51 protein-coding genes, 4 tRNA genes and 3 pseudogenes (2 of these 58 running past the window's edge) are annotated in these 56740 nt (G+C 60.4%); 25 read left to right on the top strand and 33 right to left on the bottom strand.

Going from position 1 to position 56740, the window contains the following annotated elements; all coding sequences use genetic code 11:
• The 3 genes from flgG to AB4N91_RS04915 form a co-directional block, all read right to left on the bottom strand.
• A protein-coding gene (gene flgG / locus AB4N91_RS04925) for a flagellar basal-body rod protein FlgG (protein ID WP_010457017.1) crosses the window boundary here: on the bottom strand, nucleotides 1–617 show its 5' portion. Its footprint begins 169 nt before the window's first position; the window shows 617 of its 786 coding nt (coding positions 1–617); it begins with the start codon at nucleotides 615–617; its stop codon lies off the left edge, out of view.
• 45 nt (nucleotides 618–662) lie between these two features.
• Entirely contained in the window at nucleotides 663–1403 is a 741-nt protein-coding gene (locus AB4N91_RS04920; protein ID WP_010457018.1) for a flagellar basal body rod protein FlgF, read from the bottom strand.
• A 264-nt stretch (nucleotides 1404–1667) separates the two neighbouring features.
• Nucleotides 1668–3230: a sigma-54-dependent phenylalanine hydroxylase transcriptional regulator PhhR gene (locus AB4N91_RS04915; RefSeq protein WP_010457020.1), complete on the bottom strand. Its 1563-nt coding sequence runs from the start codon at nucleotides 3228–3230 to the stop codon at nucleotides 1668–1670.
• Between the two features lie 383 nt (nucleotides 3231–3613).
• Between AB4N91_RS04915 and phhA the strand changes: the two genes are divergently transcribed.
• The 3 genes from phhA to AB4N91_RS04900 all read left to right on the top strand — a co-directional run bounded on the left by phhA (nucleotide 3614) and on the right by AB4N91_RS04900 (nucleotide 6056).
• Entirely contained in the window at nucleotides 3614–4402 is a 789-nt protein-coding gene (gene phhA / locus AB4N91_RS04910; RefSeq protein WP_010457022.1) for a phenylalanine 4-monooxygenase, read from the top strand.
• Nucleotides 4403–4506: 104 nt separating this feature from the next.
• Nucleotides 4507–4863, top strand: coding sequence for a 4a-hydroxytetrahydrobiopterin dehydratase (locus tag AB4N91_RS04905; RefSeq protein ID WP_010457024.1), 357 nt, complete (start codon nucleotides 4507–4509; stop codon nucleotides 4861–4863).
• Nucleotides 4863–6056: an amino acid aminotransferase gene (locus AB4N91_RS04900; protein ID WP_083375972.1), complete on the top strand. Its 1194-nt coding sequence runs from the start codon at nucleotides 4863–4865 to the stop codon at nucleotides 6054–6056. The genes AB4N91_RS04905 and AB4N91_RS04900 overlap by 1 nt, the downstream gene beginning before the upstream one ends.
• Before the next feature lie 246 nt (nucleotides 6057–6302).
• On the opposite strand, the pseudogene AB4N91_RS04895 reads toward AB4N91_RS04900, so the two are convergent.
• Nucleotides 6303–7305, bottom strand: a pseudogene (locus AB4N91_RS04895) (LysR family transcriptional regulator).
• 90 nt (nucleotides 7306–7395) lie between these two features.
• On the opposite strand from AB4N91_RS04895, the gene AB4N91_RS04890 reads away from it, so the two are divergent.
• The 4 genes from AB4N91_RS04890 (at nucleotide 7396) to AB4N91_RS04875 (ending at nucleotide 11463) form a co-directional block, all read left to right on the top strand.
• Nucleotides 7396–8022 carry an alanyl-tRNA editing protein gene (locus tag AB4N91_RS04890; protein WP_010457029.1) on the top strand — a complete coding sequence of 209 codons (627 nt, stop codon included), beginning with the start codon at nucleotides 7396–7398 and terminating at the stop codon, nucleotides 8020–8022.
• A 92-nt stretch (nucleotides 8023–8114) separates the two neighbouring features.
• A complete protein-coding gene (locus AB4N91_RS04885; protein WP_010457032.1) occupies nucleotides 8115–8885 on the top strand; it encodes a 2OG-Fe(II) oxygenase in 771 nt (256 codons plus the stop codon).
• 1 nt (nucleotide 8886) lies between these two features.
• Nucleotides 8887–9525 (top strand): LysE family translocator, encoded by a 639-nt coding sequence (locus AB4N91_RS04880; RefSeq protein ID WP_077748608.1) that lies wholly within the window; start codon nucleotides 8887–8889, stop codon nucleotides 9523–9525.
• A gap of 198 nt (nucleotides 9526–9723) precedes the next feature.
• Nucleotides 9724–11463, top strand: coding sequence for a dipeptidase (locus AB4N91_RS04875; protein ID WP_154912269.1), 1740 nt, complete (start codon nucleotides 9724–9726; stop codon nucleotides 11461–11463).
• A 147-nt stretch (nucleotides 11464–11610) separates the two neighbouring features.
• On the opposite strand, the gene AB4N91_RS04870 is transcribed toward AB4N91_RS04875, so the two are convergent.
• The 4 genes from AB4N91_RS04870 to AB4N91_RS04855 form a co-directional block, all read right to left on the bottom strand.
• Nucleotides 11611–11686, bottom strand: a tRNA-Gly gene (locus AB4N91_RS04870).
• Between the two features lie 3 nt (nucleotides 11687–11689).
• Nucleotides 11690–11765 (bottom strand) — tRNA-Glu (locus AB4N91_RS04865).
• Between the two features lie 105 nt (nucleotides 11766–11870).
• Nucleotides 11871–11946, bottom strand: a tRNA-Gly gene (locus AB4N91_RS04860).
• A 3-nt stretch (nucleotides 11947–11949) separates the two neighbouring features.
• Nucleotides 11950–12025: transfer RNA gene (locus AB4N91_RS04855), tRNA-Glu, on the bottom strand.
• Nucleotides 12026–12403: 378 nt separating this feature from the next.
• On the opposite strand from AB4N91_RS04855, the gene AB4N91_RS04850 reads away from it, so the two are divergent.
• Nucleotides 12404–13174, top strand: coding sequence for a hypothetical protein (locus AB4N91_RS04850; protein WP_010457037.1), 771 nt, complete (start codon nucleotides 12404–12406; stop codon nucleotides 13172–13174).
• 974 nt (nucleotides 13175–14148) lie between these two features.
• On the opposite strand, the gene AB4N91_RS04845 is transcribed toward AB4N91_RS04850, so the two are convergent.
• From AB4N91_RS04845 to AB4N91_RS04830, 4 genes and pseudogenes are all read right to left on the bottom strand, one after another.
• Entirely contained in the window at nucleotides 14149–14853 is a 705-nt protein-coding gene (locus AB4N91_RS04845; protein WP_370694696.1) for a methyl-accepting chemotaxis protein, read from the bottom strand.
• A gap of 204 nt (nucleotides 14854–15057) precedes the next feature.
• Nucleotides 15058–15207 (bottom strand): annotated as a pseudogene (locus AB4N91_RS04840) (HAMP domain-containing protein); the annotation flags it as partial.
• Between the two features lie 1014 nt (nucleotides 15208–16221).
• Nucleotides 16222–17613 carry an aminotransferase-like domain-containing protein gene (locus AB4N91_RS04835; protein WP_083375960.1) on the bottom strand — a complete coding sequence of 464 codons (1392 nt, stop codon included), beginning with the start codon at nucleotides 17611–17613 and terminating at the stop codon, nucleotides 16222–16224.
• Between the two features lie 186 nt (nucleotides 17614–17799).
• A complete protein-coding gene (locus AB4N91_RS04830) occupies nucleotides 17800–18561 on the bottom strand; it encodes an SDR family oxidoreductase (RefSeq protein ID WP_077749218.1) in 762 nt (253 codons plus the stop codon).
• Between the two features lie 236 nt (nucleotides 18562–18797).
• Between AB4N91_RS04830 and AB4N91_RS04825 the strand changes: the two genes are divergently transcribed.
• Nucleotides 18798–19802 carry an NADP-dependent oxidoreductase gene (locus AB4N91_RS04825; RefSeq protein ID WP_010457045.1) on the top strand — a complete coding sequence of 335 codons (1005 nt, stop codon included), beginning with the start codon at nucleotides 18798–18800 and terminating at the stop codon, nucleotides 19800–19802.
• A 78-nt stretch (nucleotides 19803–19880) separates the two neighbouring features.
• Here AB4N91_RS04825 and pyrF read toward each other — a convergent pair whose 3' ends face one another.
• Nucleotides 19881–20579: an orotidine-5'-phosphate decarboxylase gene (gene pyrF, locus AB4N91_RS04820; RefSeq protein WP_167362277.1), complete on the bottom strand. Its 699-nt coding sequence runs from the start codon at nucleotides 20577–20579 to the stop codon at nucleotides 19881–19883.
• A gap of 293 nt (nucleotides 20580–20872) precedes the next feature.
• Here pyrF and AB4N91_RS04815 point away from each other — a divergent pair, with 293 nt between their 5' ends.
• The 3 genes and pseudogenes from AB4N91_RS04815 (at nucleotide 20873) to xopAW (ending at nucleotide 23764) form a co-directional block, all read left to right on the top strand.
• On the top strand, nucleotides 20873–21631 hold the full coding sequence (locus AB4N91_RS04815; RefSeq protein WP_077749216.1) for a response regulator: 759 nt from the start codon (nucleotides 20873–20875) through the stop codon (nucleotides 21629–21631).
• Nucleotides 21631–22679: pseudogene (locus AB4N91_RS04810) on the top strand (sensor histidine kinase). Before AB4N91_RS04815 ends, AB4N91_RS04810 begins: the two are co-directional and overlap by 1 nt.
• Nucleotides 22680–22912: 233 nt before the next feature.
• Nucleotides 22913–23764: an EF-hand domain-containing protein gene (gene xopAW / locus AB4N91_RS04805; protein WP_154912267.1), complete on the top strand. Its 852-nt coding sequence runs from the start codon at nucleotides 22913–22915 to the stop codon at nucleotides 23762–23764.
• 109 nt (nucleotides 23765–23873) lie between these two features.
• Here the strand turns inward: xopAW and AB4N91_RS04800 are convergent, their stop codons facing one another.
• The 10 genes from AB4N91_RS04800 to AB4N91_RS04755 form a co-directional block, all read right to left on the bottom strand.
• On the bottom strand, nucleotides 23874–24929 hold the full coding sequence (locus AB4N91_RS04800; protein ID WP_077749214.1) for an AI-2E family transporter: 1056 nt from the start codon (nucleotides 24927–24929) through the stop codon (nucleotides 23874–23876).
• A 68-nt stretch (nucleotides 24930–24997) separates the two neighbouring features.
• Entirely contained in the window at nucleotides 24998–25804 is an 807-nt protein-coding gene (locus tag AB4N91_RS04795; protein ID WP_042932656.1) for a DUF4892 domain-containing protein, read from the bottom strand.
• An 8-nt stretch (nucleotides 25805–25812) separates the two neighbouring features.
• Nucleotides 25813–26472: a glutathione S-transferase family protein gene (locus tag AB4N91_RS04790; protein ID WP_077749213.1), complete on the bottom strand. Its 660-nt coding sequence runs from the start codon at nucleotides 26470–26472 to the stop codon at nucleotides 25813–25815.
• Nucleotides 26473–26522: 50 nt separating this feature from the next.
• Complete coding sequence (locus tag AB4N91_RS04785; protein WP_010457064.1) at nucleotides 26523–27377, bottom strand: alpha/beta hydrolase; 855 nt, start codon at nucleotides 27375–27377, stop codon at nucleotides 26523–26525.
• On the bottom strand, nucleotides 27374–28180 hold the full coding sequence (locus AB4N91_RS04780; protein WP_010457066.1) for an alpha/beta fold hydrolase: 807 nt from the start codon (nucleotides 28178–28180) through the stop codon (nucleotides 27374–27376). Before AB4N91_RS04780 ends, AB4N91_RS04785 begins: the two co-directional genes overlap by 4 nt.
• Nucleotides 28181–28466: 286 nt before the next feature.
• Entirely contained in the window at nucleotides 28467–28910 is a 444-nt protein-coding gene (locus tag AB4N91_RS04775) for a hotdog fold thioesterase (protein WP_094471174.1), read from the bottom strand.
• A 31-nt stretch (nucleotides 28911–28941) separates the two neighbouring features.
• Nucleotides 28942–30609 (bottom strand): AMP-binding protein, encoded by a 1668-nt coding sequence (locus AB4N91_RS04770; protein WP_460112151.1) that lies wholly within the window; start codon nucleotides 30607–30609, stop codon nucleotides 28942–28944.
• Between the two features lie 192 nt (nucleotides 30610–30801).
• Nucleotides 30802–31257 carry a phosphohistidine phosphatase SixA gene (gene sixA / locus AB4N91_RS04765; protein WP_427701281.1) on the bottom strand — a complete coding sequence of 152 codons (456 nt, stop codon included), beginning with the start codon at nucleotides 31255–31257 and terminating at the stop codon, nucleotides 30802–30804.
• Nucleotides 31254–31601, bottom strand: coding sequence for a DUF4389 domain-containing protein (locus AB4N91_RS04760; protein WP_010457073.1), 348 nt, complete (start codon nucleotides 31599–31601; stop codon nucleotides 31254–31256). Before AB4N91_RS04760 ends, sixA begins: the two co-directional genes overlap by 4 nt.
• 32 nt (nucleotides 31602–31633) lie before the next feature.
• Nucleotides 31634–32659, bottom strand: coding sequence for an NAD(P)H-dependent glycerol-3-phosphate dehydrogenase (locus AB4N91_RS04755; protein ID WP_010457075.1), 1026 nt, complete (start codon nucleotides 32657–32659; stop codon nucleotides 31634–31636).
• A 196-nt stretch (nucleotides 32660–32855) separates the two neighbouring features.
• Here AB4N91_RS04755 and AB4N91_RS04750 point away from each other — a divergent pair, with 196 nt between their 5' ends.
• The 6 genes from AB4N91_RS04750 (at nucleotide 32856) to AB4N91_RS04725 (ending at nucleotide 40374) form a co-directional block, all read left to right on the top strand.
• Nucleotides 32856–34979, top strand: coding sequence for a TonB-dependent receptor plug domain-containing protein (locus AB4N91_RS04750; protein WP_460112150.1), 2124 nt, complete (start codon nucleotides 32856–32858; stop codon nucleotides 34977–34979).
• The gene (locus AB4N91_RS04745; protein ID WP_010457078.1) at nucleotides 34980–35912 is read left to right on the top strand and encodes an ABC transporter substrate-binding protein; all 933 of its coding nucleotides are present in this window, start codon (nucleotides 34980–34982) and stop codon (nucleotides 35910–35912) included.
• Nucleotides 35909–37810 (top strand): ATP-binding protein, encoded by a 1902-nt coding sequence (locus AB4N91_RS04740; protein WP_010457080.1) that lies wholly within the window; start codon nucleotides 35909–35911, stop codon nucleotides 37808–37810. The genes AB4N91_RS04745 and AB4N91_RS04740 overlap by 4 nt, the downstream gene beginning before the upstream one ends.
• Before the next feature lie 248 nt (nucleotides 37811–38058).
• Nucleotides 38059–38574 (top strand): 3-hydroxyacyl-[acyl-carrier-protein] dehydratase FabA, encoded by a 516-nt coding sequence (gene fabA, locus AB4N91_RS04735; protein ID WP_008148022.1) that lies wholly within the window; start codon nucleotides 38059–38061, stop codon nucleotides 38572–38574.
• Nucleotides 38575–38585: 11 nt separating this feature from the next.
• Nucleotides 38586–39806, top strand: coding sequence for a beta-ketoacyl-ACP synthase I (gene fabB / locus AB4N91_RS04730; protein ID WP_010457084.1), 1221 nt, complete (start codon nucleotides 38586–38588; stop codon nucleotides 39804–39806).
• A gap of 379 nt (nucleotides 39807–40185) precedes the next feature.
• On the top strand, nucleotides 40186–40374 hold the full coding sequence (locus AB4N91_RS04725) for a hypothetical protein (RefSeq protein WP_460112149.1): 189 nt from the start codon (nucleotides 40186–40188) through the stop codon (nucleotides 40372–40374).
• A gap of 70 nt (nucleotides 40375–40444) precedes the next feature.
• Here AB4N91_RS04725 and AB4N91_RS04720 read toward each other — a convergent pair whose 3' ends face one another.
• The 7 genes from AB4N91_RS04720 to AB4N91_RS04690 form a co-directional block, all read right to left on the bottom strand.
• Nucleotides 40445–40987 (bottom strand): DUF2058 domain-containing protein, encoded by a 543-nt coding sequence (locus AB4N91_RS04720; RefSeq protein ID WP_010457087.1) that lies wholly within the window; start codon nucleotides 40985–40987, stop codon nucleotides 40445–40447.
• A 28-nt stretch (nucleotides 40988–41015) separates the two neighbouring features.
• The gene (mazG, locus tag AB4N91_RS04715) at nucleotides 41016–41849 is read right to left on the bottom strand and encodes a nucleoside triphosphate pyrophosphohydrolase (protein ID WP_010457090.1); all 834 of its coding nucleotides are present in this window, start codon (nucleotides 41847–41849) and stop codon (nucleotides 41016–41018) included.
• Nucleotides 41850–41981: 132 nt separating this feature from the next.
• Complete coding sequence (gene relA, locus AB4N91_RS04710; RefSeq protein WP_460112148.1) at nucleotides 41982–44225, bottom strand: GTP diphosphokinase; 2244 nt, start codon at nucleotides 44223–44225, stop codon at nucleotides 41982–41984.
• Nucleotides 44226–44347: 122 nt separating this feature from the next.
• Nucleotides 44348–45700: a 23S rRNA (uracil(1939)-C(5))-methyltransferase RlmD gene (rlmD, locus tag AB4N91_RS04705; RefSeq protein WP_083375949.1), complete on the bottom strand. Its 1353-nt coding sequence runs from the start codon at nucleotides 45698–45700 to the stop codon at nucleotides 44348–44350.
• Entirely contained in the window at nucleotides 45700–46602 is a 903-nt protein-coding gene (cysM, locus tag AB4N91_RS04700; protein ID WP_042932649.1) for a cysteine synthase CysM, read from the bottom strand. The genes rlmD and cysM overlap by 1 nt, the downstream gene beginning before the upstream one ends.
• A 141-nt stretch (nucleotides 46603–46743) precedes the next feature.
• On the bottom strand, nucleotides 46744–48168 hold the full coding sequence (locus tag AB4N91_RS04695; RefSeq protein WP_172791466.1) for a sensor histidine kinase: 1425 nt from the start codon (nucleotides 48166–48168) through the stop codon (nucleotides 46744–46746).
• Complete coding sequence (locus AB4N91_RS04690) at nucleotides 48155–48877, bottom strand: response regulator transcription factor (protein WP_460112147.1); 723 nt, start codon at nucleotides 48875–48877, stop codon at nucleotides 48155–48157. The genes AB4N91_RS04695 and AB4N91_RS04690 overlap by 14 nt, the downstream gene beginning before the upstream one ends.
• Nucleotides 48878–49091: 214 nt before the next feature.
• On the opposite strand from AB4N91_RS04690, the gene AB4N91_RS04685 reads away from it, so the two are divergent.
• On the top strand, nucleotides 49092–51845 hold the full coding sequence (locus tag AB4N91_RS04685; protein WP_200666821.1) for a response regulator: 2754 nt from the start codon (nucleotides 49092–49094) through the stop codon (nucleotides 51843–51845).
• 154 nt (nucleotides 51846–51999) lie between these two features.
• Nucleotides 52000–52989: a 2-hydroxyacid dehydrogenase gene (locus AB4N91_RS04680; protein WP_102595526.1), complete on the top strand. Its 990-nt coding sequence runs from the start codon at nucleotides 52000–52002 to the stop codon at nucleotides 52987–52989.
• A 5-nt stretch (nucleotides 52990–52994) separates the two neighbouring features.
• Here the strand turns inward: AB4N91_RS04680 and AB4N91_RS04675 are convergent, their stop codons facing one another.
• A complete protein-coding gene (locus tag AB4N91_RS04675; protein WP_083375945.1) occupies nucleotides 52995–53396 on the bottom strand; it encodes a hypothetical protein in 402 nt (133 codons plus the stop codon).
• A gap of 134 nt (nucleotides 53397–53530) precedes the next feature.
• On the opposite strand from AB4N91_RS04675, the gene AB4N91_RS04670 reads away from it, so the two are divergent.
• Together AB4N91_RS04670 and AB4N91_RS04665 are read left to right on the top strand one after the other, a co-directional pair.
• Nucleotides 53531–53965, top strand: coding sequence for a hypothetical protein (locus AB4N91_RS04670; protein ID WP_010457109.1), 435 nt, complete (start codon nucleotides 53531–53533; stop codon nucleotides 53963–53965).
• Nucleotides 53965–54369 (top strand): META domain-containing protein, encoded by a 405-nt coding sequence (locus AB4N91_RS04665; protein ID WP_077749203.1) that lies wholly within the window; start codon nucleotides 53965–53967, stop codon nucleotides 54367–54369. Before AB4N91_RS04670 ends, AB4N91_RS04665 begins: the two co-directional genes overlap by 1 nt.
• A 73-nt stretch (nucleotides 54370–54442) precedes the next feature.
• Here the strand turns inward: AB4N91_RS04665 and AB4N91_RS04660 are convergent, their stop codons facing one another.
• Nucleotides 54443–54910, bottom strand: coding sequence for a TlpA disulfide reductase family protein (locus tag AB4N91_RS04660; RefSeq protein WP_077749202.1), 468 nt, complete (start codon nucleotides 54908–54910; stop codon nucleotides 54443–54445).
• 114 nt (nucleotides 54911–55024) lie between these two features.
• Between AB4N91_RS04660 and arsC the strand changes: the two genes are divergently transcribed.
• The 3 genes from arsC to AB4N91_RS04645 are packed head-to-tail and all read left to right on the top strand — an operon-like array spanning nucleotide 55025 to nucleotide 56398.
• A complete protein-coding gene (gene arsC / locus AB4N91_RS04655; RefSeq protein WP_010457115.1) occupies nucleotides 55025–55378 on the top strand; it encodes an arsenate reductase (glutaredoxin) in 354 nt (117 codons plus the stop codon).
• Nucleotides 55375–55971 (top strand): NAD(P)H:quinone oxidoreductase, encoded by a 597-nt coding sequence (wrbA, locus tag AB4N91_RS04650; RefSeq protein ID WP_010457117.1) that lies wholly within the window; start codon nucleotides 55375–55377, stop codon nucleotides 55969–55971. Before arsC ends, wrbA begins: the two co-directional genes overlap by 4 nt.
• A 1-nt stretch (nucleotide 55972) precedes the next feature.
• A complete protein-coding gene (locus tag AB4N91_RS04645; RefSeq protein ID WP_010457118.1) occupies nucleotides 55973–56398 on the top strand; it encodes a DUF2069 domain-containing protein in 426 nt (141 codons plus the stop codon).
• A gap of 90 nt (nucleotides 56399–56488) precedes the next feature.
• On the opposite strand, the gene AB4N91_RS04640 is transcribed toward AB4N91_RS04645, so the two are convergent.
• Nucleotides 56489–56740, bottom strand: the 3' end of a protein-coding gene (locus tag AB4N91_RS04640) for a DNA-3-methyladenine glycosylase I (protein WP_077749200.1). 423 nt of this gene lie beyond the right edge of the window; 252 of the gene's 675 nt are visible here — the last part of the coding sequence; the start codon falls outside the window, past its right edge; the stop codon is at nucleotides 56489–56491.

The following is a 56740-nucleotide window of genomic DNA, read 5'->3' as shown; positions in this document are numbered from 1 at the left end:
GGGGTGCCGACTTGCGGCGCGCCGCTGGCAGCGGTTTCCAGGAACAGGTTGTTACCCACGGCTTGCAGGCCGGCCGGGTTGATGAAATCGGCGGTTTGCAGGTTGCCGATCACCTGGCTGGCCGGGTTACCCGGAACGGTGACCGACACGGTGCCGTCGCGACCGACCGTGAAGGTCTGCGCGTCGTTCGGAATGACGATGGCCGGTTCCAGGGCGAAGCCGCTGGCATTGACGATCTGGCCGTTGGAATCGAGGTGGAACGTGCCGTCACGGGTGTAGGACGTGGTGCCGTCCGGCTGCAGAATCTGGAAGAAACCACGACCATCGACGGCCAGGTCCAGCGGCTGCTCAGTGGTTTGCAGGCTGCCGGCGGTGAAGTTTTTCTGGGTGCCGACGATGCGCACACCGGTACCCACTTGCAGACCCGACGGCAGTTCGCTGTCCTGGGTCGACTGGGCGCCTGGCTGGCGCTTGATCTGATAGAGCAAGTCCTGGAACTCGGCACGGTCACGTTTGAAACCCGTGGTCGACACGTTGGCCAGGTTGTTGGAAATGGTCGTCAGGTTGGTGTCCTGGGCGGACAGACCTGTTTTGGCAACCCATAGAGCCGGAAGCATTCGATTCTCCTCGTGCGCCTGTTTTACGGCGCGACGTTCTGATAATTAGCTGATCTGCAAGACCCGAGCCATGGCCTGGTCATCGTCTTTGGCGGTGTTCATCATCTTGATGTGCAGCTCGAACTGCTTCGACAAAGCCAGCACCGAGGTCATCTCTTCCACGGCGTTGACGTTGCTCGACTCAAGGAACCCGGACACCAGTTTGACGCCTGCATCGGCTTGCGCCGGCTTGCCGTCCTTGGTGTGGATCGAACCATCCAGGCCTTTGGTCATGTTCTTCAGGTCAGGGTTGACCAGCTTGATACGGTCGACTTCAGCCATCACACGCGGGCCTTCGCCCATCGCACGGATGCTGATGGTGCCGTCTTCGCCGACTTCGATCTGCTGCTCGGGCGGCACGGCGATCGGTCCGCCATTGCCCATCACCGGCATACCGTTGCCGGCACGCAGCACGCCCAGGGCGTCCACGTTCAGGCTGCCGGTGCGCACGTAGCTTTCAGCGCCATCGGGGGTCTGCACGGCGATCCAGCCGTTGCCTTGCACCGCGACATCGAGGTCGCGACCGGTTTCAACCAGCGAACCTGGTGAGAAGTCGGTGGCCGGACGCTCGGTCATGGCAAACGCACGCGCCGGAAAGCTGTCACCAAACACCGGCATCGAACGGGCCTGTTCCAGGTCCTTCTGAAAACCGTTGGTGGAGATGTTTGCCAGGTTGTTGGCATGAGCCTTCTGCGCCAGTGCATTCTGGCTGGCGCCGGTCATTGCCACATAAAGGTACTTGTCCACACTCTTTCCTCTGCATGCCGGACGTTTGCCGCCCACCGCTGTACTGTTGAGCGATAAGCAATTTACAGACCAACTTTTTTCTGGCGGTGCGAGGCCCGGCAAACAAAGGACTTGAGGGGTTTTGCGGGGATTGGGGAAATGTATCGGAGACGAAAAACCGGCGGTGTTATGCCGGTTGGTGGCAAGTGCTGGCCTTTGCAGCCAACAGGATCCCCTGCGGCGAGGGAGCTTGCTCCCTCGCCACAAAGTTGTCATTGCTTCAGCTTAAGCGTCGGGGTCTTTGCCGACTTCATACTCACGCAACTTGTTGGCAATGGTCGTATGCGAAACCCCCAACCGCTTGCCCAGCTGCCGACTGCTCGGATGCTCGGAATACAACCGCTCCAGCACCGCTTTCTCAAAGCGCCCGACGATCGCATCCAGCCCGCCTTCGAGGGAGAAATCGCCAAGCGGCTGACGCACGCCGTAATCCGGCAAGCGAATGTGCTCGGCCTTCACGGTCCCGCCTTCGCACAACGAAACCGCCTGGAACAACACGTTTTCCAATTGCCGGACGTTGCCCGGCCAATGGTAATGACTGAGCCGCTCCATCGCCGCTGGCGCCAGCTTCGGCAGCGGGCAACCGATCTGACGACTGGCCTGGTCGAGGAAGTGCTCCACCAACGGCGTCAAACCATCGAGGCATTCACGCAGCGGCGGAATGTGCAGTGAGAGCACGTTCAAGCGGTGATACAAATCCTGGCGAAACTCGCCCCGCGCGCATAACTCGGACAAGTCCACCTGCGTCGCGCAGATCACCCGCACATCCAGATAGACCTCTTCATCACTGCCCACACGACGGAAGCAACCGTCCTGCAAGAAGCGCAGCAATTTCACCTGCAAGCGCGGGCTCATTTCCCCGACGCCATCGAGAAACAACGTACCGCCCGCCGTCAGCTCCAGCAGCCCAAGCTTGCCTTCGGCACGCGCGCCTTCGAAGGCGCCGGGGCCGTAACCGAACAGCTCGGTCTCCGCCATCGATTCCGGCAGGCCGGCGCAGTTGAGCGCCATCAAGGGTGACTGGCCGCGTGGGCTGGCGAGGTGGCAGGCGCGGGCCAGCAATTCTTTACCCGTGCCGGTTTCGCCTTCTATCAACAGCGGTGCATCCAGTGGCGCCATGCGCCGCGCTTCGCGGACCACCGCGGCCATGACCTTCGAGCTTTGGAAGATGCTGTCGAACCCGCGCAGTTCCTGCTTGCGGACGTTGTAGATGCGCTCCCCCACCCGATCAGCGCGGTGCAGCGTCAGAACTGCACCGGCCATGGCTTCGCTGTCGTCATGCTCGGATTGCAGCGGTGCGATGTCGGCGAGGAACACATCGCCCTTGACCTTGACCCGCAGCCCGTTGATGCGCGACTTGTTGGCACGCACCAGTTCCGGCAAATCAAAATCCTCGGCGTAACGCGACAGCGGAATCCCCGGCACCTCATCCACCCGCACCCCGAGCAACTGCGCCGCTGCACGGTTGGCCGCCACGATGGAGCCGCCCATGTCGATCGACAACACCGGAAACTCCAGGGCGCCGAGCAAGGCATTGAGCTCCATGTGCCGACGCTCGCTGGGCATCAGCCCTACACGCTTGACGCCGAAGACACCGGCAATCGACTCGAATTTCGGACGCAACGCCTGGAACTGAATATTGATCAGGTTCGGGCAGTGCAGGTAGATCGCATTGCCATGCTCACCGCCGACCTCGCCGCGAGCGACGTTGATTCCGTACTCGACCAACAAGTTGAGAATGTCGCGCAGGATGCCGATGCGGTTCTGGCAGTGGACTTTGATACGCATATAAAGGCCCAAGAAAAACGGTCAATAGGTTGGATGCCCGAGGTACAACCCTGTGGGAGCGAGCCTGCTCGCGAATGCGTCGGTGCACTCGGCATTGATGTGTCAGGCAGAACGCTTTCGCGAGCAGGCTCTCTCCCACAGGGTATTTTTTTGCTGGCACGCTCAGATAGCCGTCAAGATTATGTGACAGGCGCAACGCTTTTCAAACCCGAAAAACTCAATACCTGCGCCACTGCGATCCATTCGTAACGAAATCTTTACGAAAACTGGAGAACTTTCCTACGCACGGCACGATTCACCTACTGCAACGCGGCACGCCTTGGAGTATTTCTAAGTCCATAGCAGCACATAACAAGAATGAAATCCCCTAGCAGGAGAGCAGCATGAAGCAGACGCAGTACGTGGCTCGCGAGCCCGATGCGCAAGGTTTTATCGACTACCCCGCTGAAGAACATGCGGTGTGGAACACGCTGATTACTCGCCAACTGAAAGTGATCGAGGGGCGTGCGTGCCAGGAATATCTGGACGGTATCGAAAAACTCGGTCTGCCCCACGACCGCATTCCGCAACTCGGTGAAATCAACAAAGTCCTCGGTGAAACCACCGGTTGGCAAGTAGCCCGAGTGCCGGCGCTGATCCCCTTCCAGACTTTTTTCGAATTGCTGGCCAACAAGCAGTTTCCAGTGGCGACCTTTATTCGGACCCGCGAAGAGCTGGATTACCTGCAAGAGCCGGATATTTTCCACGAGATCTTTGGCCACTGTCCGCTGCTGACCAACCCTTGGTTCGCGGAATTCACCCACACCTACGGCAAGCTTGGCCTACAGGCCACCAAGGAAGAACGCGTGTACCTCGCGCGTCTCTACTGGATGACCATCGAGTTCGGCCTGGTCGATACACCAGAAGGCCTGCGCATTTACGGCGGCGGTATTCTCTCCTCGCCGAAAGAAACCGTTTACTGCCTGTCGGACGAACCTGAGCATCAGGCGTTTGATCCGCTGGAATGCATGCGCACGCCTTACCGCATCGACATCCTGCAGCCGCTGTACTTTGTCCTGCCGAACCTCAAGCGTCTGTTTGATGTGGCTCATGAAGACATCATGGCCATGGTCAAGCAAGGCATGCAGCTCGGTTTGCACGCGCCTAAATTTCCACCCAAAAAAGCCGCGTGATCCGCGGCTTTTAGAATCAAGTGAGCCTGTCAGGACACGACGCTTTGCTATAGCGTGGTGAAACTGACGGCCGATTTCCAATCATTCGATTTCAGGAACCCATCATGTCCACATTGAATCAAGCCCATTGCGAAGCCTGCCGCGCCGATGCCCCTCAGGTCAGCGACGAAGAATTGCCGATCCTGATCAAGCAGATCCCGGACTGGAACATCGAAGTGCGCGACAGCGTGATGCAACTGGAAAAAGTGTTCCTGTTCAAGAATTTCAAGCACGCCCTTGCATTCACCAACGCAGTCGGTGAAATCTCCGAGGCCGAAGGCCACCACCCTGGCCTGCTCACCGAGTGGGGCAAAGTCACCGTGACCTGGTGGAGCCACTCCATCAAGGGTCTGCACCGCAACGACTTCATCATGGCCGCGCGCACTGATGAAGTGGCCAAGAACGCCGAGGGCCGCAAATAATGCATTTCGACGCCATCGGTCGAGTACCCGGCGACCCGATTCTCGGCTTGATGGAAGCCTATGCGCAGGACCCGAACCCGCGCAAATTCGACCTTGGCGTGGGCGTCTATAAAGATGCCCAGGGCCTGACGCCGATTCCCCAGTCCGTGAAGCTGGCCGAGCAGCGCCTGGTGGATCGCCAGACCACCAAAACCTACATCGGTGGTCACGGCGAACCGGCGTTCGGCAAGGCGATCAACGAGCTGGTACTTGGCGCCGACTCCCCGCTGATCGCCGAACAACGGGCCGGCGCCACCCAGACACCGGGCGGCACCGGCGCGCTGCGCCTGAGCGCCGACTTCATCGCCCAGTGCCTGCCGGGCCGTGGCGTGTGGCTGAGCAACCCGACCTGGCCGATCCACGAAACCATCTTCGCGGCGGCCGGGGTCAAGGTCAGTCATTACCCCTACGTCGGCAGCGACAACCGCCTCGACGTTGAAGCCATGCTGGCAGTGCTCAAAGACGCGCCGAAGGGCGATGTGGTGTTGCTGCACGCCTGCTGCCACAACCCGACCGGTTTCGATCTGTCCCATGACGATTGGCGCCGCGTGCTGGACGTGGTGCGCAGCCGCGATCTGGTGCCGTTGATTGATTTCGCCTACCAGGGCTTCGGCGATGGCCTGGAACAGGATGCGTGGTCGACCCGGCTGTTCGCGGCCGAGTTGCCGGAGGTGCTGATCACCAGTTCCTGCTCGAAAAACTTCGGGCTGTACCGCGATCGCACGGGTGCGCTGATTGTCTGTGCGAAAACCGCTGAGAAGCTGGTGGATATCCGCAGCCAACTGGCAAACATCGCCCGCAATCTGTGGTCGACGCCGCCGGATCATGGCGCTGCCGTGGTCGCGACGATTCTTGGCGATCCCGAGTTGAAAAGCCTCTGGGCCGACGAAGTGGAAGCCATGCGTTTGCGCATCGCCCAATTGCGCAGCGGCCTGATGGAAGCGCTTGAACCCCATGGTTTGCGTGAGCGTTTTGCGCATATCGGTGTGCAACGCGGGATGTTTTCCTACACCGGCTTGTCGCCGGAGCAAGTGAAACAGCTTCGTGATCATCACAGCGTGTACATGGTCGGCACCGGCCGTGCGAACGTGGCCGGGATCGATGCAACCCGCCTTGATCTGCTGGCCGAGGCCATCGCCGAAGTCTGCAAGTAACCTCAAGCCCTGCACACTTCCACCTGTGGGAGCGGCGGTGCGGCGATCCGACTTGCTCGCGAAAGCGCTGTGTCAGGCGACATAGATGTCGACTGAGACTCCCTCTTCGCGAGCAGGCTCGTTCTCACATTTGTTTGGTGCTGACCCTTCCAACAAACCAATCGCTGAAGTTGCGCCCGGCCGCGTCAGCGGCGAGAGGTCTGCAACCTCACCAGAGTGGGAGCGAGCCTGCTCGCGAAGGGCCAGTCAGAGCAATCCATCACTCTCGGGCAACTCATACTCCGCCGCAACCTTCCCAGCCCTCCCCGGCTTGCTCAGGGTCGGCTCCTTCTCCAGGCACTCCACCAGATAATCAATAAGCACCCGCAATTTCGGCGGCAAATAGCGCGTCGGCGAATGCAGCAACCAGGCGCCGCCATGGTAGGACGCGAGGAAGGTCCAGTCCGGCAGCACCTGCACAATCAACCCTTGCTCCAGCGCATAACGCGCCGTGAAATACGGCAGACTGCCAATCCCGATGTGCTGCAACACCGCCCCCAGCCGCACGCCTGTGTGATTCGCCGCATACCGACCGCGCACACCGACCGCGCACACCGACCGTCACAGCCTTGCTGCCTTTCTTGAATTTCCAGCGCGCATCGCTCGGGGTTTCACCCAGGTAGATACAGCTGTGGTTGAGCAAGTCGTGGGGATGCGTCGGCGTGCCATGTTCGGCGAGGTATTGCGGTGTAGCGCAGAGCAAATGGTCGATGGTGAGCAATTGCCGCCCGACCAACCCTGCGGGCGGTCGATCGGTAATCCGAATCGCCAGATCAACGTTGTCGTCGATCAGATCCACCTGCCTATCCTCAAGCAACAACTCCACATCCACTTTGGGATAACGGCGCAGAAATTCCGGCATATGCGGGTGAATCACAAATCGACCGACCGCCTTGGGCACGCTGACCCGAACCAGCCCTTCCGCTTCATGGGTGAACTGCCCGCTGATTTCCATCACGGACTTGGCCGCACTGACCATTTCCTGGCAACGCTTGAACACCTCTTCGCCACCGTCGCTCAAGCGCAGCTTGCGCGTGGTTCGCTGCAGCAGACGCGTGGCCAACGCTTTTTCCAGACGCGAAATACTGCGACTCACCGCCGAGGGTGAAGAACCCATCTGACGAGCCGCTTCGGAAAAGCTGCCGGTCTCGACAACCTTGACGAAAATCGCCATTTCACCCAGTAACGGCAGTGGAAGATTTATGCTCACAGCGCAACAGTCCTTTGATGTTTGAACGGATTATCACGCAATTCCACGATTCATATAATAAAAAGAGAAACTTTAATGAGGACATGGAATATGACGCTTCGCCTCTTTTTCCATAGTGATGACCTCAAGGCCAATGTGGAAGTCCTGGATTGCACGCCCCAGGAAAACGAGTTTGCGGTGGTGCTGCGCGCCACGTTGTTTCACCCCCAGGGTGGCGGCCAGCCTTTCGATACCGGCTGGATCGGCGAAAGCCAGGTGCTGCGCGTGGTCCAGGACCCGGACCGAATCATTCATTTTGTCGACCGGCCAATAAAACCCGGCATGACCCAGATCAGGATTGACGAGCAACGCCGCCGGTTCAATTCGCGCATGCATTCGGCCGGCCACCTGATCGGCCATTTTGTCCAGGCACTGGGCTGGATGCCGGTCAAGGCTCATCACTGGCCGGGCGAAGGACGCGTGCAATTCAAACCATTGGAGTCGGCAAAAGAGATGGATGCCGAGATGATTCAGCACGGCATCGAGCAATGGGTCGCCCATGACCTGCCGCGCCTGACATCGATGCGCGAAGGCGCCCGGGAAATTGGTTTCGGTGAGCTGCCCGCCTACGGCTGCGGCGGCACCCATGTACGTAGCCTGAAGGATTTGGGCACGGTCACGATCGCTTCCCTTTCACTGAAAAAGGGAATGCTGTCAGTCCACTACAGCGTGGATTGAGCTTTCGGCGATGTCGTCCCCGGCATCGCCCGACGCCCGGGGGAGCCCGCATTCGCGGGTTCTGTTGACAATCTAATAGATGGACCTAAGACATGATGCTTGACGTCGAGCGTCTCGATGAGACGTGCATAAAAAAACTGGCCAATGAAGAAGTCCTCGCCATCCGCGTCAAAGGCCTGCTGCCCCAGCCGCTGGCGATTCAGATTGGCGACAAGATCCTCGCCCCGGGTTTTGAAGGCTATATCAATGCGCCGAGCATCGGTCGCATCGGCATGGCGTTTTATGAGGCGGAAAATCAGCCGCTGCTGATCGAAGATTATTTCGAGCATGCCTCGCGCAACATCGCGGAATTACGCAAACGTTGCGCGCCCTACTCGTCCCCGGTCGACACCTTGCGCTGCATGCTCGATGAGTCCTGGCCGGCGGGTGCGCACCTGGAAAATCTCTACGGCCGCAAGATGTATGTCGGCCTGTCCCGCGTGGTGAAACCAGGGGTGTGCTTCCTGGCCCATCACGACATTTTCGCCAAGGATGCCCCCGACAGTTACCAGGCCAGAAGCCTGGAAGCGCAGTTCGCCTGCAACGTTTACCTGAACATGCCCTCCGAGGGTGGCGCCTTGCAGATGTGGGACCACGATATTTCTCCGGATCAATTCGACGAGATGCGTGGCGACAGCTACGGCATCGACCCGGCCTTGCTCGGCACGCCGGCCCTGGAGATTCGTCCTGAGCCGGGTGATTTCATCATGTTCAATTCGCGCTGCATGCACTCGGTAACACCCGGCGTGGCGGATCCGCGATTGAGCCTTTCGTTCTTTGTCGGCTATCGCGGCAATGCTTCACCCCTTACTTTCTGGAGTTGAAATGCTTTCGAATTACCTGGGCGAGTTCCTTGCGCTGGCGACTATTCACTTTCTGGCTGTGGTCGCACCTGGACCGGACTTCGCTGTCACCATCCGTCAAAGTGTGCGTTTCGGCCGGTTGGTCGGGATCTGCACGGCCCTGGGCATCGGTGCGGGGATTTCCGTGCACGTGCTCTACACCCTGCTCGGGGTCGGCGCGTTGATGCATACGACGCCCTGGTTACTGACGGTGGCCAAGGTGGTGGGCGGCGTTTACATTTTGTACCTCGGTGTCAGCCTGCTACGCAGTAAACCCAAATCCGCGCTTGAGGGGGACAAAGTCGCCAACGAGCCCGTCGTCGAACAAACACTGTTGAAGGCGTTCACCACCGGCTTTTTGACCAACGCGACCAACCCCAAGGCAACGCTGTTTTTCCTGGCAATTTTCACCACGCTCATCAGCGCTACGACACCCTTGAAGATCCAGGCGCTGTATGGGGCCTGGATGTGTTTTGTGAACGCGCTGTGGTTCGTGATCGTCGCGCTGTTCTTTTCCAGCGCCCGGGTGCGATTGCTGTTCATGCGCATGGGGCATTGGTTCGAACGCACCATGGGGGTGATTCTGATCCTGTTCGCCGGGCGTTTGATTCTCTCGATGTAAGAGCGCCTCAAACGCAAAAGGCCCGCTCAGTCTGACTGACGGGCCTTTTTCGTTTCTGCGCCGCTTTTGCATTTCTGTGCGACAGATCCCACATCAGGGACTCCCGTAACACTCCGTTACAGTGTTAGCTTGGAACCGTTTCTGTCTCATCGATCAGAAACTTCTCACTCCACTGCCTGCAAAGGAATGCCAACAGCAATGAATTTCTCACTCAAGCACCTGGCTGCGTCAACCCTGATACTGGCCAGCCTTTCGTCGTTCACCCTGACAGCGCAGGCCAACATCACCCCGCAACAGAGTGCGGCGATCCTCAAGACGTTCAGTGACACCTCCGTAACGGATTTCAGTCAATTCCTGGGAGGCCTGGCCAAGAGCGACCTCGGCAAAACCGACAATCTCGGCTCCGCCATCGGCGCCTTCCTCGACAACAAGACCCTCACTCCAGACCAGCAGAACGAAATCCATCGCCTGCTTGGTCTCTACGCACGGGTGAAATACGGTGCCGCCGCCACCGAGACCCTGCGCGAGCTGGTGGCTATTCCGACCTTCCGCGTCGAGGGCGTTGATCAACACGACAATCCCGAATTCATCAAGATCGCCGACAAGATCAAGGGCCTCGCCCAGGCGTTCAACCTGAACTTCCGCAACATTGACAACCGCGTCTATGAAATATCCCTTGAGGGCAGCGGCGACGAAGTCGTGGGCATTCATGCGCATGCCGATGTGGTGCCCGTAACGCCGGAGAACTGGGTTCTGAAAGACGGCACCAAACTTGATCCGTTCAAGGTCACCCTGATCGGCGACCGCATGTATGGCCGGGGCACCGAAGATGACAAGAACGGTATCGTGGTAGCGCTTTATGCGATGAAGGTCATCAAGGAAGAGAAGCTGCCGCTGGCGCGCAATTTCAAGCTGCTGGTCGATACCACCGAAGAAACCACCGGCGACGCCATCCCTTATTACTTCGAACACAACCCGACACCCAACTACAACCTGGCGCTGGATGGCGGCTACCCGGTAGTGATTGCGGAGAAAGGCTACGGCACCGTGATGGCGAACTTTGCCAAACGCAAGGCTGAGGGCAAGGGCGCCGAGATCATCTCGATGACCGGTGGCATGGCCACCAACCAGATCCCGTCGACATCGGTCGTCACCCTTTTGAGTGAGAAGCCTGTCGAGTTGGCCGCCAGCCTGCAGAAGGCCGGCGCCGAATATGCCAAAAGCAATGGCGGCAACTTCGACGTCACTGCCAAAGTTGATGGCAAGGATGTCAAATTGACGGTCACCGGCGTTTCCGCCCACTCCTCCGAACCCGAATCCGGCATCAACCCGGTGTCGAGAATGCTGGGCTTCATCAATAGCCTCGACGGCAAGGTTGCGCTCAAGCACAACCACATCACCGACGCCGCCCGCTACGCTGCCGACAACTGGGGGCTGGATTACCTGGGAGGCAAATTGGGGGTCGGTTTTTCCGATGCTTTCATGGGACCGCTGACCGCATCCCTTACCTATGTCGGGATGGACGATAAAGCCTTCAAGCTCGCGGTCAACCTGCGCGTGCCGAAGGGCAAGTCGCCGGAAACGCTCAAGACTGAAATCGCCGATAAGCTTGATGCCTGGAGCAAGAAAACCCACATCGCGGTGGCCTTCGACTACTCGATCGCCGAGCCGATGTACCGCAACCCTGAAGGTGAATGGGTCAAGGCCTTGCTCGCCGTGGCCAGCGAAAACCTGGGCATGGAACACAAGTACGGCACCTCTGCGGGCGCCACTTCGGTCCATGAACTGCCCAATGGCGTGCAATTCGGCCTGGCCAGGCCCGAGGTCAAGTACACCGGCCACACCGACAACGAGTTCAAGACGGTCGACCAGTTCCTGCTGGACCTGCAGATCGTGACGGAAATGATGGGGCGGATCGGGCAGTTGCCGAAACTCTGATCGCCTTTTCGGACCCGCTGTTGTGGCGGGTCCGACGCGTTGATCATCTTGATGCCGGCACCGACAAAAAAGGACCGTCGGTCCTTTTTATAAATGACACACAAACAAAAACGCCGCTCATTGCTGAGCGGCGTTTTTTGTTGAATATGGAGCGGGAAACGAGACTCGAACTCGCGACCCCGACCTTGGCAAGGTCGTGCTCTACCAACTGAGCTATTCCCGCAAATGGCGTCCCCTAGGGGACTCGAACCCCTGTTACCGCCGTGAAAGGGCGGTGTCCTAGGCCACTAGACGAAGGGGACACGCTAACTGAAACACATGGTGTGTATTTCAGTGCCCAAATCCGCATCCGAAGATGTCGGCTCTGGCTTCACTCAGCCCTGCCCGAAAGCAACGCTGCTTAAAATTGGAGCGGGAAACGAGACTCGAACTCGCGACCCCGACCTTGGCAAGGTCGTGCTCTACCAACTGAGCTATTCCCGCATATGGCGTCCCCTAGGGGACTCGAACCCCTGTTACCGCCGTGAAAGGGCGGTGTCCTAGGCCACTAGACGAAGGGGACACACGTACAACATTCACTCCCTACCGCGTTTCGCTGTGTGCTTTACGCTGTAAGTGGCGCGCATTCTATGGATGGATTGAGGGGTCGTCAACCCCCAGATATAAATTTATTTAAATCAATGACTTCGCCCCGCTTTCAGCCGGGATTCCGGCTTTTGCGCCTGCTGACCTTTGGCGACTATATTCTGATAACCACCAAGACGTTATAGTCCGTCGCTGAAGATGATGGCAATCTGAACCACGATTGCCAGTATTTATATAAGTCGAACCCCGGCCGATATAAAGATAGCCACAACCGATTCAACTCGTCGAGCGGTCCTATGCGCCCAAATGCCAAGCCACTACACTCGATCGCGAACCCTATAAAGAGGTCTTACCGGTGACACCACTCATGATCACCCTGCTAGTCGTAGCCGGGATCGCACTATTGATCGCCATTGGCTACATGAACCATGTGGTGGAAAACAACAAGCTGGAAAAGGCCCGTACCAAGGTTGAACTCAACGACCGCCTGCGTCGCTGCGGCGAAATCACCGAGACCTTCCCCGGTCAGCTGATGACACCTGGCCTCAAGCTGCTGCTGACCCGCTTGGAACTCAATGTCTGCAAGCGTTTGCTCAACCTGGAAAAAACCAGTTCCAACCTCAGGGCCCGGATTACCGAACTCGAAGCCCTGGTCGCGCAAGGCGAATCGATCCCGGTCAACAACCCGCCGGCACCGATCCAGACCGAGGCCAAGGCCAAGGACGTGCGTTTCCTGCTCGAAGCCCTGCACGGCCAAATCACCCGCGCCGCACAGGATGGCTTCCTGCCGACCAACGAAGCCAAGCGCTGGATCCGCGAAGTGCGCCACATTCTGGTCCTGCTGCACATCGAGTTCTTCAATAACCTGGGCCAGCAATGCCTGCAACAAAACCAGCCAGGCCAGGCCCGCCTCGCCTTCGAGCGCGGTGTGCAATACCTGCGTAAACAGCAGGAACCACAGATCTACGCCGAACAGCTCGAATACCTGGAAAAACTCCTGGCGCGGGCCAACGCCATGGTGATGGACAACATCGCGGCCGTTGAAAGCGAGACCAACCAGTTGAACGCCGGCCTCAAAGAAGTTGAAGCGGATGCGGACTGGAAGAAAAAAGTGATCTACGACTGATCGGAAGAATCAAGGAAGCCACCGCGAGGTGGCTTTTTTTTGGACGGGGTTTGGCGGGTGAGTACTGCCGGTCAAGATGGGTTGGCGGCGAGGCCCTCATCGCTGGCAGGCCAGCTCCCACAGGGTCAGGTGTTCACCTGCAAGTCATTGGTCGGCTGTCAGGCCGCCTTCGCGGGCAAGCCTCGCTCCTACAAGAATTCAGCGTACAGCTTTTGATTTTCACCACTCATCAGGCCGAGCGTTAGCTCGCCTGCAGCTTGGCCGTCATCGCTGGCAGGCCAGCTCCTACAGGGTTAGGTGTTCACCTGCAAGTCATTGGTCGGCTGTCAGGCTGCCTTCGCGGGCAAGCCTCGCTCCTACAAGGGGTTCGCTGTACACGCTTCGCTCTTCACCACTCATCAGGCCGAGCGTTAGCTCGCCTGCAGCTTGGCCGTCATCGCTGGCAAGCCAGCTCCCACAGGTTAGGTGTTCACCTGCAAGTCAGTGGTCGGCTGTCAGGCCGCCTTCGCGGGCAAGCCTCGCTCCTACAAGAATTCAGCGTACAGCTTTTGATTCTCACCACTCATCAGGCCGAGCGTTAGCTCGCCTGCAGCTCTTGATCTTGATCCACCCGCCCCTTTCGGGAGGCTGAGTGGAGGTGTTCATCCGGGGAGTGGCGCGTAGCGCCGTTCGACGCAGTCGAACACGCTGCATGTAGGTCGTCGCGAAGCAGACCGGAGGGCAGTGTCCCCGGATGGATACCGGAGCGAAGGAACGCCGAGCCTTGGCGAGGGGCCGGACGCTTGGGGCGAGACTTTTTGGTTCCTTTTGTGGCGTTTGACAAAAGGGACTCGCCGTAAGGGCGAAACCGCCAGCCGCCGTTACCGCAGAAATGGATATGTACCCGGTCAACCACAACATGGTCGGCCCGAAGGCCGCCATCGCGAGCAGGCTCACTCCCACATTAGATCTGTGCACATACGCAGGGAGACAAATCAGAGCCGGAAGTGTCCGACCATCCCCTTCAACTCAACCCCCAACTGCGCCAATTCAATGCTCGACGCCGCATTCCCCCGCATCGCCAACGAAGACTGATCCGCACTCGCACGAATACTCGTCACACTGCGATTAATCTCCTCGGCCACCGAACTCTGCTCCTCGGCGGCCGCCGCAATCTGCTGGTTCATCTGCTGAATCAACGACACCGCCGCCGCAATACTTCCCAGCGCACTCTCAGTCTGCAACGCGTCACTCACCGCCAGCTTCACCAGCTCACCACTGTTCTGAATCTGCTGCACCGACGACTGCGCCGCCGAACGCAAGGCGCTCACCAGACGCTCAATCTCCTCGGTCGATTGCTGAGTGCGCTTGGCCAACGCCCGAACCTCATCCGCCACAACCGCAAACCCCCTGCCCTGCTCGCCGGCCCGTGCTGCCTCGATCGCCGCATTGAGCGCCAACAGGTTGGTTTGCTCGGCGACACTCTTGATCACACTGAGCACCGTGCCGATGTTCTGGATTTCTGCACTCAGGCTTTCGATGCTCGAACTGGCCGACGTCGCCGAATCCGCCAGCTGCTCGATCCGCGCCATGCTTTGGCGCACCACCTGCTGGCCACTTTCCACCTTACCGTCCGCCGTTTGCGCAGCCTGAGCGGCTTCCTCCGCGTTACGCGCCACATCGTGCACCGTCGCCGTCATCTGATTCATCGCCGTGGCGACCTGCTCGGTTTCTTCCTTCTGGCTGCTGACCTCCAGGTTGGTCTGCTCGGTCACCGCCGACAAGGATTGCGCCGAGCTCGCCAACTGCTCGATACCGGCCTGCAAACCGCTGACGATGGTGCTCAGCCCCGCCCCCATCTGTTGCATGGCCTGCATCAACTGGCCGATTTCGTCACGGCGCGTCACTTCAACTGTCGCACTCAAATCACCTGCGGCGATCTGCTGCGCAACACGAATCACACTGCGCAGCGGCGCCACGATCAATCGGGTAATGACCCACGCCGCGATCAACCCGACCAGCAACGCCAGGGCCGAGGAGCCGATGATCAGCATCGAGTTCTTTTTCAATTCGGCCTGCATCGACTGGTCTTCGGCGACATACGCCTGATCGACCCGCTCCACCACCTGCGCAGCACGCTGGTGCAGTTGCTCATAGACGGTTTTTTCCTGGGCTAACAGACCGGTGTATTCGGTCAGTTTCTCGCTGAAACTGGTGATGTGACCCGCCACTTCATTGAGGACAGTCTGATAGCCCTCATCCTTGACTGTGGTTTTCAACTGCTCGGCCTGAACCTGCGCCTGATCGGCCTGCTCGATCTTGCCCTGAGCTGCGCTGTCATCGCCCTTGCGGCTCTGATCCAGACGCACACGTGCTTCGTTCATGGCCTGCAGCATCAACCGCGACACCTGGCTGACCTGATTGGCTTGCTCGATGAACTGCCCACCGTCCTTGCCTTCGGACTCCTTCAAGGTATAGGCGCCATCGTCGGCAAGCCCGGCTTGCAGGACATCCAGATTATTGGCCACGCTGGACACCGACCAACTGGCCATTTCCAGGGCCAGGTCCTTGGCCTGACTCAGCGAGACGAATTCGTCGAAGGCCTTGCGATAAGCCGCCAGGGACTGCTCGACGTCATTCATCACTGGCACGTTGGCCGCTGAAGCAGCCTTGAGCTGCGTCGCCAAGGCGATCAGGCCATCAACCCCCTGGCGCAGGGCATCCGCAGTTTTCGGGTTGCCGTGCAAGGCGTATTCCTGCTCAAGCAGTCGCACCTTGAGCAAACCGCTGTTGAGCGACGACATCTGCTTGAGCCCGTCGAAGCGCTGACTGATGGTTTGCAGGGACCAAACGCCGATGGCTGCCACCAGGGCCGTCAACAGCAGCACCAAGACAAACCCGACACCCATTTTTTTTGCCATACCGAGGTTGGCAAAACGTCCTTGCACGGCCGAAATCATTGCACTTAGTCCCCTGACATAGTCTGTTGACGCAGATTCGCAATGGGCATGGGCCAGCACAAGTCTCTGGCGTCGGAATAATGGCAAAAAGCTACGTCCACGTCGTTTTCAGAACGCTTTAGGTCGATTCGCAGCGGTCGCCTGAAAAAAAGCCCGGGCACGAGGATCACAGGCATAAGCGACGTTGATGCGCTGCCAATCTTTCGCCTGGCCGTCAGGACTGAAGGCCGTGGCAGAAGACAGCAGCACACCGCAGCGCCGGGCCTGTTTGCGCACCTGAGCGTAGTCGGACATCCGCGATCGCGCCCAGATAAACAGGCCACCAGCCGGCTTGCCGAAAACCTCCCACTCGGCGTCTTCGAGCACTTGCAAGGCCGCCTCTCTGTCCGTATTCAAACGCTGGCGCTGACGCTGTACCAGTTTGCGGTACGCGCCGCTGGCCAACAGGCAAGTCAGCACCGACTCGCAGAACCTTGAGGCGCCCATGCTGCTGATCATCTTGACCTCGGCCAATCGCGATATGACCCCTTCGCTGGCCACGACAAAGCCGACCCGCAATGAACTGCTGAGGGTTTTCGAGTAACTGCCAACGTAGATCACGTTGTCATCCCCCCCCAATGCAGCGAGGCGCGTGCCGGGGCCGTAATGCAAATCCGCATAGACGTCATCTTCAATCACCAGCACGCCATGGGTCTTGGTCAATTGCAAAACCTGCTGCGCCATCGCAGGCGTCAGGCAACTGCCCGTCGGGTTGTGGTAGAAACTGTTGATGAATAGCGCGCGGGGCCGGTGCTTTAACAATAGTAATTGCAGTTGCTCCGTGTCGGGCCCGCGCGGGGTACGAGGCACCTCGATCATCGTCACACCGTGCAGCCTGAGCAGGTCAAACAACAGTGGATACCCCGGACTTTCCACCACCACGCAATCTCCCGGCTTGAGCAAGGTGCGCACGATCAGGTCGAGCCCCTGACTGGCACCTGCGGTGGTCAGGATACGGTTTTCATCCACTTCGATACCGAGCCGTCCAAGGCGTTTGAGAATTTGCAGACGCAAGGCAGGCAGGCCTCGGGAAGTGCTGTAGTTGAACAACCCGGCCATGTCGGTACGGCTGACCTGACGAATCGCGTAGCTCAGGTCGTCAGTCTCGCGCCAGCTCTCCGGCAACCCGCCACAGCCCAGCTTAAGTTCGCCCGAGCAGCCGCCCTGTTTCAGTTCCGCCCCTTCGAACCAGAGGCAATCCTGTTGCCCCTGGGCGACCAGCGTTGGCGTGGCGACAATGAAACCGGCGCCATGACGCGGCGCCAGCACACCTTGAGTCACCAGCCGCTCACAGGCTTCGACGACGCTGGACTGACTGAGCAGATTGACCCGCGCGATGTGCCGCGCAGAAGGTAAACGCGTCCCTGGCTGCACCTCGCTCTGACGGAGCCAGACGGCCAACCCATCGACGATTTGCTGTACGACCGGCACCAATGCCTGTCGATCGATTCTCAATTCCATGAGCAAGCAAACTCCTGTCCATTTGCGGGGAGCAGTTAATCACAGGTGCGCAGGATCGGATGTGCGACAACGCCGCCAAAACCCTCGGTTCTAACCATTTGAAACACATTGTCCGCCGCCCTTCGCGACACCATGAAAAAGCCCGCACGTGTGCGGGCCTTTTCCTACGAGGCAGGTCTTGATGGGTCAGAACGCCGTGACACCACCGTCCACTGCCAGCGAGTGACCGGTGGTGAACGCCGCGCCGTCGCTGCACAGATACAGCACGGCACTGGCGATTTCCTCGACCTTGCCGATGCGGCCGACCGGGTGCATGGCGTTGGCGAACTCGCCCTTCTTCGGGTCCGCTTCATAGGCGCGACGGAACATGTCGGTGTCGATCACCGCCGGGCATACCGCGTTTACGCGAATCTTTTTCTTGGCGTATTCGATCGCCGCCGACTTGGTCAGGCCGATCACCGCGTGTTTCGACGCCGCGTAAATGCTCATCTTCGGCGCCGCACCAAGGCCCGCCACCGAAGCGGTGTTGACGATCGCGCCGCCACCCTGGGCCAGCAGCAACGGCAACTGGTACTTCATGCACAGCCAGACGCCTTTGACGTTGACGCCCATGATCGCGTCGAACTCATCAAGGGTGCCTTCAGCCAGTTTGCCTTTCTCGATCTCGATGCCGGCATTGTTGAAGGCGTAGTCCAGACGGCCGTAGGTATTCACCACTTCGTCCATCAGATTTTTTACATCGCTTTCCAGCGTGACGTTGCAACGCACGAAGGTCGCTTCGCCGCCCGCTGTACGAATCAGTGCCACAGTGCCTTCGCCCCCGGCCGTGTCCATGTCGGCCACCACCACTTTCAACCCTTCAGCGGCGAATGCCTGGGCCGTCGCGCGGCCAATACCGTTGGCAGCGCCGGTCACCACGGCGACCTGGCCGGAAAACGTCATGCTCATTGTTATGCCCTCAAAGAGAAGAATGCGGGGGATCGTGTGTTTCCAGTCTAGCCACAGGGGCATGGGACACGGCAGCACTATCAGAAGCCCGGTTGAGTGACCATGAGTGGCAGTGATAGAACTGCGGCATCGACTATCACTGCACTGGATCGACGTGCATTCGCCGCATCAGCCAAACTTGCGGCATCGATCATGAAGGTCTATCAACAAGGCTTCATTCATCTTGAGTGCCTGTCATGACTACCCAGACCAATCGCCAGTTCCTGCTCGCCAAACGTCCGGTGGGCGCGGCTACCCGCGAGACCTTTACCTATCAAGAAGTGCCAGTCGGCGAACCGGCTGCGGGTCAGATCCTGGTCAAAAACGAATACCTGTCCCTGGACCCGGCCATGCGTGGCTGGATGAACGAGGGCAAGTCCTACATTCCGCCGGTCGGTATCGGCGAAGTCATGCGCGCATTGGGTGTAGGCAAAGTCGTTGCCTCGAACAATCCTGGATTTGCGGTCGGGGACTACGTCAACGGAGCCTTGGGCGTACAGGATTATTTCCTCGGCGAGCCACGAGGTTTCTACAAAGTCGATCCGAAACTGGCACCGCTGCCCCGTTACCTGTCCGCGCTGGGCATGACCGGGATGACCGCCTACTTCGCGTTGCTTGATGTCGGCGCACCGAAGGAAGGGGACACCGTGGTGCTCTCCGGCGCGGCCGGTGCGGTGGGCAGCATTGCCGGGCAGATCGCCAAGATCAAAGGCTGCCGCGTGATCGGCATCGCGGGCGGCGCGGACAAGTGCAAATTCCTGATCGACGAACTGGGGTTTGACGGCGTCATCGACTACAAGAACGAAGACGTGCATGCCGGCCTTAAGCGTGAATGTCCAAAAGGTGTCGACGTGTATTTCGATAACGTCGGCGGCGATATTCTCGACGCGGTGCTGGGTCGCCTGGCCATGAAAGCGCGCGTGGTGATTTGTGGCGCCATCAGCCAGTACAACAACAAGGAAGCGGTCAAGGGCCCGGCCAACTACCTGTCGTTGCTGGTCAACCGCGCGCGAATGGAAGGCTTCGTGGTGATGGACTACGCTGCTCAGTTCGCCGCCGCCGGGCAGGAAATGGCCGGCTGGATGGCCAAGGGGCAGCTCAAGAGCAAGGAAGACATTGTTGAAGGACTGGAGACCTTCCCGGAGACGCTGATGAAATTGTTCAGCGGCGAGAATTTCGGGAAGTTGGTGTTGAAGGTTTAACCCAACAGTTGAATTCACCCCAAAACTAATGTGGGAGTGAGCCTGCTCACTCCCACATTTTTGATCTTCGGTGTTTGATCAGGCGATTTCGGCGACAACTTCGGCCAACGCCTTCGCTGGATCCGCCGCCTGGCTGATCGGACGGCCAATGACCAGGTAATCGGAACCGGCATCCAGCGCCTGACGCGGGGTCAGGATACGGCGCTGATCGTCCTGGGCGCTGCCCGCCGGGCGAATCCCCGGGGTCACCAGTTGCAGCGTCGGGTGCGCCGATTTCAGGGCGCGGGCTTCCAGGGCCGAGCACACCAGACCGTCCATTCCGGCTTTTTCTGCCAGTGCCGCCAGACGCAGCACCTGTTCCTGCGGCTCGATGTCCAGGCCGATACCCGCCAGATCCTCACGTTCCATGCTGGTCAGCACGGTCACGCCGATCAACAGCGGTTTGGGGCCGGTACGCTGATCCAGCACTTCACGGCAGGCGGCCATCATGCGCAGACCGCCGGAGCAATGAACGTTGACCATCCACACGCCCATTTCCGCCGCGGCTTTAACCGCCATCGCGGTGGTGTTCGGGATGTCGTGGAACTTGAGGTCCAGGAACACTTCAAAGCCCTTGTCACGCAAGGTGCCGACGATTTCCGAGGCGCAGCTGGTGAACAGCTCCTTACCGACTTTGACCCGGCACAGTTTAGGATCCAACTGGTCGGCCAGCTTCAGTGCGGCGTCACGGGTGGGGAAATCCAGGGCGACGATGATAGGAGTCTGGCAGACGGACATGTGCGGGCTCTCAGGCAGGACGAAATCGGCGCGCATTGTAGCGGAACCAGCGCCACTGCGGGACCCGATGATCGGTAAATCGTCCCGAAGACTCCAGCAAGACTAGTCCCTGCGCCGATTGTGTCGAGTTCGATACACACACGACACGCCCACTACACCCTTCCTCGCTACCCTCGGCAGCCGCAACACGTCCTTACAGCACTTCCCGCCTCCGGGCCGGACGCCTATGCTGGAACCACAACCTCGCAGCCCATCTTTGTGGTTGGCAGCCTACCTGGCAGATGAACGCACGCATGCACAGCACCCCAGCACCTCTGAACGACGATCAAAAAGCACCCGCTGACGACAAACGCTGGAGCATTCGCGCCCTGATCGTCGACGATGACGTCCCGATCCGCGAACTGATGATCGACTACCTGGCCCGGTTCAACATTCACGCCAGCGGCGTCACCGATGGCGCTGCCATGCGCCTGGCGTTGCAAGCGGAGCATTTCGACGTGGTGGTGCTCGACCTGATGCTGCCCGGTGAAGACGGGTTGTCCCTGTGCCGCTGGCTGCGCGCCGAATCGGACATTCCGATCCTGATGCTCACCGCACGCTGCGAACCCACCGACCGGATCATCGGCCTGGAACTGGGCGCCGACGACTACATGGCCAAGCCCTTCGAACCAAGGGAACTGGTCGCGCGGATTCAGACCATTCTGCGTCGGGTGCGCGACGATCGCACCGAACAGCGTGCGAATATTCGCTTCGACAACTGGCGCCTGAACAGCGTGCTGCGGCAATTGATCGCCGCCGACGGCCTGGTGGTGCCGCTGTCCAACGCCGAATTCCGCCTGCTGTGGGTGTTCATTGAGCGTCCGCGCCGGGTGCTCAGCCGTGAACAACTGCTGGACGCTGCCCGTGGTCGTTCCATCGAAGCGTTTGATCGCAGCATCGACTTGCTGGTCTCTCGCCTGCGCCAGAAGCTCGGTGATGACCCGAAAGCCCCGCAGTTGATCAAGACCGTTCGCGGTGAGGGTTATCTGTTCGACGCACGAGACATCGGCTGATGCGGGCGCGCTTCGATACGCTGTTCGGCCGCCTGTTTGGCGTGCTGCTGCTGGCGATCATCCTGGCGCACCTGTTGGCGTTTGCCTGGTTCCACCATTACGGTCCTCCCCGCCTCCACCGCCGCCGGGATTTTCCGAAGGCATGGGCGGACAGCGCCCGCCGATGGACCCGCGCTTTGAAAACCGGCCACCGCGGCCTTGGTTCGGCGGCCCCTTGGTGCCGCTGACGTTCCAGTTTGTCACGCTGATCATTGCCGCCTGGTACGGCGCCAAACTGCTCAGCCGGCCGATCCAGCGGCTGAGCGACGCCGCCGAACGCTTGAGCGAAAACCTCGACAGCGCGCCGCTGGATGAATCCGGCCCAAGGGAAGCTCGACAAGCGGCCTACACCTTCAATTTGATGCAGAAACGCATTATCGAACAGGTGCAGCAGCGCTCACGGATGCTCGGCGCGGTGTCCCACGACCTGCGCACGCCGCTCTCTCGCCTCAAGCTGCGGCTGGAGCAGATCGAAGACCACAAGCTGCAGGGCCAGATGCGCCAGGACTTGGACGACATGATCAGCATGCTCGATGCCACCCTCACCTATTTGCACGAGCAGCGCACCAGTGAAGCCGGGCAATGGATGGACGTGCAGGCGCTGGTGGAATCCTTGAGCGAAAACGCTCAGGACCAGGGGGCAGATGTTCAGGCCAGCGGCCACTGCGCGCCGCTGCAAGTGCAGCCCATGGCGTTGCGCTCGTGCATCAATAATCTGCTGGACAACGCCCTGCGCTATGCCGGGCACGCGCGGATCACGCTCGAAGACAACCGTGAGCAACTGGTGATCCGCGTCATCGACCACGGCCCGGGTATTGCGGCGGACAAACGTGAAGCGGTGTTCGAGCCGTTCTTTCGGCTGGAAGGTTCGCGTAATCGCAATTCGGGCGGCGTCGGGCTCGGTATGACCATCGCTCGCGAGGCGGCGGAACGACTGGGTGGGCAGTTGAGTCTGGAAGAAACACCCGGCGGCGGTCTCACCGCCGTCATCCGCCTGCCCCGCGCCTGAACCACACACCAATCCCTGCAGGAGTGAGCCTGCTCGCGAAGCGGTCGATCATTCAACATTGATGTCGACTGACCCGCCGCTTTCGCGAGCAGGCTCACGCCTACATGATCCGAGCCTGGCCTGAGACTTGTGTGTACCAATCGGTACAAACCTCACACACCCACGACACCTTGCCCCTTGACGCTGCATAAGCCGGTGCGCCCACCGGTTTTCCATTCCAGGGAGTGAGTCCAATGATTGGTAGTGTCAGCAACTACACGAGCTATACCAGCACCAGCAGCACCTCGACCAACAGCGCCCGCAGCCAGCAATTCCAGAAAGAACTGTTCGCCAAGCTCGACAGCAACAGCGACGGCGCGGTAGATCAGGGCGAACTTGAAAGTGCCCTGTCGCAGAAAACCGATGACGGCCTGCTGGTCAGTCTGAGCAAAAACTTTGGTGATCTGGACAGTGACGACAGCGGCAGCTTGAGCAGCGAGGAAATGGCGGCAATGGCACCGCCGCCACCACCGCCGCATGACCAGGCACCCAACACCGAACTGGCCGACGCGCTCGTCAGCGCCCTGGACGCCGACGGTGACGGCGCCATCAGCAGCGACGAATTGAGCAACGGCCTGAACAACGCAGGCAGCAGCGCCGACAGTACAGAAATCTTCTCGGCCCTGGACAAGAACCAGGACGGCACCGTCAGCAAGGACGAACTCGCCGCCAGCCTGACCCCGCCGCCACCGCCACCGCAGCAGGTGTCCAGCGAAGAATTGTTCAGCCAGCTGGATACGGACAGCGATGGCAGCGTAACCACCACCGAACTGAGCAGCGTGCTGCAGGCCAGCGACAGCACCTCATCGACCAGCACCGACACCAGCGCTGCGTTGCTCAAGGAGTTGGACAGTGACGGCAGCGGTGAGGTCAGCAGCGATGAACTGAACGCGGCGCTGCAAGCAGGTCGCGAGAAAACCAGCGACAACTCCACCGCTCAATTCAACGTCAATGAAGCGCTGAACAAAATGATCGCCAACCTGAGCAAGCAGTATTCGCTCGATAACGTGGCGAGCGTGGGCAAATACTTGAACGTATCGACCTGAGTCAAAAGCTTCGCGAGCAAGCCCGTTCCCACAGTAGAGCTGCGCCTTTCACAAATCCCCTGTGGGAGCGAGCCTGCTCGCGATGAGGCCCTCAGCCCCGCCGAAAATCTCAGGGCCGGCGATCGTCTACCCGCGCATGACTCTTGCTCCAGTCCGTCAACAGACTGTACGCAACCGCCAGCAACGTAGGCCCGATGAACAGCCCGATAAACCCGAACGCAATCAACCCGCCAAACACGCCGAGCAACACGATCACCAATGGCAGATTCCCGCCCCGGCTGATCAGGTACGGCTTCAGCACGTTGTCGACGCCGCTGATGATGAACGTGCCCCAGCACCCGAGGAACACCGCCATCCCGTATTCACCCTTCCAGGCCAGCCACGCGGTGGCCGGAATCCACACCAACGGTGGCCCCATCGGAATCAGACTGAGCATGAACGTCACGATGCCCAGCACCAACGCCCCGGGCACCCCGGCAATCAGGAACCCGATCAACGCCAGGACCGCCTGCGCCGCCGCTGTGCCGATCACCCCGTTCACCACACGCTGCACCGTCCCGGCCACGAGTTCGATGTAGTACCCGGCGCGATCACCGATCAGGCGCTCCAGCAGCCCATGGACAAACGCCGCCAGCCGCGGCCCGTCACGGTAGAAAAAGAACACGAACACAATGCTCAATGTCAGCTCGAGAATCCCGCCGCCAATCTGCGCACTGCGTGCCAGCAGCCAGTTGCCGACCTGACCCAGATACGGTTTGACCGCCACCATCATCGCCGCGCCTTGCTCATCGATGCTGTTCCAGATCACCATCAACCGCTCGCCCACCAAAGGAACGCCGCCCAGCCAGGTCGGTGCTTCGGGCAAACCGTCCATCTGCACATCCTTGATGAACGCAGTGGCATCACGCACGTGATCCGCCAGGTTGAACCCGAGCCAGACCAGCGGCACCGCCACCAGCAACATCCAGCCCAGTGTCAGCACCAGCGCGGCCAGGGATTCCCGGCCGTTGAGCCAGCGGGTCAACAACCGCATCAGCGGCCAACTGGCGAACGCCAGCACCGCGCCCCAGAACAAGGCCGACCAGAACGGCGCCATCACCCAGAGGCTCGCGCCAAACAGCACCAGGAGCAGGATCTGCACCAACAGCCGATCGTTATTGAGCATGTAGGTTCTCGAAAAAATCAGTCAACAAAGAGCAGGCAAACGCGCCAGCCGCGTTTGCCTGATGAAGCTTATCGCAACAGTTCGATGTGCAGGCCAGGGCTTTTGGCGCTGCCGGCTTCCATTCGCGCCGCCCGCACGCCCTGCCCGATCAGCGCCTGGCGCCACGCTTCGGCGTTTGGCCCGGAAACACTGACCCGCAAGGTGGTGTCGAGGTTCAAGCCGCGAGAAATGAGGCGCAGCCAGGTGGCATCAGGATCGGCGCTCAATGTGGGGAAATCGAGTTCGCCCGTACTTTTCAGCTCTCGCAGCAAGGTCGCCGACGTCGGCAGCAAATCACCCAGCGGCGCGGCAGCGTCGAACTGCTCGACGTGCAGGTAGGCTTTGCGATTGCCGCGAGTGATGCTGTAAAGCGCCACCAACGTATTGTCCCGGGGCGCCGCGAGACGCAAGAGCAAGTACGCCTGTTGATCGTCGGCACCGTACAACTTGGCGTTCCCAAAGACCTCATTGGCCCAGAGGCTGCTTTCACCGCAATCACGTGCCTGACACCAGAACAGCAAGCCGGCACCCTGCTCTTGCAACGCTTCACGCGCGGCAGTGAAGGCGTCGGTTGACGAGTGCTCCGGCGGCAACTCATAGGTCACCGATGTCGCCGTTCCCCGGGCGCTGACCTGACCATCGAAGCGCAACTGGCCGCTGATCTTACGGATCGAACCCAGCGGATAAATCCGCTCGAGCTCAACGCCGGGGCGATAGTCGACGATCTGCGCGTCGGCCATGCGCGGCACGATCGGCAAGTCCTGACTGCCCGGGACATCGGCGGCAAATAACAAGGGACTGAAACAACACAGCACCAGCACACTGAATGAACGCATGGATAGACTCATCGGATCAGCATGGCCTGGGCACCCTTGACGACACTGGCATCATCGAAGCGCTCGGGCACCAGCAAACCACGCTGGACCGCCGGACGCGCTTCCATGGATGCCATCCAGCGCTGCAAGGCCGGCAAACCGTCAACCTCGACGCCCGACCACTCATGGCCACGCACCCACGGATAGGTGGCAATGTCGGCAATGCTGTACTCGCCCGCGAGAAACTCCACGGCTTGCAGGCGTGTATCGAGCACCTCATAGAGGCGACGTGTTTCATGTTGATAGCGGTCGATGGCGCCCTGGAGTTTTTCTGGAAAGTAACGGAAAAACACGTTGGCCTGCCCCTGCATCGGCCCGATCCCACCCATCTGGAACATCAGCCACTGCAGGACGACCGAGCGCCCCTTCGGGTCCTGGGGCAGCAATTTGCCGCCCAGCTCAGCGAGGTAAATCAGGATGGCGCCGGATTCGAACACGGCAAAATCGCCGTTGGCGCGGTCGACAATGGCCGGAATCCGGCCATTGGGATTGATCTTGAGGAAGTCCGGTGACTTCTGTTCCTTTTTGTCGAAACTCAAGGCGTGCACCGTGTAGGGCAGGCCGAGTTCCTCGAGCACGATAGAGACCTTGTGGCCATTCGGGGTCGCAGCGGTGTAGAGATCTATCATGGTTGTCTCCCATTTCAACCCGCCCAGCCTCGACAGTTGCCCGGCGCAAGTCAAGGAACGGCGAAGAACCGATTGAAACAGTCTGCGACAAGGTCGGCGCCGGGTTCGTCATTCAGGTGCAAATGATGGCCGCCAGGCAGCTGTTCACGGCTAAAGGGTAGACGCTCCAGCAGCTCGGGATGTTTGGCGAGCATGCCGTCAGCTGCTACCACTAATAACGCAGGGCAACTGACCCGCTGGACGAAGGCCATCGCCTGTTCGGTTGTCAGACGCAGGGGCGATGGCAGCGTGAGTCGGTTGTCAGTGCGCCAGGTGTAACCGCCCGGCACCGGCATGAGTCCACGCTGGGCCAACAGCTCGGCGGCTTCGCGACTGACCGCCACCAGGCCTTTCATGCGTGCCTCGATGGCTCGATCCAGGGTGTTGTAGACCGGTTTGCGTTTTTCCCGCAGATCCAGCTGGGCTTGCAGGGCCATGCCCATGCGTTCGGCGGCATTTTCGCCTTTGTCTGTCGGAGGAATGATGCCGTCGATCAACGCCAGATGCGTGACACGTTCCGGCATCGACCCGGCAATAATCAACGAAGCGATCGCCCCCATCGAGTGCCCCATCAGTGCAAAACGCTTCAGGCCCAACTGCTCGGCGACTTGCAGCACGTCGTGGGCGTAGTCCCACATCGCATAACCGGCGCCGGTCGGGCGATGCCCGGAATGTCCGTGACCGGCCATGTCCAGGGCGATGATGCGCAGGCCTTTGAGCTTCGGTGCCAGCCGGGCGAAGCTGTTGGCGTTGTCCAGCCAGCCGTGCAGGGCGATCACCGGCAGGCCGTCTTCGGGACCGAACAGGTGCGCGGCCAGCTCGATGTGCGGCAGGCTCAGGCGAACTTCTTCGACAACGTGGCTCATGCGCAATCCTGTTGGCGACGACCTTCCCAGCGGCTGAACAGGTTTTTCAGCAGCGTGGCGGTGTCTTGCGGACGTTCGAGGGGGAACATGTGGCCACCGGGCATGGTCAGGGACTCACCCAGCGGCATACGCCCGACGGAGCTTGCATGGTGACGCATCACCACCCGGCTCTTGTGCCCGCGCACCACCGCCAGCGGCACTTTCAACTGGCGTGCCTGGCCTGGACTGGTGTGCGGGACGCCACGGTAGATGCTGATCTCCGTGGCCGGGTCGAAACGCAGGCGCAGCTTGTCGCCGACTTTTTGCAAACCGTGTTGCAGGTAAGCGTCGAAGCACTCGGGATCAAAGCTGCGGAACAGGGTTTTGCCGGCGAAATAGAGCCGTGCCGCGTCCAGGTCGGCGAACTCTTCCCGGCGCCCCAATGTACGGCCGGCGGGGGTCAGGCGGTCGATGAAACCGAAACGCTTGGCCGCACGGATCACCCATTGATCGGCGCGGGTCAGCACCGGCGAATCGAGCATCACCACGCCCCGATACAGTTCAGGGCAACGTAACGCCGCGTGCAGGTGCAGCACGCCGCCGAAGGAATGGCCGACGCCCCAGACCGGCTCCGGTTGCTCTTTGAGGTGATGGATCAGCTCATCCACCAGGTTGCGCCAATTGTCGTCCGCCGGAAAACGCGGATCGTGGGCGTGCTGTTCCAGATGCGTCACCTGGTACTCGGGCGCCAGCGCCGCGAACAACTTGCCGTAGGTGCCCGAAGGAAAGCCATTGGCGTGGGCGAAAAATATCTGTTGCGACATACCGGCAAATCCATGAGCGAAAACAAGGGTTGATTGTCCGTAAGACGCGAGGCGGCGGCAATGACTGTAAGTGCCAGGAATGATGACAGTCCGGTCAGGGGCATGAGCATTCAGACATCGCCGAACCCTGTGGCGAGCGAGCTTGCTCGCGTTCGGCTGCGCAGCAGGCGCAAAACCGGTGCACGCCGCGAGAGGCGTGCCGGCAAGGGCTGCTGTCGCAGCCAACGGGAGCAAGCTCCCTCGCCACAGGTAATCATCGGGCCGGAAGAGGTGGTTCGCTCGACAATCAGCGGGCCGGTGGATTCTCGCCCAACGGCACGACCGCCATGGTCAACCGCGACACGCAACTGGCCTTGCCCTCGTCACTGCTCAAACGGATATCCCAGACATGAGTCGTGCGCCCAATGTGAATCGGCTTGGCCACTGCCGTCACTCGCCCGCTGCGCAATCCGCGCAAGTGATTGGCGTTGATTTCCAGACCCACACAATAGAATTTGCTGGCATCGATGCACAAGTAACTGGCCATGGAACCGACCGTCTCGGCCAGCACCACCGACGCGCCGCCGTGCAGCAAACCGTAAGGCTGGTGGGTGCGGTGGTCGATGACCATGCTCGCGGTCAGGGACTCGTCATCAAAGGCTTCGAAGCGAATATCCAGCACTTCGCCAATGGTGTTTTTCTGGATTGCGTTCAACTGCTCGACGTTGGGAATGGTACGCCACAGACTCATCTTGCTTTCCTTTGTTGGTTTTATTGGTGGCTCAATCCTGCCACAGCACCGTCTCGCTGCGCTCGCTCCATTCTTCGAACCGAGCGCCGTAAGACGCTTCGATCACGTTGCGCTTGATCTTCAGGGTCGGTGTCAGGAAGCCGTTTTCCACCGCCCAACTGTCCTTGACCACCACCAACTGGCGCAAGCGTTCGTGTTTGTCGAGGCCGCCATTGACCTCCTCCAGCAGCTTTTCCAGGCTTGCATGCAACCCTGCCCGCGCCGTTCCCCCGGCGTCCTGCTGACCGACCGCCGAGAGCACGCACAGCCCCAGCGGCGCACTCAAGCCATCGCCGACCACGCACACCTGTTCGATCCGCGAATGCACCGCCAGCCGATTTTCGATCGGCGCCGGCGCGACGTATTTGCCTTTGCTGGTCTTGAAGATTTCCTTCAGTCGCCCGGTCAGGCGCAGGTTGCCTTCGGCATCTTGTTCGCCCTTGTCGCCGGTGCGCAGGAAGCCGTCCTCGGTGATGGTTTCTGCGGTTTTCTCGGGCTCCTTGAAATAGCCAAGCATGGTCGCACCGCTGCGCACCATGACTTCGCCCGAATCGGCGATCCGCACTTCAACCTCCGGGCAAGGCTTGCCGATCCAGCCGGGTTTGTTCTCGCCGGGCCGACCGATGTGGGAGTAACCGCAGCTTTCGGTCATGCCGTAGACCTCCAGCACATCCAGTCCCAGCTTGCGGTACCACAACAGCAAGGTCTGCGGCACAGGCGCGGCGCCGGACAACGCCACGCGCAACGCATCCAGCCCCAACCCGACGAGCACTTTGTGCCCGACCCGTTTGCCGATAAAGGGCAGGCCGAGCAGGAAGTCGAGGCGTTTTGCCGCAATCTTGCTGTACACGCCCATCTGGAACTTGGTCCAGATCCGCGGGACGCCGAACAACGCGGTCGGCCGCGCGCGCTGCAAATCGGTGAGAAAGGTGTCGAGGCTTTCGGCAAAGAACACGGTTTGCCCGGTGTAGATCGACGCCAGCTCGACGAACATCCGCTCGGCGACATGGCACAGCGGCAGGTAAGACAGCAGTCGATCCGACTCGTTGAGACCGAACAGCTGAGTGCCGCGCGTGGTGGCAAAGCCCAGATTGCCGAAGCTATGCATCACGCCTTTGGGCACCCCGGTGGTGCCGGAGGTGTAAATGATGGTCGCCAACTGGTCGGCGGACGGCTTGGGATCGTCCTGGATCGGTGAGCTCTTTTGCAGATCGGCCCAGCTGTGGTCGAAAGTACCCGGCGGATGCAACGGCAGGCTGATGGTCGGCAGATCGGGGCTGACGCCACGTGACATGTTCGGCCAGTCATCGAGTTTGCCGATGAACGCCAGCGCCGCTTCCGAGTGTTCGAGCACTTGCGCCACCGACTCGGCGGTGAGGTTGGGGTACAACGGCACCGAAACGTGCCCGGCCATCCAGATTGCCAGGTCGGCGATGATCCAGTGCGCGCAGTTTTTCGAGATCAGGGCGATGTGACTGCCTTGGGGCAGTTCGCGTGCGCGCAGCCAATGCGCGGCGCGGCGAGCCTGATGGCCGACGTCGGCCCAGGTCAGGGTCTCGACGTGTCCGCCGCCGGTAGGTTGGACCAGAAACCGCTGGCGGGGATGACGGGCTTCACGCTCGTAAAAGACGTCCAGCGGCAAACGAAAAGCAGCAGACATGCGACTCGCTCCTTTATTTTTGGTCTGGAGCAAGCGTAGTCAACCAAGCGGTTGCTTGGTTGACTATTTCACACAAAATCCCGGAACACCGCCGCCCCCTGTAGGCGCGAGGCTTGCACGCGAAGGGCTTTCAACGACGGCAACAGCTTCGCGGACAAGCCTCGCGCCTGCAAAAAGCCAAAGCAAATGCGGTTACGGGTGCTTGATGCTGTTGAGCTTCATCGAACCTATCAGCAGTTCAGCGTTCTCGAGCTCGGCCAAGCCAGCGGTGCTGACCCTCTCTGGTGGATAGCCGGCACCATGCTGCAAGTAACTCAACAAGTTCCCCACCAACGGGTTGTGACTGACCAGAAGGACGTCACTCACCGACACGAGTTGCTCGGCCACCTTGTCTGGATCAGTGTCCGGGGTCAGCCACTCGACAGTGCGAATCTCCGGTTCGAAACCCAGCGCCTCGCGCACCAGCTGCGCGGTCTCATGCGCTCGCAGAAACGGGCTGGCATAGATGGCTGTAATCGGCTGACCGATCAGTTCAGCAGCGATGCTCAGCACCTCTGAACGACCATGTTCCGTCAGTGCGCGCTCCGAATCGTGTGGTTTGGAACCGTGTGGCTCGGCTTCACCATGACGCAATACCCAGAGTTTCATAGTTTCGGCTCCTCATCTCGGGCCGGATGTGGCGCTGGCGGCACGGCGTGCGGCGCTTCGCCTTCCGGTGTACGCGGCGTCGGCCAGTCGGCGAACGGCCAGGGTTTCTGGTCGCTGTGGAAGGTGCCGAAACGACCGATCTGCGCCAGGAACTGGCTCAGGCTATCGCCGAAGTTCATCAGGCTGGCGCTCGGGGCGCCATAAATCAAACGATAGATCAGTTGCACCAGCACCACCGCCCCCAGGATGAACTGCGCCACTTGCCAGACCAGCAAGAAGACGATCATCCATAACACCCGCAGCAGAATGGACTCGTAGGTGGCCTCTGTTTTCGGATCGTTCATGTGCAACTCCCTGCTTTATCTCGAAAGCGTGATCAGTTGAAACCGCTGGTGGAAATGAAGTCCACATCGGTTTTGGGTTCGCCGCGCATCAACAGTTCAATCACTTGATTGAGCGTGCGCCCTTCGAACAGAATCGCGTGCAACCCGGCGACCAGCGGCATATAGACGCCCACTTCCTGAGCCTTGGCCTTGAGCACCTTCAGCGTGTTCACGCCTTCGGCGACTTCGCCCAGGCGGGTCACCGCCTCTTCCAGGCTCAACCCCTGGCCGAGGGCAAACCCGACCTGGTAATTGCGGCTTTTCGGCGACGAACACGTGACGATCAAGTCGCCCACGCCCGCCAACCCAAGGAAGGTCATCGGGTTGGCGCCCTGATTCACCGCGAAGCGGGTCATTTCCGCCAACGCCCGGGTGATCAGCATGCTCTTGGTGTTTTCACCCATGCCAAGCGCCACCGCCATGCCGGCGATGATCGCGTACACATTTTTCAGCGCCCCGCCCAACTCCACGCCGAAGCGGTCGGCGCTGGCGTACACGCGAAAGGTCCGGCCATGCAACGCCTCCTGGACCCGCTGGCAGAGTTCTTCGTCTTCGCTGGCGACCACGGTGGCGGTCAGTGCGTGTTCGGCGATTTCACGGGCCAGGTTCGGCCCGGACAGCACGCCGATGCGCGCTTGCGGGGCGATTTCTTCAAGGATCTCGCTCATCAGCTTGAACGTGTGGGCTTCGATGCCTTTGGTCAGGCTGACCAGCAATTTGCCGCTCAACCGTGCGGCGTGCGGGACCAGTACCGAACGCAGCGCGCTGGACGGCAGCGCAACAAAGCACAGGTCGCAAGCGTCCAGGGTCGCTTGCAAATCAGTCACCGGTTCTACCAGGGGAAGAATCTTGATGCCTTTGAGGTAACGCGGGTTTTCGCGATTGACCCGCATGGACTCAGCCTGCTCGGGGTCACGCATCCACTGCCGGACCTGATGCCCGTTCTCGGCCAACAGATTAGCCACGGCGGTACCAAAACTTCCGCCTCCCAGGACCGCAATTGGGCGCTGTTCAGTCATATGCAATCCGTTAATCCATACCAGTGGCGATGTCGGCATTATACGGAGCGTCCCAGTGGCGGCCAGCCCCCGTATCAATTACCGGCACTTGTAGGAAGAAGACCAATAAATCCTAGGAAAATGCCGGCATCGTGAATGGAAAAGTCGAACAGCTCGGTTAACATGCGCGCCATCTCATCGTTATCAAGGACGTTTCGTGTCGTTTGGCTCTCCTTCACCCTCCTCTCCGCTGGTTCTGGCATTGCTTTTCAGCTCGCCATTGCTGGCCGACGACTTGTTCCTCGACAACGAATCGCTGCCGCAAGTGCTCACGGCCACCCGCCTGAAGCAGTCGCCGGCCGCAGTCCCGGGAAGCATGACGGTGATCGACAGCGAACTGATCAATGCCAGCGGTGCACGGGACATCAGCGAATTGCTGCGCCTGGTGCCGGGCATGATGGTCGGCAATATCAGCGGTAATCAGGCGGCGGTGAATTACCACGGCACCAACGCCACGGAAGCGCGGCGAATGCAGGTGCTGATCGACGGCCGCTCGGTGTACCGCGCTGGCCTGGCCACGGTGGACTGGAGTGATATCCCGGTGGCCATGGAAGACATCGAGCGCATCGAGGTTTTCCGCGGCCCCAACACGGTCAGCTACGGCGCCAATGCGTTGATGGCGGTGGTCAACATCATCACCCGCAACCCGGCCGACAGCCACGGCACGCGGATGAAAGTCATCCGTGGCCAGCGCGGCATCGATGATTTTTACGCCAGCCAGGGTGTGGGCTGGGACGGCGGCGACCTGCGTCTGTCACTGTCCGGCCAGCAGGACGACGGCTTCGACACCGACAGCAACGGTGCTGATTATCGCGACAGTAGCCGCTTGAACCGCTTCAACCTTGCCGTCAGCCAGACCCTGAGTGAAAACCAGAGCATCGACTGGCAGTTGAACGCCAAGGACGGAACCAACCAGCGGCCTTATACCTACCGCCCGGTGTTCTCCGGGATTACCGCAGCCGGGAACAATTCCGACGTCGTTGCCAAGGACTACGCCGGTTCGTTGCGCTGGAACCTGGACATCAATCCTGATCACAGCCTTTATATCCAGGGTTCGGCTCAGCACTGGGACCGTCAGCAGACCTGGCGCGCCTGTGATGCGGAAGTTTCGTTCAGCCCGCAACTGACCGAACTCTGGCAGCTCAACCCGAACTACACCGAACGCCTGGCGCGCAACATCGAGCGCTTCACCGGTCCCGGCGCGCCGGCCGGCACGGCGGCGGAACAAGCGCTGGGCAATCAAGTGCTGGCGCAATGGCGCAACGGTGCCCGGCAAACCCTCTGTGGCGACATCGACCAGAGCGCCCGGGAAACGCGCTACGACCTGGAACTGCAAGACACCCTCAGCCTGTCCGACAGTCTGCGACTGGTCAGCGGCATGAACTATCGTTACGACCGGGCAAATTCCGAGACCTACTTCAATGGAACGCTCGACGACAACACTTGGCGCGCATTCGGCCAACTCGAGTGGCGCGCCACCGAGCACTGGTTGCTGCAGGGCGGCGCCATGTTCGAAGACACGCAATTGACCGGCAGCTCGCTGACCCCGCGGGTAGCGGTCAATTACCTGATCAACCCGCGTCACGGCTTGCGCGCGGTGTATTCGGAAGCCATCCGCTCACCGGACATGTTCGAGAACAACGTCAACTGGAGTTACCAGGTGACCAACCTGCGGCCCAGTGCCTACGGCCAGACCAGCGCCCGGTATTTCGTCAAGACCCGCGGCCCCGGCGACCTCGAACAAGAACGCATGCGCTCGCGCGAGCTGGGCTACAACGGCTACTTCGCGGAGCTTGGGCTGACGGTCGATGTGAAACTGTTCTACGACGAAATCAGCGGCATGATCAGCGAACCCCTGCGCAACAATCAGTACATCGCCAGCAATTCCAACAGCTCGCGCTTCAAGGGCACGGAAACCCAGCTGGACTGGCGCCTGAGCAGCGCCGACCGGCTGCGCCTGACTTACGCCTACGTCGACGCCGAGGCGAGCAATCCGCAGGATGAGCGACTGACGGCGCGCAACAGCGGTTCCGCCGGTTGGCTGCGCAACTGGGGCCACGGCTGGAACAGCGCCCTCTTCTATTACGGGGACGACGCCCTCAACGGTTACCGCTTCGAACGCGTCGACACGCGCATCGCCAAACGCATCGGCCTGGGCAAGGCCAATCTGGAACTGGCCGGCGTGCTCCAGCAGCGCCTCGACCATCAACCCACCACCTTCGTCGACAACAACTATGACGAGCGTCGGGTGCTCTACTTCAGCGCGGAGCTGACGTTTTAAATGCTGCATCGCCTGTCGAGGAAGTCGCCAACCCTTGGCCGCCTGCTGGCAGGGGTGTGCCTGGTGTTTGCCGGCCTGCTTGGCAGCCTGACGATTCAGGCCGCCGACATTCTGCTGACCGGCGCCGAAGACAGCCCGGGCGTGCAATCCTTTGTGCAGGCGCTGAGCGGCATGCGCCCGGCCGACAGCGTTCGCTTCCAAGTACTGGACAGCTTGCCAAGGCCGGGCGCACTACCCGGCGATACCCGTTTGATCCTGCTCGATCTGCCGAGCCTCGATTGGCGCCTGCAAGAGACACAAGGCCCGCCGACGCTGGTACTGCGCATCAGTCGCCTGCAAGCCCATCATCGTTTCGGCGCTGACTTTCCATCGCACCTCAGCCTGCTCTGGAGCGATCCGCCGCTGGATCGGCAATTGCGCCTGACCCGGCTCATCCTGCCCGAGGCCCGACGCATCGGCGTGCTGTACGACAGTCACAGCGAATTCCTGCTCAAGGAATTGCGTCTGTCGGCACAAGCGTTGGGCCTTGAAGTGATCGCCGAGCGATGGGACAACACCAACGACAGCCGCCCTTTACAGAATTTGCTGAAGAACTGCGACGTGCTGCTGGGCCTCGACGACGCCGATCTGTACAACCCGAAAACCGCAAAAAATCTGCTGTTGAGCAGCTATTCGCGACAACTGGCGCTGGTCGGCCCGAACGCCGCGTTCGTCAAGGCTGGTAGCCTGGCCAGCACCTACAGCGATCAGAACGATTGGCTGGAAGTGCTCGACGAATTGCTCGATCGGCCGCAGACAGGCTGGCCCCGTGCGTTGTATCCAAAACACTTCAAAGTGTTAAGTAATCCGCAGGTGGCTCGTTCATTGGGTATTGAACAGGTGACTGAAGCGTTTGTCGCAGCACAGTTGGCCGAAGGAGAAAGCCGCCCATGACCTTCCGTCGCGGTTGGGACATCAACACCCGCACGCAGATCATCAGCCTCGGCCCCGCCCTGTTGCTGACGTTGCTGCTGATCAGTTTCTTCACCTTCGTGCGGATCCAGGACCTGCGCCAGGAGCTCAACCACACCGGCCAGTTGATCGCCAACCAACTGGCCCCCGCCACGGAATACGGGGTGATCTCGGGCAACAACGAGGTACTCGAAAGTTTGCTCAAGGCGACGCTGGCCACGCCCAACGTGCGCTTTCTCGAAGTCCAGGACAGCGCCAACCGGATTCTGGTGTACGTCGAGCAACCGTCGGAAACCCATGCCCGCTCGCATCAGGTCGAAGTGTTCCAGGCGCCGGTGCGGCTGCAACGGATCGCGCTGAACAATGATTTCTTCCAGGGCAGCAACGTCGCCAACACGGCCCCGCCCGAGGACTACCTGGGCCGGGTGATCGTCGGCTTGTCCAATGACGCCTTCAGCCAGCGTCAGCAGGAAATCCTGTTCAAGGCCGGGATTCTCGCCTTGTTCGCGCTGCTGTTTACCTTTCTGGTGGCCCGACGCCTGGCCGGCAGCCTGTCGCAGCCGATCCGCGACATCGGCCACGCCGTGAAGGCGATTCAGGAGGGTGATTACAAAACGCCGCTGCCGATCGTCGATGACACTGAGTTGGGCGCGTTGTCGCAGCACATCAATAACCTCGCGCAAGGCCTCGAGCAGGCCAGCCGTGAGCAGCAGCAGGCCATGGCGCAATTGATCCAGACCCGCGAAGAAGCGGAAAAGGCCAACAACGCCAAATCTGACTTCCTGGCGATGATGAGCCACGAACTGCGCACCCCAATGAATGGCGTGCTGGGCATGCTGCAACTGCTGGAAACCACCGACATGACCGAGGAGCAGATCGAGTATGCGGCGCTGGCTTCGGAGTCGACCGAACACCTGCTCAAAGTCATCAACGACATTCTCGACTTCTCGCGCATCGAGCGTTCAGAACTGGAGCTGGAACACATTCCGTTCAACCTCGCTGACCTGATCAGCAGCTGCGCCCAGTCGTTCCAGCACAGCGCGGCGCAACGCGGGCTCGATCTGGCCCTGGCGATTCCCGAGGACATGCGCGCCTTGCAGGTTCAAGGCGACCCGACGCGGATCCGGCAGATTCTGGTCAACCTGGTGGGCAATGCGCTGAAGTTCACCGAGCAAGGCCGCGTCAGTATCGAACCGCAATGGCAGTCACTGGATCACGAACTGCTGTGGTTCACCTGCACCGTGCGCGACAGCGGCATTGGCATCTCGGCCGAAAGCCTGGAGTTGATGTTCAACGCGTTCCAGCAGGCCGACAGTTCTATTTCAAGGCGTTACGGCGGCACCGGGTTGGGGTTGCCGATTGCCCGCACCCTGGCCGAACGGATGGGCGGCACCTTGCGCGCCCAGAGCGAAGAAGGCCTGGGATCGGTGTTTACCCTGGAAATTCCGTTGGCCCTTTATAAGCAGTCACTGCCGGAGTTGAAACCACGGACACAGAGCGGCGACGGCCATGGTGAAGGACGCAATGTGCTGCTGGTGGAGGACAACCCGGTCAACCAGACGGTGATCGAAGCAATGTTGCGCAGTCTGGGCTTTACTGTCAGCGTCGCGACCGATGGCGCGCAGGCGGTGCAAAGCGCCAAAAGCCTGATATTTGAAGCGATTCTGATGGATTGCCGACTGCCGATCATCGACGGCTACGAAGCAACCCGCCAGATCCGCCTGCTCCCCGGCTGCGCAGACTTGCCGATCATCGCCCTGACCGCCAATGCCTTGCAGGGCGACCGTGAAGCGTGTTTATCAGCTGGAATGAACGATTACCTGGCCAAGCCCTTCAAACGCACTGATCTGCAGCAAATTTTGCAGCGCTGGGTGCAGTAGTACAGGCCTTTCGACCATCTGCGACTGGCGTGAAAGGCGAAAGTGCGGCAGTCTTAGGCACCCGAACAGGCCCGAAAAGGGGCTTGAATAATAATTTCAGTGCACAAGTGTACATTCATGTCCTTGGTGCTGTGACTTTCACCACAACGCAATAGTCTATGAGTAGGCTGCTGACTCGAGGCATGAACGCCTCGGTCGGCCGGGAAGATTTGCCCCACCCTGCCGCATGGGACTATTGAGGAGCTCGCATGACCCAACAAAACGCCTTTACTCGGGAAGACCTGCTGCGCTGCAGTCGCGGTGAGCTGTTCGGCCCGGGTAACGCACAACTGCCCGCCCCGAACATGCTGATGGTGGATCGCATCACCCATATCAGTGCCGAGGGTGGCAAGTACGGCAAAGGTGAATTGGTCGCCGAGCTGGATATCACTCCTGACCTGTGGTTTTTCGCCTGCCACTTCGAAGGTGATCCGGTGATGCCAGGCTGCCTGGGCCTCGACGCCATGTGGCAACTGGTCGGTTTCTTCCTCGGCTGGCAAGGTCTGCCGGGCCGTGGCCGTGCGCTGGGTTCGGGCGAAGTGAAATTCTTTGGCCAGGTCCTGCCGACCGCCAAGAAAGTCACCTATAACATTCAGATCAAGCGCGTGCTGAAGGGCAAGCTGAACCTGGCCATCGCCGATGGTTCGGTCAGTGTCGACGGCCGCGAGATCTACACCGCCGAAGGCCTTCGGGTCGGCGTTTTCACCTCCACTGACAACTTCTAAGGGTTATCCGCATGCGCCGCGTCGTTATCACTGGTCTGGGCATCGTATCGTGCCTGGGCAATGACAAAGAGACCGTCTCCGCTAACCTGCGTGCAAGCCGCCCTGGCATCCGGTTCAACCCGGAATATGCCGAAATGGGTCTGCGTAGCCAGGTTTCCGGCTCCATTGACCTTCCCCTCGAAGAGCTGATCGATCGCAAGATCTATCGCTTCGTCGGCCACGCGGCGGCGTACGCCTACCTGGCCATGAAAGACGCCATCGCAGACTCCGGCCTGACCGATGAGCAAGTCTCCAACCCGCGTACCGGCCTGATCGCCGGTTCCGGTGGCGCCTCCACGCTGAACCAGATGGAAGCGCTGGACATCCTGCGCGAGAAAGGCGTGAAGCGCGTTGGCCCATACCGCGTCACGCGGACCATGAGCAGCACCGTTTCCGCTTGTCTGGCCACACCGTTCAAGATCAAGGGCCTGAATTACTCCATCGCTTCTGCCTGCGCCACCAGTGCTCACTGCATCGGCAACGCCATGGAACAGATCCAGATGGGCAAGCAGGACGTCGTGTTCGCCGGCGGCGGTGAAGAAGAGCATTGGAGCCAATCGTTCCTGTTCGACGCCATGGGCGCACTGTCCAGCCAGTACAACGAAACTCCGGAAAAAGCTTCCCGTGCCTACGACGCCAAGCGTGACGGTTTCGTCATCGCCGGCGGTGGCGGCATGGTCGTGGTCGAAGAGCTGGAACACGCTCTGGCCCGCGGCGCGAAGATCTACGCGGAAATCGTTGGCTACGGCGCGACCTCCGACGGCTACGACATGGTCGCCCCAAGCGGCGAAGGCGCCATCCGCTGCATGCAGATGGCCATGTCCACCGTCGATACTCCGATCGACTACCTGAACACCCACGGCACCTCGACTCCGGTCGGCGACGTCGCGGAAATGAAAGGTGTGCGTGAAGTGTTCGGCGACAAGGCCCCGGCCATCAGCTCCACCAAGAGCCTGTCGGGTCACTCCCTGGGCGCCGCCGGCGTTCACGAAGCGATCTACTGCATGCTGATGATGGAAGGCAACTTCATGGCGGGCTCCGCCAACATCGAAGAATTGGACCCGGAAGTGGCAGACATGCCGATCCTGACCAAGACTCGCGAAGACGCCACCATCAACACCGTGATGAGCAACAGCTTCGGCTTCGGTGGCACCAACGCCACCCTGGTACTGAAGCGCTGGACCGGCAAGTAATACTCCGCCGTCTCGCAGCACACAAAAACGCCCCGACTGGTTCGGGGCGTTTTTTTATGCCTGAAAAAATGTGCACTGCGATGCTTTTTGTAGGAGCCAGGCTTGCCGGCGAAGGCGCACTGAAGGACGCCTTCGCCGGCAAGCCTGGCTCCTACAGATACCGTGTTCTACCAGCGAGATATTCACGGCGAACATGAAGCTTTTGTCATGAAACTCAATGCCCTGCGACCGAATGCCACGTGTTTGGCGGGCTGCAGGACTATTGTCGGTTTCGCAAAAATTCGTTACCGAACTCAGTCGTTTACTTAGCAGGCTAACCAAACATATAACAGAGTCCTGCACACGCCTTGCTGCAGATAACAGAGATTGGAGCTAGCAGATGATTGTAAAAGTAACTGAACGCGACGATTCACATAAATCCCATGAAGGCATAGCTGCCGGTATCCGTATCTGGGATGTACATCAACAAGACATGCTGGTGGGGATGTTTCATTCCGAAACCGACGCCCACAGCTACAAGGCTGAACTGGAAAAACAGGAGCAGCAACGAGCGCTCCGATCTGCATAAGCAATGACAGCATTGAAAACGACAAACCCCGCCATGAGCGGGGTTTGTCGTTGTTGAAGCCGTTAAAGGCTTACCACATCAGATCATCAGGGATCTGATAGGCCGCGTATGGATCATCTTCGGCAGCGACTTCTTCAGTCTTGACGTTCAGCTGCACGATGCGCCGAGGATCGCGCTCCTGAATCTTCAGGGCCGCCTCACGCGGGATCACTTCGTAGCCGCCGGCATGGTGCACGATCGCCAGGAAGCCATTGCTCAACTGGTTGCGCATCAGCGTGTTGACGGAGATACGCTTGACCTTCTTGTCGTCAACGAAGTTGTAGTAGTCCTCGGTGGTCAGCTTCGGCAGGCGCGAGACTTCGATCAATTGCTTGATCTGCGCCGCGCGAGCCTTGGCCTCGACTTTCTCCTGTTGCTGACGGTTCAGCTCCTGGTCGCGCTTGACCTTCTCGGCCATGGCTTCCTGGGCGGCACGCTGCTGCGAGTCATCGAGTTCAATCTGGCCTTTATGGGCCAGGCGTTGCTGCTTCTGCTTCTCTTTGCCGACCTGTTTGGCCTGCTTTTGGTTGACCAGCCCTGCTTTGAGCAACTGGTCGCGAAGGGAAATGCTCATGGTGCTTATTTCTCACTTAGGCCACTGCTCAACCGCAGCTGGGCAAATTCTTTTCCTGACGTTTGGCTTCGCCCCACAAGGCGTCCAACTCTTCGAGGGTGCAATCTTCCATGGGACGGTGGGTGTCGCGCAATGCCTGTTCGATAAAACGGAAGCGTCTTTCAAACTTGCTGTTGGCGCCACGCAGTGCAGTTTCCGGGTCGACTTTCAAATGACGCGCCAGATTGACCACGGAAAACAGCAAATCACCCACCTCATCGGCAATCGCTGCCGAGTCATTGTCGGCCATGGCTTCGAGCACTTCATCGAGTTCTTCGCGCACCTTGTCCAGCACCGGCAAGGCGTCCGGCCAGTCGAAACCGACTTGCCCCGCGCGCTTCTGCAACTTCGCCGAGCGGGACAATGCAGGCAGCGCGGCAGGCACATCGTCGAGCAAGGACAGCTGTTCGGGCGCGGATGATTTTTCGGCGCGCTCCTCAGCCTTGATCTCTTCCCAGCGCTGCTTGACCTGCTCTTCACTCAGGCGCGGAACATCCAGCGGCGCGTACAGATCACCGGTTGGAAATACGTGAGGATGGCGACGGATCAGCTTGCGGGTGATGCTGTCGATCACACCGGCGAATTCGAAGCGCCCCTCTTCCCGGGCCAACTGACTGTAATAAACCACCTGGAACAGCAAATCACCCAACTCGCCCTGCAAGTGATCGAAGTCACCGCGCTCGATGGCGTCAGCGACTTCATAGGCTTCCTCAAGGGTGTGCGGGACGATGGTGGCGTAGGTTTGCTTGATGTCCCACGGGCAACCGAACTGCGGGTCGCGCAGACGGTTCATCAGGTGCAGCAAGTCTTCAAGTGAATACATCAATCAATCTCTACATCTGCAATGCGGTATGTCGGCCCAACCGTAACCCTGTAGGAGCGAGGCTTGCCCGCGAAGGCGGTGTGTCAGGTATGACGCCTTCGCGGGCAAGCCTCGCTCCTACAGGGATCATCATCACGGTGTACGGTTACGCCGGGTTTCGATGATGTTCGGCAACTGGGAAATCCGTCCCAGCAACCGCCCCAATGCATCCAGCCCCGGAATCTCGATGGTCAGGGACATCAGCGCGGTGTTGTCCTCCTTGTTCGAGCGGGTGTTGACCGCCAGCACGTTGATCCGCTCGTTGAGCAGCACCTGCGACACGTCACGCAGCAAACCGGAACGGTCGTAGGCGCGGATGATGATGTCCACCGGGTAGGTGAGTACCGGCACCGGGCCCCAGCTGACCTGAATGATCCGCTCCGGCTCGCGCCCTCCCAGTTGCAGCACCGAGGCACAGTCCTGACGGTGAATGCTCACGCCACGGCCCTGGGTGATGTAACCGACAATGGCATCACCCGGCAACGGCTGGCAGCAACCGGCCATTTGCGTCATCAGGTTGCCGACACCCTGAATCTGAATGTCGCCGCGCTTGCCCGGTTTGTAGCCGGTGGCTTTGCGCGGGATCAGCTCCAGCTGCTCATTGCCGCGTTCCGGCTCGACCAGTTGTTGCGCCAGGTTCACCAGTTGCGCCAGGCGCAGATCGCCCGCGCCCAACGCGGCGTACATGTCTTCGGCGGTCTTCATGTTGGCCTTGTCGGCCAGCTTGTCGAAGTCCACCGCTGGCAAGCCGAGACGACTGAGCTCACGTTCGAGCAGGGTTTTACCGGCCGCGACGTTCTGATCACGCGCCTGCAACTTGAACCAGTGAACGATCTTTGCCCGTGCCCGCGAGGTGGTGATGTAACCCAGGTTCGGGTTCAGCCAGTCGCGGCTCGGAGTGCCGTGCTTGCTGGTGATGATCTCGACCTGTTCACCGGTTTGCAGGCTGTAGTTGAGCGGTACGATGCGCCCGTTGATCTTCGCGCCACGGCAGTTGTGACCGATTTCGGTGTGCACGCGGTAGGCGAAGTCCAGCGGGGTCGCGCCCTTCGGCAGGTCGATGGCGTGACCGTCCGGGGTGAAAATGTAGACCCGGTCCGGCTCGATATCGACCCGCAGCTGTTCAGCCAGACCGCCGATGTCACCCAATTCTTCATGCCACTCGAGGACCTGGCGCAGCCAGGAAATTTTCTCTTCGTAGTGGTTGGACCCGGATTTGACGTCGGTGCCCTTGTAGCGCCAGTGCGCGCAAACGCCCAGCTCGGCTTCTTCGTGCATGGCGTGGGTGCGGATCTGCACTTCCAGCACCTTGCCCTCGGGGCCGATCACCGCGGTGTGCAGCGAGCGGTAGCCGTTCTCTTTCGGGTTGGCAATGTAGTCGTCGAATTCCTTCGGAATGTGCCGCCACAACGTATGGACGATGCCGAGCGCGGTGTAGCAGTCGCGCATTTCCGGCACCAGCACACGAACGGCGCGCACGTCGTAGATCTGGCTGAACTCCAGCCCCTTGCGCTGCATTTTGCGCCAGATCGAATAGATGTGTTTGGCCCGGCCGCTGATGTCGGCATCGACGCCGGTGGCCTGCAACTCGACTTTCAGCTGGTTCATCACATCGGCAATGAAACGCTCGCGATCCAGACGCCGCTCGTGCAGCAACTTGGCGATCTGCTTGTACTGATCGGGCTCAAGGTAACGGAAGGACAAATCCTCCAGTTCCCATTTGATATGACCGATACCGAGACGGTGAGCCAGCGGCGCGTAGATGTCGAAGACTTCACGGGCAACGCGATTACGCTTTTCGTCGTCGGCGGTTTTCACCGCACGGATCGCGCAGGTGCGCTCGGCCAGTTTGATCAACGCGACGCGCACGTCGTCGACCATGGCCACCAGCATTTTGCGCAGGTTTTCGACCTGGCCCTGGGTGCCCAGCACCAACGATTGACGGGGGCTCAGGCTGGCGCTGATCGCCGCCATGCGCAACACGCCGTCGATGAGTTTGGCGACCACCGGACCGAAGCGCTGGCTGACCGTCGGCAGTTCGATCTGGCCTTCGCGCACGCCGCGGTACAGGACCGCCGCGACCAACGAATCCTGATCGAGTTTGAGGTCGGCGAGAATCTCGGCGATCTCAAGGCCGGTGCGGAAACTCGAGGTCCCTTCGGACCATAGATTCTTCGCCGCATTGGCCTGTTGTTCAGACACGCGAGCGAACTCGCACGCTTCCTTCAAGGCTTCGCGATCCAGTGCCAGATCGACACTGACCGCATGATCGAGCCAAGCCTCGAGATTGATACTGCCGTCAGTGTTGATCGGCTGGTGTGCTCTCACCTGTACCATCTTGCTTACCTTCCCTACGACGCAGATTCAATGCGTCAATTCGCTGACCTTCATTGCCCGATTGCCCTCACGGGGCTACTGCAAGAGCGGCACGGGCGGCCAGTCGGACCAGACGAGCCGTCCTAGCTCGCTTCAAATAACGCCATGGCCTCGACATGTGCCGTCTGAGGAAACATATCGAGAATCCCGGCACGTTTTAACCGGTAGCCCTGCTTGATCAATTCGACCGTATCGCGCGCCAGCGTTGCCGGGTTGCACGATACGTACACCAACCGTTTGGCGCCCAGGGACGCCAGCTTGCGCACGACCTCGAAAGCACCGTCACGCGGTGGGTCCAAGAGTACCGCACAAAAGCCTTCGCGCGCCCATTCGGCATCGGTCAAAGGCTGGGATAAATCGGCCTGAAAAAAAGTCGCATTATGAAGATTGTTGCTAGCTGCATTCGCGGCTGCTCGCTCGACCATCGCCTGCACACCTTCCACTGCCACCACCTCGCGAACGACCTTGGCCAGCGGCAATGCAAAGTTACCCAACCCACAGAATAGATCGAGAACCCGTTCCTCCGCTGTCGGCTTCAGCCACTCCAACGCCTGGGCGATCATCGCTTCATTGACCCCGGCGTTGACCTGGATGAAATCTCCCGGTCGGTACGCCAGATTCAAGTCCCACTGTTCAAGTCGATAACCCAACGACTGGTCAGTCTCGACCGGTTGCGGTTCACCGTCTCCGTGCAGCCACAGCTGGGCTTCATGGAACGCGCAGAAATCCTTGAGGATCGTCATGTCGGCGTCGGACAGCGGCGCCATGTGCCGCAGCAACACCGCCAACGACGAACCGCTGAACAATTCCACATGCCCCAGCGCCTGAGGTTTGCTCAAGCGTCGAAGCATTTCCGGCAAGCGGGTCATGATCGGCTGCAAGGGCTGGACCAACACCGGGCATTCGTTGATGGCCACGATGTCCTGACTGCCCGCCGCGCGGAAACCGACTTCGAGCTTCTTCGCTTTCATGTCCCAACGCACCGCCACTCGAGCGCGACGGCGGTAACCGAATTCCGGACCGCTCAACGGCGCTGCCCACTCTTGGGGTTCGACACCGGCGACCTTGGACAGTTGTTCGGCGAGCATGCGCTGTTTCAGGGCAAGTTGTTCAGTGTGCGGCAGATGTTGCACGCTGCAACCGCCACAGCGGCCGGCATGCGGGCACGGCGCCGGACGACGCAACTCGCTGGCCTGGAACACCCGTTCGGTGCGCGCCTCGACCACTTTACCGTGGGCGCCCAACACGCGCGCCTCGACGTCTTCGCCCGCCAGCGCGCCGAGGACGAACCAGGTGCGACCTTCGAAAAACGCGATTCCGCGACCGTCATTGGCCAGGCGCTCGATGCTCAAGCGCTGCTTTTTGCCAGTCGGAATTTGCGGGGCCTTGCTGCCGCCAGTGGGTTGGAAGCGCAGGCCTCTCTCTTGCTTGGCCATCAGTTGGGCGCGTCGAAAATGCCGGTCGACAAGTAACGGTCGCCACGGTCGCAAATGATCGCGACGATCACCGCGTTTTCAACTTCCCGGGACAGGCGCAGCATCGCTGCCACCGCACCGCCTGAGGAAACGCCGCAGAATATACCTTCTTCGCGGGCCAGACGACGGGTCACGTCTTCAGCTTCGCTTTGCGCCATGTCGACAATGCGATCGACACGATCGGCTTGATAAATCTTCGGCAGGTATTCCTGCGGCCAGCGACGGATACCCGGAATCGCCGAGCCTTCCATCGGTTGCAGGCCGATGATCTGCACGTTGTCGTTCTGCTCTTTCAAGTAGCGCGAGACACCCATGATGGTGCCGGTGGTGCCCATCGAACTGACGAAATGAGTGATGGTGCCCTCGGTCTGGCGCCAGATTTCCGGGCCGGTGGTGGTGTAGTGCGCTTCGGGGTTATCGCCGTTGGCGAACTGATCCAGCACTTTGCCACGGCCTTCGGCTTCCATTCGCTGAGCGAGGTCGCGCGCGCCTTCCATGCCTTCTTCCTGGGTGACCAGGATCAGCTCGGCGCCATAGGCCGTCATCGCGGCCTTACGTTCAGCGCTGGAGTTATCCGGCATGATCAGGATCATCTTGTAACCCTTGATCGCCGCAGCCATGGCCAGCGCGATACCGGTGTTACCCGAAGTCGCTTCGATCAGCGTATCGCCGGCGTGGATCTGCCCACGCAATTCAGCGCGGGTAATCATCGACAGCGCCGGCCGGTCCTTGACCGAACCCGCCGGGTTATTCCCTTCGAGCTTGAGCAAAAGGGTATTGCTGGTGGCGCCAGGCAGGCGCTGCAAACGGACCAGCGGGGTGTTGCCGACGCAATCGGCGATGGTTGGGTACTGCAAGGTCATGGCGTATTCGCAATCCAGACTGCGGGGGCGCCTATCATACCGGCAAACGCGAGCAGGCCATATCACGCAAAGTGCGGTGCTTATGGCTTATGGGAATAAGGGGCTGTTTCAGCGTTACGCTCCCACAGGGTGCGGGGTTGATCAGACGATTTGTGGTCGGCAAAGATCCACTGTGGGAGCGAGCCTGCTCGCGATGGCGTCGTCACTGACGCCATCACTCTCAGCCACTAACCGAATATTTAGCCGCAGCCCACGCCCAGTGTTCTGTGCCCAAAGACTCCCGCCCTGACGTTTCACAGCATTCCTCGCAATGCTCAACCCCAAGCCGAATCCGCCATCCCCCGGCCGCGAGCCGTCGAGTCGAATGAACGGACAGAAGATCCGCTCCAGATCCGCCTCAGCCACCCCGCCGCCCTCGTCTTCCAGCCACAAATGCCAGAAGTCGCCGTCACGTTGCCCGCTGAAACGAACGATACCGCCACTCGGCGAATGACGAATGGCATTGCGCAGAATGTTCTCCAGCGCCTGCGCCAGGGTGTTGAGATTGCCCCGAACCCAACAGGACGAATCTACCGCGCACTGCAACTGGCTCGCCGGCCAGGCACTTTCATAACAAGCGTTTTCCGTGAGCATTTCCCACAGTGCCTGGACCTGGATCGCTTCGTCGGGCAACGGGGCGCGCTCGGTGTCGAGCCAGGCCAGTTGCAGAGTGTCTTCTACCAGCCGCTGCATGCCATCGACTTCCCGACCGATGCGCTCGCGCAATTGCGCCAGCCCCTGCTCGCTTTCGCTGGCGACCCGCAGACGGCTCAGCGGCGTGCGCAGTTCGTGGGACAAGTCGCGCAGCAATTGCTGCTGCAGGGCCACAGTGCTTTGCAATCGCTCGGCCATGTGGTCGAAGGCCCGACCCAGCTCTCCGAGTTCATCCGAACGCTTGGTGGTGCTGCTCGACAGACGCACATTCAACTGGTCGGCGCGCCAGGCATTGGCCTGCTCGCGCAATTGATTCAACGGTACGACCAGCAGCCGATACAGGCCGACGCACAGCAACAGCGTGAACAATCCCGGGATGATGCCGTTGGTGATCACGCGCCAGAACAGCCTGTATTGGCCGGGCATGAAGCGCTGGGGCAGTTCGATGACCAGGCTGCCAGCCGTCGAATCGCCGGGAAACGGCACGCGCAGCCACGGCAGGCGTTTCTTGTGAATGGGCCAATCCAGGCCGCGCAGGAAAGTCAGTCGCTCGATTTCCTGGTCAGTGAGCGGCTGGCTGCTTAGGGACTGCAAATCACCGCTGATGACGCCAACCCAGCCTGTTTCACGCTGTTTCATGCCTTGCAGCCAGGCATCGACGCCCGCGCTCTGCTCCGAACGCCACGCCTGCTCGGCCTCGGCGGCATACCCCGTCAGCGTGACTCGGGCCTGATCCGACAGAAACTGGTTTCGCTGCTCCATGTAGCGCCCCCAGGACCAGCTCAGCCAGATCATCAGCAGACAGAACGCCACCAACAGACACGCCAGTTTCCAGAACAGCGAGTGTCGGCCCGGCAAGTCAGACCATTTCATCGCCGGCACTCAACACGTAACCCTTGCCCCAGACCGTACGCACTTGCCGCTCGGTGTAGCCGATGCCTTTGAGTTTGCGGCGGATCTGACTGATGTGCATGTCGAGGCTGCGGTCATGGGCGGCAAAACCGCGTTGCAGCACGTGCTGATAAAGGAAGGCTTTGCTCAGCACTTCATCGCCATTGCGATTCAAGGTGTCCAGCAATCGATACTCGCTGCGGGTCAGGCCGGCGGCGAGTTCGCCATAGGAAACGTCACAGAGTTCGTCATCGAAACGCAGGCTGTCGACCGAGGACGTCGCCGCTGCCCGCTCCGGCCGACGGTCGAGCGCCACCCGGCGCAGGATCGCTTCGATGCGCACACGCAACTCGGCCATGCTGAAAGGCTTTGGCAGGTAATCATCGGCCCCCAGGCGAAAACCGCTGATGCGATCCGCCTCGGCGCCCAGCGCCGACATCAGCACCACCGGGGTCGAATGGCTCTGGCGCAGTTGCGTCAGCACGTTCAACCCGTTCAACCCTGGCAGCAAAATGTCCATCAGCACCACGTCGAAGGGTTGTTGGCGGGCAATGTCCAGGCCTTCCCGGCCGTTCTGGCACCAGGTCACCTGAAAACCGCACCGGCCCAGATGCTCGTGCACATAAGCGCCGAGCACGAGATCGTCTTCAATGGACAGGATGCGGGGATGGCCAACAGAGATGGGAGTCATGAGTATCTGCAAATAATTCTCAGTTGGCGATTATTCAAGATTGCCTGACGTTGGGCAACCCAAGGTTTGCCCGTGGCGCGAAAGCGCCGGTCCGGCCGAAGAATGACGACATCAATTTTACGAAGATTGCCTGCCTGCAAATCGCTACACTGGCCCGATGGCGCGTGCCGGACGCACGTGCAGGTCAATCAATAGCTGGATGCAGGAGAGATGCGTGCTCAAGAAACTGGGAATTAAAGGCCGCGTGCTGTTGCTGACCCTGTTGCCGACCAGCCTGATGGCGCTGATCCTGGGTGGCTATTTCACCTGGATGCAGCAATCCGACCTGCAAACCCAACTGATGCAGCGCGGTGAGATGATCGCCGAACAGCTCGCGCCCTTGGTGGCCCCGGCCATGGGTCGCAAAGACAACGAGCTGCTGGAGCGTATCGCCACCCAGTCGCTGGAAACACCGGACGTGCGCGCCGTGACCTTCCTCGCCGCCGACCGTACGCCCGTAGCCCACGCCGGCCCGACCATGCTCAACCCGGCGCCGTTGGGCAATGGCTCAAAAATGCTGCGCCACAGTGGCAACGATGCGACACGCTATCTGCTGCCGGTCTTTGGCAAGCACCGCAACCTTGCCGGCGACCTGATACCGGATGAAGCCGACCGACTGTTGGGCTGGGTCGAACTCGAACTGTCCCACAGCGGCATGCTGCTGCGCGGTTACCGCAGCCTGTTCGCCAGCCTGCTGCTGATCAGCGCGGGCCTGGCCGGCGCGGCGCTGCTCGCCTTGCGCATGGGCCGGACCATCAACCGGCCGATCAGCCAGATCAAACTGGCGGTAGCGCAACTCAAGGACGGCCATCTGGAAACCCGTCTGCCACCCCTTGGCAGTCAGGAACTGGATGAGCTCGCGTCCGGCATCAACCGCATGGCCGGCACGTTGCAAAACGCGCAGGAAGAGTTGCAGAACAGTGTCGACCAGGCCACCGAAGACGTGCGCCAGAACCTGGAAACCATCGAGATCCAGAACATCGAACTGGACCTGGCGCGCAAGGAAGCCCTGGAAGCGAGCCGGATCAAATCCGAGTTCCTGGCCAACATGAGCCATGAAATCCGCACCCCGCTCAATGGCATTCTCGGCTTTACGCACCTGCTGCAAAAAAGCGAGCTGACCCCGCGTCAGCTCGACTACCTGGGCACCATCGAAAAGTCCGCCGACAGCCTGCTGGGGATCATCAACGAGATCCTCGACTTCTCGAAAATCGAGGCCGGCAAGCTGGTGCTCGACAATATTCCGTTCAACCTGCGCGACCTGCTGCAGGACACCCTGACCATCCTCGCCCCGGCCGCCCATGCCAAACAGCTTGAGTTGGTGAGCCTGGTGTATCGCGACACGCCGTTGTCGCTGGTGGGCGATCCGCTTCGGCTCAAGCAGATCCTCACCAACCTGGTGAGCAACGCGATCAAGTTCACTCGCGAAGGCACCATCGTCGCCCGGGCCATGCTCGAAGAAGAACACGAAGACAGCGTGCAACTGCGCATCAGCATTCAGGACACCGGCATCGGCCTGTCGAACCAGGATGTGCGCGCGCTGTTCCAGGCGTTCAGCCAGGCTGACAATTCGCTGTCCCGACAGCCAGGAGGCACGGGCCTGGGTCTGGTGATTTCCAAGCGCCTGATCGAACAGATGGGCGGCGAGATCGGTGTCGACAGTACGCCGGGCGAAGGTTCGGAATTCTGGATCAGCCTCAGCCTGCCCAAGACCCGCGACGACGCCGAAGACCTGCCCGGCCCGCCGCTGCTCGGGCGCCGCGTCGCGGTGCTGGAAAACCATGAACTGGCCCGTCAGGCCTTGCAGCATCAGCTGGAAGATTGCGGCCTGGCTGTCACGCCGTTCAATACCCTGGAAAGCCTGACCAATGGCGTGACCGGCGCGCATCAGACCGATCAGGCGATCGATCTGGCGGTGCTCGGCATCACCAGCAACGACATGCCACCGGAGCGCCTCAACCAGCACATCTGGGACCTCGAACACCTGGGCTGCAAAGTGTTGGTGCTGTGCCCGACCACCGAACAGACGCTGTTCCACCTCTCGGTGCCCAACCCGCACAGTCAGCTTCAGGCCAAACCGGCCTGCACCCGCAAGTTGCGTCGGGCATTGTCCGATCTGGTCAACCCGCGCCAGCAGCGCAGCGAGCCCGGCGAACCGGTATCGAGCCGCGCACCGAAGGTGCTGTGCGTCGACGACAACCCGGCCAACTTGTTGCTGGTGCAAACCCTGCTCGAAGACATGGGTGCCAAGGTGCTCGCGGTCGAAAGCGGTTACGCGGCAGTCAAAGCAGTGCAAAGCGAGACTTTTGACCTGGTGTTGATGGACGTGCAAATGCCCGGCATGGACGGACGTCAAAGCACCGAGGCGATTCGTCAGTGGGAAAGCGAGCGGCATTGCACGCCGCTGCCGATCGTCGCCCTCACCGCCCACGCCATGGCCAACGAAAAACGCGCGCTGCTGCAAAGCGGCATGGACGACTACCTGACCAAACCGATCAGCGAACGGCAACTGGCCCAGGTGGTGTTGAAGTGGACAGGCCTGGCGTTGCGCAATCACGGGCCGGAGCGTTCCAGCGACAGCCATGGCGGCGCCCATGAATTGCAGGTGCTCGACCACGACGAAGGCTTGCGCCTGGCCGCCGGCAAGGCCGATCTGGCCGCGGACATGCTGGCGATGTTGCTGGCCTCCCTGGAAGCTGATCGCGAGGCCATTCGCCTGGCCCGGGAAACCAATGACAACAACGCCTTGATCGAGCGTGTCCACCGCCTGCACGGCGCGACTCGTTATTGCGGCGTCCCGCAACTGCGTGCCGCCTGCCAGCGCAGCGAAACCCTGCTCAAGCAACAGGACCCCAAAGCCCCCGGCGCCCTGGAAGAACTCGACCGTGCGATCAACCGCCTGGCCGCCCATGCCCGGATAAACGCTTGATGCAGCGCAATGGCGCCGGCCAGCATCGGCGCTAAGCTCACCGGGTTCTGTTCGTCGCGGCACCATTCCAGGTGTGGGAGCCCCTCGCCACAGCCGTTCGCACAATAGAACGGTGCGCGGCCACACAGGACTCGAAAAAAATCAGGAGGACCGTATGCGCACGATTCTTTTCAGCAGCCAGACCTACGACCGTGACAGTTTTCTGGGCACCGAGCTGCCTGCCGGTATCGAGCTGCACTTTCAATCGGCGCGGCTGAGCCTCGATACGGTGGCGCTGGCGGAGCATCACGAGGTGGTCTGCGCGTTCATCAATGATGACTTGAGCGCGCCGGTGCTGGAACGTCTGGCAGCGGGCGGCACACGCTTGATCGCCCTGCGCTCGGCCGGTTACAACCATGTCGATCTCGCGGCGGCGAAGCGTTTAGGGCTGTCAATTGTGCGGGTCCCGGCGTACTCGCCGCACGCGGTGGCCGAGCACGCGGTGGCGCTGATCCTGGCGCTCAACCGCCGCCTGCACCGCGCCTACAACCGTACCCGCGAAGGGGATTTCAGCCTGCACGGCCTGACCGGTTTCGATTTGGTGGGCAAGACGGTCGGCGTGGTCGGCACCGGGCAGATCGGCGCAACCTTCGCGAAAATCATGAACGGTTTCGGTTGCCGGTTGCTGGCCTACGACCCCTACCCCAATCCGCAGGTCGAAGCCCTCGGCGCCCGCTACCTGAGCTTGCCGCAATTGCTGGCCGAGTCGCAGATCATCAGCCTGCACTGCCCGCTCAATGAACAGAGCAAACACTTGATCAACCGTGAATCACTGGCGCACTTGCAGCCCGGCGCGATGTTGATCAACACCGGACGCGGCGGCCTGGTGGACACGCCGGCGCTGATTGATGCACTGAAGGACGGCCAATTGGGGTATCTGGGGCTGGATGTCTATGAAGAGGAAGCGCAGCTGTTCTTCGAGGACCGCTCCGACCTGCCGCTGCAGGACGATGTGCTGGCGCGGCTGCTGACCTTTCCGAACGTGATCATCACCGCGCACCAGGCCTTCCTGACCCGCGAAGCCCTGGACGCAATTGCCACGACCACCCTGCAGAACATCGCAGCCTGGGCCGCTGGCACGCCGCAGAATCAGGTCGAGGGCTGAGCCGGTCAGGCCTTGGACAAGAGAATCATCAGGCCCAGCCAGCCGAAACCCAGCAAGCGTTGCCCCACGGAATGCCCGCGACGCAGCAGGAACCAGACAAAAAACGGCGGCAGAAAGAAAATCATCAGCTTCAGCCACAGTTCCACCGGACGCACGCCGTTGGAGGCGGGCATCGGCGCCGCCATCTCGATTGGGGCTGCGGTTTTGCGTTTACGCCCGAATGCGGCCGGGGTCACCCTGGCCACTTTCTCATCCTCCGGTAAACGCCCGAAAGAAAGGGGTGCCTGCACAGGCGCTGCCGTCGAAGTGGCCGCTTGCACCGTTCCCGCCGGTGCACCGCAATGAATGCAAGCAGGCGCCGTGGAGCTGATGCGTTGCTTGCACTCATAACATTCGATTAACGCCATGTCCGTTCCTTAGAAATGCAAAAGCGGCAGTGTGCCATGAGTCGACCGGTGATTTGAACCAGATCGAAGGTCATCTGCCCGCGCCATGCTGCGAGCAGGCCCGTGATAGCATACCGCGCATATTTGGAGGACCCATGGTCGAACACGATTTCCGCTATAGCCTGATGAACCCGCAACACACCCTCACCGAATGCCGCGCCCTTGTGCCGGGGCGTTATCAAGTCACCGGCAACGGCGGCTCGATTCGTAATAACGACGTGCTGGTCGTGACCCTCAAAGGTGCCAAGGACCTGTCCATGCGCCTGACTGTGGAAACGGTTCGCCACTTGATCAACCCGCCCGGCCAATGGGTCGCAGTGGCCAGTGGTCCGGTGTTCGGCGAATTGGCGATCCACACCTGGAAAGTCAACTGCGACAGCTGCGCCAAAGAGCTGAGCTTTGAGTTTGCGGTCGATGCCAAACTGGGCAACAAGGCAGAAAAACCTGCCGCCACTGCGCGGATTGCCGAGCTGGGCTGGACCACCGTTGGCGAGAAGCACCTGTGCCCGACCTGCCAGGAGCCCGCGTGATGAAACACCTCGCCCTGACCGCCCTGGTTGGTGCCAGCCTGCTGGGCTGCGCCGCCGAGCCGGTGAAATTGCAACAAAACCGCAGCTACATCCTGGAATGGATCGGCGAACGTCCACTGATGGATTACAGCCACCTGACCATCACCCTCGGTGAAGACGGTCGGGCTTACGGCAATGGCGGCTGCAACCACTGGTTTGCACCGTACACGCTCGAAGGTGACAAGCTGAGCTTCGGCAAAATCGGCAGCACCCGCAAAATGTGCGCACCAGCCGTGATGGAGCAGGAAAAGCGCTTCATGCAGGCCCTGGAAAATGTGCAGCGCTGGGATGTTTCGCCGATCGAACAGATGCGCTTCTGGCCGGCCGAAGGCAAGCCGTTGCGTTGGTGGCTTGAAGAGGGTTGATAACCCCGAGCTGTGGCCAAGTGAATACCTGTGGCGAGGGAGCTTGCTCCCTCGCCACAAGATCCATGCGCAGTCACTTGACCGCTTGCAACGCCTCAAGCTTGGCCATCACCCCCGCCGCCGTCTGCTCGCCCATCAATTGCTCGCGCACCTTGCCTTTGTTGTCGATGATGTAGGTCACCGGCAATGCCTCGCTGCGCGGCAACTCGAAAAGATCCGCCGGGTCCGACGCCAGCACGGTGAACTTGATCCCCAGTTTCTCGCTGGCGCTTTTCAGCTCTTCCCCCTGCACATTGTCGAAATTGACCCCGAACACACCTATCTTCTTGTCCTTCAACTGATCCGCCAGCGTATTCAACTCCGGGATCTCGGTACGGCACGGGCCGCACCATTCAGCCCAGTAGTTGAGGACCACCCATTGGTTGTCCAGACGTTCGGCGGCGACTTTCTGGCCGTTCTGGTCGATGCCATAGTCGTTGCCACAGCCCCCCAGCATCAACGTACCGATGATCGCCAATGCTGCTGCCAGTCGTCTTGTCATGTCGTAATCCTTGTTCAAAATTGAATGCGCCTGCGACCCATCGCCTCCCGAGGTTCTGGATTACGCGCTGCACAGTTAGAATAGCCGCCACCTTACGCAAGATGCGACCCGCACATGACCGATCTGACGCTTTATCACAACCCGCGCTGCTCGAAATCCCGCGGTGCGCTCGAACTGCTGGAAGCCCGTGGCCTGACCCCGACCGTGGTCCGCTACCTGGAAACGCCGCTGGACGCCGCGCAAATCCAGAGCCTGCTGACCAAACTCGGCATCAGCGCCCGGCAACTGCTGCGCACCGGCGAGGACGAATACAAGACTCTCAACCTGGCCGACAGCAGTTTGAGCGAGGAGCAATTGATCGCCGCCATCGCCGCCAACCCGAAACTCATGGAGCGACCGATTCTGGAAGTCGGCGACAAAGCCATCATCGGCCGTCCGCCGGAGAATGTGCTGGAGTTGCTGCCGTGAGCGCGCCGTACATTCTGGTTCTGTATTACAGCCGCAGCGGCTCGACCAATGAAATGGCCCGGCAAATTGCCCGTGGTGTCGAGCAGGCCGGGATGGAAGCGCGCTTGCGCACCGTGCCGCCGATCTCCACCGAATGCGAAGCCGTGTCGCCGGACATCCCCGACGAGGGCGCGCTGTACGCCAGTCTCGACGACCTGAAGCACTGCGCGGGCTTGGCCATGGGCAGTCCGACCCGGTTCGGCAACATGGCCGCGCCGCTCAAGTACTTCCTCGACGGCACCAGCAATCTTTGGCTGACGGGGGCGCTGGTGGGCAAACCGGCCGGGGTATTCACCTCCACCGCAAGCCTGCACGGTGGTCAGGAAACCACGCTGCTGTCGATGATGTTGCCGTTGCTGCACCACGGCATGCTGATTACCGGCCTGCCGTATAGCGAATCGGCCCTGCTGGAAACCCGTGGCGGCGGCACGCCGTATGGTGCCAGTCATCACGCCGGGGCGGATGGCAAAAGCGGTTTGAACGAACATGAAGTCGCGCTGTGCCGGGCCTTGGGCCTGCGTCTGGCGAAGACTGCGCAGAAACTGGGGAACTGACGTGGCGAAAAAGCCGAAGATTCTGCCCTCGATCGAATGGCTCGAACCGCGGGTCCGGGCGATGCGCGCGATCAGCCTGCTGTGCTTTTTCGGGCTGGTGGGGCTGCTGTGCGCCTATTATCTGGTATTTGCCGACCTGCACGGCGCCCGGCCGTGGGTGATTTTGCTGATCGAACTGGTGCCCCTGCTATTGCTCGCACCGGGGATGATCATCGGCAGCGCACGCGGGCATTCGTGGATGTGCTTTGTGGTGAATCTGTATTTCATCAAGGGCGCACTGGCCGCGTATGACCCCAATCGGCAGCTGTTTGGCTTGCTGGAAATGGGCGCGAGCCTGGCGGTGTTTTGCTCGGCGCTGTTGTATGTGCGGTGGCGGTTTCAGTTGAATCGCAAGTTGGCGGGTGAAGGCGAGATCTCCGCCGCCTGATCTGACGCCTTCGCGGGCAAGCCTCGCTCCTACAAGGGCTGCACCGCACCTGTAGGAGCAAAGCTTGCTCGCGAAGGCCACGACTCGGTCTTAATGATTGACGGTGTACGCCAGCATCATCGAAATCTGGCTCATCGGCCGGCCGCCACTCTGTTCATGCCACTGGTTGAACACATCCTGCACCAACGCCAGGTCCCGCTGGCTGGTCGGCACCTTGTCGACGATCTTCTGCGCGTTCAGCCCCGCCACCACGTCATAGCTCGGCACAAACGTATCCTTGCCGACCATGCGCAAGAAACGCGGCGCCGACAACCCGCCCAATTGATGGCCGCGCTTTTTCAG

Source organism: Pseudomonas sp. H3_D04 (assembly GCF_054669175.1).
The sequence above is the reverse complement of the archived record's forward strand: the minus strand, read 5'-3'. Positions and strand labels throughout refer to the sequence as shown.

What these genes read in the sequence shown, in the direction of transcription:
- AB4N91_RS04915 (WP_010457020.1), bottom strand. Translation starts at nt 3,230, where the DNA reads ATGCGTATCAAAGTCCACTGCCAGAACCGCATCGGCATCCTGCGCGAC.
- phhA (WP_010457022.1), top strand. Translation starts at nt 3,614, where the DNA reads ATGAAGCAGACGCAGTACGTGGCTCGCGAGCCCGATGCGCAAGGTTTT.
- AB4N91_RS04905 (WP_010457024.1), top strand. Translation starts at nt 4,507, where the DNA reads ATGTCCACATTGAATCAAGCCCATTGCGAAGCCTGCCGCGCCGATGCC.
- AB4N91_RS04900 (WP_083375972.1), top strand. Translation starts at nt 4,863, where the DNA reads ATGCATTTCGACGCCATCGGTCGAGTACCCGGCGACCCGATTCTCGGC.
- AB4N91_RS04890 (WP_010457029.1), top strand. Translation starts at nt 7,396, where the DNA reads ATGACGCTTCGCCTCTTTTTCCATAGTGATGACCTCAAGGCCAATGTG.
- AB4N91_RS04885 (WP_010457032.1), top strand. Translation starts at nt 8,115, where the DNA reads ATGATGCTTGACGTCGAGCGTCTCGATGAGACGTGCATAAAAAAACTG.
- AB4N91_RS04880 (WP_077748608.1), top strand. Translation starts at nt 8,887, where the DNA reads ATGCTTTCGAATTACCTGGGCGAGTTCCTTGCGCTGGCGACTATTCAC.
- AB4N91_RS04875 (WP_154912269.1), top strand. Translation starts at nt 9,724, where the DNA reads ATGAATTTCTCACTCAAGCACCTGGCTGCGTCAACCCTGATACTGGCC.
- AB4N91_RS04845 (WP_370694696.1), bottom strand. Translation starts at nt 14,853, where the DNA reads ATGACGGCGACGGTGCACGATGTGGCGCGTAACGCGGAGGAAGCCGCT.
- AB4N91_RS04835 (WP_083375960.1), bottom strand. Translation starts at nt 17,613, where the DNA reads ATGGAATTGAGAATCGATCGACAGGCATTGGTGCCGGTCGTACAGCAA.
- AB4N91_RS04830 (WP_077749218.1), bottom strand. Translation starts at nt 18,561, where the DNA reads ATGAGCATGACGTTTTCCGGCCAGGTCGCCGTGGTGACCGGCGCTGCC.
- AB4N91_RS04825 (WP_010457045.1), top strand. Translation starts at nt 18,798, where the DNA reads ATGACTACCCAGACCAATCGCCAGTTCCTGCTCGCCAAACGTCCGGTG.
- pyrF (WP_167362277.1), bottom strand. Translation starts at nt 20,579, where the DNA reads ATGTCCGTCTGCCAGACTCCTATCATCGTCGCCCTGGATTTCCCCACC.
- AB4N91_RS04815 (WP_077749216.1), top strand. Translation starts at nt 20,873, where the DNA reads ATGCACAGCACCCCAGCACCTCTGAACGACGATCAAAAAGCACCCGCT.
- xopAW (WP_154912267.1), top strand. Translation starts at nt 22,913, where the DNA reads ATGATTGGTAGTGTCAGCAACTACACGAGCTATACCAGCACCAGCAGC.
- AB4N91_RS04800 (WP_077749214.1), bottom strand. Translation starts at nt 24,929, where the DNA reads ATGCTCAATAACGATCGGCTGTTGGTGCAGATCCTGCTCCTGGTGCTG.
- AB4N91_RS04795 (WP_042932656.1), bottom strand. Translation starts at nt 25,804, where the DNA reads ATGCGTTCATTCAGTGTGCTGGTGCTGTGTTGTTTCAGTCCCTTGTTA.
- AB4N91_RS04790 (WP_077749213.1), bottom strand. Translation starts at nt 26,472, where the DNA reads ATGATAGATCTCTACACCGCTGCGACCCCGAATGGCCACAAGGTCTCT.
- AB4N91_RS04785 (WP_010457064.1), bottom strand. Translation starts at nt 27,377, where the DNA reads ATGAGCCACGTTGTCGAAGAAGTTCGCCTGAGCCTGCCGCACATCGAG.
- AB4N91_RS04780 (WP_010457066.1), bottom strand. Translation starts at nt 28,180, where the DNA reads ATGTCGCAACAGATATTTTTCGCCCACGCCAATGGCTTTCCTTCGGGC.
- AB4N91_RS04775 (WP_094471174.1), bottom strand. Translation starts at nt 28,910, where the DNA reads ATGAGTCTGTGGCGTACCATTCCCAACGTCGAGCAGTTGAACGCAATC.
- AB4N91_RS04770 (WP_460112151.1), bottom strand. Translation starts at nt 30,609, where the DNA reads ATGTCTGCTGCTTTTCGTTTGCCGCTGGACGTCTTTTACGAGCGTGAA.
- sixA (WP_427701281.1), bottom strand. Translation starts at nt 31,257, where the DNA reads ATGAAACTCTGGGTATTGCGTCATGGTGAAGCCGAGCCACACGGTTCC.
- AB4N91_RS04760 (WP_010457073.1), bottom strand. Translation starts at nt 31,601, where the DNA reads ATGAACGATCCGAAAACAGAGGCCACCTACGAGTCCATTCTGCTGCGG.
- AB4N91_RS04755 (WP_010457075.1), bottom strand. Translation starts at nt 32,659, where the DNA reads ATGACTGAACAGCGCCCAATTGCGGTCCTGGGAGGCGGAAGTTTTGGT.
- AB4N91_RS04745 (WP_010457078.1), top strand. Translation starts at nt 34,980, where the DNA reads ATGCTGCATCGCCTGTCGAGGAAGTCGCCAACCCTTGGCCGCCTGCTG.
- AB4N91_RS04740 (WP_010457080.1), top strand. Translation starts at nt 35,909, where the DNA reads ATGACCTTCCGTCGCGGTTGGGACATCAACACCCGCACGCAGATCATC.
- fabA (WP_008148022.1), top strand. Translation starts at nt 38,059, where the DNA reads ATGACCCAACAAAACGCCTTTACTCGGGAAGACCTGCTGCGCTGCAGT.
- fabB (WP_010457084.1), top strand. Translation starts at nt 38,586, where the DNA reads ATGCGCCGCGTCGTTATCACTGGTCTGGGCATCGTATCGTGCCTGGGC.
- AB4N91_RS04725 (WP_460112149.1), top strand. Translation starts at nt 40,186, where the DNA reads ATGATTGTAAAAGTAACTGAACGCGACGATTCACATAAATCCCATGAA.
- AB4N91_RS04720 (WP_010457087.1), bottom strand. Translation starts at nt 40,987, where the DNA reads ATGAGCATTTCCCTTCGCGACCAGTTGCTCAAAGCAGGGCTGGTCAAC.
- mazG (WP_010457090.1), bottom strand. Translation starts at nt 41,849, where the DNA reads ATGTATTCACTTGAAGACTTGCTGCACCTGATGAACCGTCTGCGCGAC.
- relA (WP_460112148.1), bottom strand. Translation starts at nt 44,225, where the DNA reads ATGGTACAGGTGAGAGCACACCAGCCGATCAACACTGACGGCAGTATC.
- rlmD (WP_083375949.1), bottom strand. Translation starts at nt 45,700, where the DNA reads ATGGCCAAGCAAGAGAGAGGCCTGCGCTTCCAACCCACTGGCGGCAGC.
- cysM (WP_042932649.1), bottom strand. Translation starts at nt 46,602, where the DNA reads ATGACCTTGCAGTACCCAACCATCGCCGATTGCGTCGGCAACACCCCG.
- AB4N91_RS04695 (WP_172791466.1), bottom strand. Translation starts at nt 48,168, where the DNA reads ATGAAATGGTCTGACTTGCCGGGCCGACACTCGCTGTTCTGGAAACTG.
- AB4N91_RS04690 (WP_460112147.1), bottom strand. Translation starts at nt 48,877, where the DNA reads ATGACTCCCATCTCTGTTGGCCATCCCCGCATCCTGTCCATTGAAGAC.
- AB4N91_RS04680 (WP_102595526.1), top strand. Translation starts at nt 52,000, where the DNA reads ATGCGCACGATTCTTTTCAGCAGCCAGACCTACGACCGTGACAGTTTT.
- AB4N91_RS04675 (WP_083375945.1), bottom strand. Translation starts at nt 53,396, where the DNA reads ATGGCGTTAATCGAATGTTATGAGTGCAAGCAACGCATCAGCTCCACG.
- AB4N91_RS04670 (WP_010457109.1), top strand. Translation starts at nt 53,531, where the DNA reads ATGGTCGAACACGATTTCCGCTATAGCCTGATGAACCCGCAACACACC.
- AB4N91_RS04665 (WP_077749203.1), top strand. Translation starts at nt 53,965, where the DNA reads ATGAAACACCTCGCCCTGACCGCCCTGGTTGGTGCCAGCCTGCTGGGC.
- AB4N91_RS04660 (WP_077749202.1), bottom strand. Translation starts at nt 54,910, where the DNA reads ATGACAAGACGACTGGCAGCAGCATTGGCGATCATCGGTACGTTGATG.
- arsC (WP_010457115.1), top strand. Translation starts at nt 55,025, where the DNA reads ATGACCGATCTGACGCTTTATCACAACCCGCGCTGCTCGAAATCCCGC.